Source organism: Jiangella muralis (assembly GCF_001270745.1).
In the GTDB taxonomy this organism is placed as follows: domain Bacteria; phylum Actinomycetota; class Actinomycetes; order Jiangellales; family Jiangellaceae; genus Jiangella; species Jiangella muralis.
The window spans coordinates 1-57671 of the sequence record NZ_LFXL01000038.1; the positions used below are offsets into that span (position 1 = coordinate 1).

A 57671-nucleotide genomic window follows, 5' to 3' on the forward strand; every position below is an offset into this window, starting at 1 on the left:
TGAACCGTTGCTTACACCGCTGGACGCCGCCCCGGTAGATACCGCGAAAACTCCAAGATCAACGTCGGCGGGGTGGCCGGGGGACGGGAAAGCGCTCGCCGCCGTGACCTGGGTACGTCATCACGAGGTGTTGACAGGATGGAAACCGGTGTCCATCATCTCCGGATACCGGTTTCCATCCGTCCTACCCACACCGCAACATGTCGCCAAGGGAGGCCACATGCGCGAGAAGGGCCGACGCACCACCCGGGTCACGGCCCGCACCAGAACCCGCGCCGCCGCCTGGCTCCGAACCCGGGGACGAACCCCGGCCCGCGCCCGAACCCGGGCCGCCGCCGCTGCCACCGCGGCGTCGACCCTGGTACTGGCGCTGGTGCTGACCGGCTGCGGCGACGACTCGACCGCCGCCGACGGCCGGGTCGAGATCACCGTCTGGCACACCGAGTCGACGCCGACGACGGTCGCGGCGATGGACGAGATCATCGCCGACTACGAGGCCGCCAACCCGGGCGTCACCGTCAGCCAGGAGTCGGTCGGCTGGGGTGACCTGCAGGTGAAGTTCCAGGCGGCGCTGGCCGCCGGCGACCTGCCGGAGATCACCCAGGTCGAGCCGATGTTCGTCCGCACGCTGTACTCGCAGGACCTGCTGGTGCCGCTGGACGACGTCGTCGACGGGCTCGGCGACGACTACCTGCCGCAGCTGCGCGACATGTTCGCGCTGCCCGACGGGCACGACTACGGGGTGGTGCACGCGTGGGGCACCGACTCCGTCGTCTACCGCGCCGACCTGTACGCGAACGCACCCGGCGCCGGCACCCCGGAGGACCTGGAGACGTGGGACGACTCGGTCGAGCAGTGGCGGGCGGTGTCCGAGGCGAACGACGACGCCTACGGCCTGATGCTGGCCGGCGACGCCGCGCACAACGTCAACGAGGAGGTGTACCTCTGGCTCGGCTCCAACGGCGGGCACCTGTTCGACGAGAACGGGCACGTCACCATCGACACGCCGGAGATGCGTGAGGTGCTGGAGTACTGGGTCGAGCTGCGCGACAGCGGGGCACTCTCGCCGGCGTGGTCGTCGCAGACCTACGCCGACAGCCTCAGCTCGCTGGCGCTGGGCGAGGCCGCGACGATCTTCTCCTTCGGCCGGGCCACGTACACGTTCGAGGACCAGGCGCCCGGCCTCGTGCCGGGCGAGGACATCAAGGTCGCGCCGAACCGGCCGGTCGGCCCGTCCGGTGACGACTGGATCACCCAGCTCGACGCCGAACCGTGGGTGGTGTTCAAGGACTCCCCCGACGCCGAGGCGGCCGCGGACTTCCTGGAGTTCTTCTTCGAGCGGCAGAACTACCTGCGCTGGATCGGCTCCGTGCCCACCCAGCTGCTGCCGGTGCTGTCGTCGACGTTCGACGACGCCGAGTACCGGGCGCTGCCGGAGGTGCGCGACTGGGGGTTCTGGATCGACCAGCAACGCCAGATGCTCGAGTCCGGTCAGGCGTACCCGCTGATGGTGACGCAGTGGTCGGACCTGGAGCTGCCGTACGTGAGCGACCTCTACGGCTCGGAGATCCTCGTCGACATGGTCATGGACGTCGTCGAGAACGGCGAGGACGTCGACGAGGCGCTGTCCGACGCCCAGGCCCGGGCCGACGAGCTGCTCTCCCCGCTCTACGACGACTGACCAGCGCGAAGGGAACGACGATGTCTCTGACGCGAACGACGACGCCCGCGCCGCCCCGCGCCCGCGCCGACGGCCCCCGCCCGCGCCGCCGCATGCCCGGCTGGTTCTGGGGCGCACTGCTGCTCTCCCCCGCGTTCCTGCTGGTGGCCGGCGTCATCGCGGCGCCGATCGCCTACCTGGTGCGGCTCAGCTTCACCGACGCGCACGCCTACCTGCCGAAGTTCGGCTCGGTCGGGTTCGACAACTACGTGGCGCTGCTGCGCGCGCCGCACTTCTGGGACAGCGTCCGCACCACGGTCTGGTACGCCGGGCTGACGGTGGGCCTGCAGCTGGTGCTCGGCGTGCTGATCGCGCTGCTGCTGCACCAGCGCTTCCGCGGCCGCGGCGTCGTCCGGCTGGTCGCGCTGGCGCCGTACATGGTGCCGTCGATCGTGGTCGCGCTGGTGTTCCGCTGGCTGCTCGACCCCACGACCGGCGCCTACTCGTGGGCGATCGACAAGGTCTGGCCCGGGTCGGAGCCGCCGAACCTGCTCAGCCCGAACCTGATCTTCTGGTCGCTGGTCGCGGTGTCGGTGTGGATGTTCACCCCGTTCATCGTCATCAGCGTGCTGGCCCGGCTGCAGACCATCGACCCGTCGGTGGTCGAGGCGGCGACGGTGGACGGCGCGGGCGCCTGGCGGCGGTTCTGGCACATCGTGCTGCCGGAGCTGAAGCCGGTGCTCTACACGCTGATCCTGCTGCGCTTCATGTTCATGTTCACCAAGTTCGACGTGGTCTATCTCTTCGCCGGGACGGGGACCGAGGTGCGCACGCTGCCCGTCCTGACCTTCCAGCGCATCTTCGGCGAAGCCCGGCTGGGGTCCGGCGCCGCTGTCGCGATGGTGCTGTTCGTGCTGCTGATGATCTTCACGACGGTGTACCTGCGCACGCTGTACCGCGAGCGGGAGGAGACGGCATGACCACCGCCCTGCACCGGCTGAGCCGGGTCCGCTGGTACCTGGTGACCGGCATCGTGCTGCTGGTCGCGATCAACGGGTTCCCGTTCTACTGGATGGCGCTGACCTCGGTGAAGCCGGGGACGGAGCTGTTCTCGTACCCACCGAGGTTCATCACGACGGCGCCGGACTTCGGCGGCTTCCAGCGGCTGTTCGAGACCACGAACTTCCTCACCTACGCGAAGAACAGCCTGATCATCGCGACCGGCGCGACGGTGCTGTCGGTGGTGGTGTCGGCGCTGGCGGCGTACGGGCTGACGCGGTTCCCGTTCCCCGGCAGCCGCGCGTTCAGCACGGCGATCCTCTACGCGTACACGTTCGCGCCGATCGTCATCGTCGTGCCGTTGTACGGGATGTTCCGCGAGGCCGGGCTGATCAACAGCCACCTCGGCATGATCCTCGCGTACGCCTCGTTCGGCGTGCCGTTCAGCCTCTGGCTGCTGCAGCCGTTCTTCCGGGCGATCCCGGGGGAACTGGAGGAGGCGGCGTTCGTCGACGGCGCCAACCGGGTGAAGAGCGCGTGGTACGTCGTGTTCCCGCAGGCGCTACCGGGGCTGATCGCGGTCTCGGTGTTCACCTTCCTGCTGGCGTGGGAGGACTATCTGTTCGCCCGGGTGCTGATCACGCGGGACGACCTGAAGACGCTGCCGATCGCGCTGCACGACCTCTACAACGCCAGCCTGCAGGACTGGCCGCTGCTGATGGCCGCCGCCGTCCTCATCAATCTGCCCGTCCTGATCGCGTTCCTGTTCGTCCAGAAGTACCTGGTCGCGGGCTGGGGCGCGGGAGCCATCAAGTAGATCGCAGGGAGAGGGGACGCATGTACGTCGGTTACGAGGTCCGTGAGGGGACCGCCTGGATCCGGATCGAGCGCCCGGAGAAGCTGAACGCGCTCGACCTGTCCGGCTGGCACGCCATCACCGCCCACCTGGCCCGGGCGGCGGACGAGGCGCCCGGCCCGGTGGTGCTGACGGGGACGGGGCGGGCGTTCTGCGCCGGCGACGACATCAACACCTTCCATCAGCACGCCACCCCCGAGCAGGGCATGGACTTCTTCATCGGCGGGCTGTACGCCACCATCGAGGCGATCGTCACGCACCCGTACCCGGTGATCGCCGCGGTCAACGGCATCGCGTTCGGCGGCGGCTGCGAGCTGGTGCTGGTCAGCGACCTCGCCATCGCCGCCGACGACGCGACGTTCAGCCTGCCGGAAGGCCGCATCGGCGCCTGGCCGACGGTCGCCGTCGGGGTCGCGGCGCACGTCAGCGGGCGCAAGCTCGCGGGCGAGCTGTCCTACGAGATGCCGGTGCTGGACGCCGCCGAGGCGCGCCGCTTCGGCCTGGTCAACCGGGTCGTCCCGCCGGACGGGCTGGAGGACGAGGTGCGCGCCACGGTCGCGCGCATCGGGGCCGCGTCGCCGCACGCGATCCGTCAGACCAAGCGGTTCCTCACCGAGGAGCTGGTCACGACCGGGCTGCCGAAGGTGCGCCGGGCGCTGACGGCGCTGGTCGAGGAGACGTTGCCCACGCACGACCTCCAGGAGGGCACCGCCGCCTTCCTGGAGAAGCGCACGCCGGTCTTCGACGGGAAGTGAGCCATGACGACCCTCCCCCTGGACGGCGTCCGCGTTCTCGACTTCGCCCACATGATGCAGGGCCCGTGGGCCGCCGAGATGCTCGGCGACCTCGGCGCCGACGTGATCAAGGTCGAGGTCGTGGGCACCGGCGAACGCGGCCGGCAGGCCGGCACCACGTTCCTGAACGGTGTCAGCGCGCAGTTCCTCGCGATGAACCGGAACAAGCGCTCGCTCGCCGTCGACCTCAAGCACCCGGACGGGCTGCGCGTCGCGGAGGCGCTGATCCGGACCGCCGACGTGCTGATCCAGAACTTCCGGCCGGGGGTGATGGACCGGCTCGGCCTCGGGTGGGAACAGGCGCGGGACGTGAACCCGTCACTCATCTACTGCACGGCGAGCGGCTACGGCGCCGGCGTGCCGGACCCGCGCAAGCCCGGCCAGGACCTGCTGGCCCAGGCCCGCACCGGCGCGCTCTGGCTCACCGGCACCGCGGCCGACGCGCCCACGCCGGCCGGGCCGTTCGTCGCCGACGTCCACGCGGCGACGATGCTGGCCCTCGGCGCGACGGCGGCGCTGCTGGACCGCGCTCGCACCGGCCGCGGCCGCCTCGTCGAGGTCGACCTCGTCGGCGCGATGCTGCACCAGACCGTGCAGGAGGTGGTGTCGACGCTGAACTCCGGCGAACCGCCGCGCCGCCCGGCCGCGGTGCCGGGCAGCGCGTACCTCGAGGCGCCCTACGGCGTGCACGCGGCCGCCGACGGGTTCGTCGCGATCTCGCTGACGACGATGGAGGCGCTGGCCGCCGGGCTGGGCGCGCCGGAGATCGTCGAGCGTTTCCCGGACAAGGAGGCCGCGACGGCCGGCCGTGACGAGCTGAACGCCCTGGTCAGCGCACTGGTCGCGGACCGTCCGGCGCGGGAGGTGCTGGCCGCGCTGGACGCGGCCGGCGTGTGGTGCGCGCCGGTCAACGACCACCGCGCGATGACCACCGACCCGTACGTGCGCTGGGACCGGCGCCGGCTCGAGGTGAAGCACCCGGTGGCCGGGACCGTCGAGCTGGCCGGCAACCCGATCACGCTGGACGGCGAGGCGCTGCCGGCCCGGCGGCCCGCTCCCCTGCTCGGCGAGCACACCGCCGAACTGCTGGCCGAGCTCGGCCTCGACGCGGACGCGCTGCTGGCGGACGGTGTCGTGGGGGTGCCCCGATGACGTGGTTCCCGCCGGTCGGCGCGCGCAGTGTGTTCCGCAAGACCGTCACCGAGTCCGATGTCGGCCTGTTCGCCGGCATCACCGGCGACTTCGCGCCGCAGCACGTCGACGACGAGTACATGCGTTCGCGGCCGCAGGGCCGCCGCATCGCGCACGGCGTGCTGACGCTGGGGCTGACGTCGACGGCGGCGGCCCGGTTGTGCGACGCGCACGGCGTGACGGCGGTGTCGTACGGCTACGACCGGGTGCGCTTCCTCCGCCCGGTGTTCCTGGGCGACACCGTCACCGTCGACTACGTGATCGACCGCGTGGACGAGCCGGCCCGCAAGGCGTTCGCGGCGATGACCGCGACCACGCAGGACGGCGAGCGCTGCCTCGTCGGCACGCACGTCCTCTACTGCTACCCGCCGGAAGGAGCCGCGTGATGCTGGCCGAGGTCGACCATTTCGTCGAGACGCGGGTCGCGCCGTCGGCGCGCGCCATCGACGCCGAGGCGGCGTTCTTCCCGGACCTGCTGGCCGACGCGGCGGCGCTGGGCCTGCAGGGCCTCGTCCACTCCCCCGGCGGCGGGCTGGACGTGGCGCGCATGGACCTCGCCCGCGAGGTGACCGAGCGCATCGCGGCGGCCAGCCCGGCGGTCGCGCTGGGCGTCGCGGGGGCGCGGCTGTCGGCGTACCTGCTGGCCAAGTACGCACCGCCGCACCTGCGCGAACGCTGGGTGGCGCCGATCCTGTCGGCCCGGGCGTACGGGTCGTTCGCGATCACCGAGCCCGAGGCGGGCACCGACATCCGAGCGCTGAGCACCGTCGCCGTCCCCGACGGCGACCACTACCGGCTCACCGGGCACAAGTGCTGGGTCGGCTTCGCGCCGGTCGCGGACGTCGCGATCGTGCTGGCCAAGGTCGGGAGCACGCAGCGGGACGCGCCGATGGTCGCGCTGGTCGTCGACATGTCCTCCGCCGGAGCGTCCGGGCGGCCCGGCCCGGAGCTGTCCGGTTTCCGCGGCCTGCCCAACGGCGAGCTGGTCTTCGACGGCGTCCGGGTGCCGCGCGGCGACCGGCTCGACGTCGAGGGGTTCGCCGGGATGATGGACGGACTCAACATGGCCCGCATCGACGCCGCCGCCTACGCGTGCGGGCTGCTGCGGGCGTCGCTGCTGGCCAGCCTCGCGCGGGCCAACGCACGGCAGGCGTTCGGGCGGCCGATCGGCGACCTGCAGGTCGTCCAGCGCAAGCTGGGCCGCATGGCCGCCGACTACCGCGCGGCCTGCGAGTTGACCCGCCGCGCCGCCGAGTCGTTCGCCCGCGGGGGCGGCGGCGACCAGGACGTCGTGTCGATGGCGAAGCTGTTCGCCTCCGACGCCGCCCGCCGGCACACCGACGAGGCCATGCAACTGCACGGCGCCCTCGGCGTCGTCGTCGACGAGGACGTGAACCGCATGCACCGCGACGCCAAGGTGACGCAGATCTTCGACGGCACCAGCGAGATCCACGAGACCATGCTCGGCCGCCGGGCGCTGCGGATGCAGGCCCGCGGCGAGCCGCTGACCGCGTTCCTCGACCTGGAGGTGGGGGCGTGAGCGGGCCGCTGACCGGCGAGGTCGCGCTGGTGACGGGCGCGACCGGCGCCCTGGGCGCGGCGATCTGTCGCGACCTCGCCCGGGCCGGCGCCGACGTCGCCGTCCACCACCTCGACGAGCCGGAGGCCGCCCGCGCGCTGGCGGACGAGCTGGCCGCGTTCGGGGTGCGTACGACGACGGTGGCGGCGGACGTGACGTCGTGGGACCAGGCCGGCGCGGCGGTGTCGGCCGTCGGACACTCACTCGGGACCATCACCGTCCTGGTGAACAACGCCGGGTTCATGGAGCCGGTGCGCATCGTCGACTCGTCGCTGGCGGACTGGCGGCGGACCCTGGGCGTCGACCTCGACGGCGTCTTCGTCGTCACCCGGCACGTGCTGCCCGGGATGCTGGAGACGCACGGCCGCATCGTCAACGTGTCGTCGCAGCTGGCCTTCAAGGGCGCCGTCGACTACGTCGCGTACGCCACCGCGAAGGCCGGGGTGCTCGGCTTCACCAAGGCGCTGGCCAGGGAGGTCGGGCCGCGCGTGCGCGTCAACGCCATAGCGCCGGGCCCGATCGACACCCCGATGGTGCGCCCGTACGCGACGCCGGACTGGGTCGACGCCCGCACCCGCGACTCCGTCACCGCCCGGCTCGGGACGCCGGAGGAGATCGGGCCGGCCGTCGTCTTCTTGGCCGGCCCCGGCGCCGAGTTGATGCACGGGCAGACGCTGCACCTCAACGGCGGCGGGGTGATGACGTGACCGTCCGGTTCCTGACGGCCGAGGCGGCGGCCGACCTCGTCCAGGACGGGCAGACGCTGGCGATCGGCGGGTCCGGCGGCGGGCTGCTGGAACCGGACGCGCTACTGGCGGCGCTGGGGCGGCGGTTCCGGGCGACCGGCACGCCGCGCGACCTGGACCTCGTCCACACCACCGGCATCGGCGACCGCGAGGGCGGCGGGATGGACCACCTCGCCCAGCGCGGGCTGGTGCGCTCCGTCGTCGCCGGGAACTGGGGCATGGCGCCGGCGATGAGCGCGATGGCCGTCGCCGGCGAGTTCGAGGCGTACAACTTCCCGCAAGGCGTGATGAGCCAGCTGTTCCGCGAGATCGCCGCCGGCCGGCCCGGAGTCGTCACGCACGTCGGGCTGGGCACGTTCTGCGACCCGCGGGTCGAGGCCGGCCGGCTCAACGACGTCAGCCCGCAGACCCGGGTCGAGGTGGTCGAGCTGGCGGGGCGGGAGTGGCTGTTCTACCCGGCGTTCGACCTCGACGTGTGCTTCATCCGCGGCACCACCGCCGACGAGCGCGGCAACCTGTCCTTCGAGCAGGAGGGTGCGCGGCTGGAGATGCTGGCCATCGCGCAGGCCACCCGCAACCGCGGCGGACTGGTGATCGCGCAGGTCAAGCGGGTGGCGAAGGCCGGGACGCTGGACCCGCGGCTGGTCGTCGTCCCCGGCATCTGCGTCGACGTCGTCGTGCACCACCCCGCGCAGAAGCAGGTGGTGACGCACGAGTACGAGCCGGCGTTCTCCGGCGAGCTGCGCGCCGCCGCGTCCACGCTGCCGCCGTTCCCGCTGGACGCACGGAAGGTGGTGGCGCGGCGGGCGCTGTCGGAGATCGTGCCCGGCGACGTCGTCAACCTCGGCGTCGGGATCGCCGACGGCATCGCGTCGGTGGCCGCCGAGGAGGGCCGGCTGGACGAGTTCACGACGACGATCGAGCAGGGCGCGGTGGGCGGCATCCCGGCCCGCGGCGTGATCTTCGGCGTCGCGACGAACCCGGAGGCGATCCTGGACCAGGCGGCCCAGTTCGACTTCTACGACGGCGGCGGGCTGGACATCGCGTTCCTCGGGTTCGCGCAGGTCGACGCCGCGGGGAACGTCAACGTGTCGAAGTTCGGGTCCCGGGTCGTCGGGACCGGCGGGTTCGTCGACATCAGCCAGAACGCCGGCACCGTCGTGTTCTGCGGCACCTTCACCGCCGGCGGGCTGGACGTCCGCGTCGGCGGCGGTGAGCTGCGGGTGCTGGCCGAGGGCGCGCACGCGAAGTTCGTCCCCGCCGTCGGCCAGGTGACGTTCAGCGCGCGCGAGTCGGTGGCCCGCGGGCAGCGCGTCCGCTACGTCACCGAGCGGGCCGTGTTCGACCTGACGGCGGACGGGCTGCGGCTGCTGGAGGTGGCGCCCGGGGTCGACGTGCGCCGCGACGTCCTCGACCTCATCCCGTTCGGCGTGCTCGTCGAGGACGTCCGGACGATGGAGCCCGAGTACTTTCAGTAGGTGCAGATGCAGGATGACACCGCGCCGGAGCACCCCCGGCGGCCGACCATCAAGGACGTCGCCGAGCGCGCCGGCGTCACCAAGGCGACCGTCTCGAAGTACCTGAACCGCGCGCACGGCTACGCCATGGCGGCGTCGACCCGGGAACGGATCAGGGTCGCCGTCGAGGAGCTCGACTTCCAGCCCAGCCCGCTGGCCCGCGGCCTCTCCCGCAGCGCGACGTCGACCCTCGGGCTCGTGGTGGCCGACATCCGCAGCCAGTTCTACCCCGACCTCGTCGCCAGCATCCAGACCGCGGCCGAGGCGGCCGGCTACACCCTCGTCCTCGGCAGCTCCGGCGACGACCCCGGCCGCGAACTGGACATCATCCGCTCCATGGCGCACCGCCGCGTCGACGGCGTCGTGCTCGTCGCCGTCCGGTCCGAGGGCGACCACATCGACTACCTGCGCCGGCGCGGCATCCAGATCGTGCTGGCCAGCCGCGACCTCCCCGACCTCGTCGCCGACACCGTCGTCGTCGACAGCCTGGCCGGCGGGCGCGCGGCCACCCGGCACCTGCGCTCGCTCGGCCACCGCCGGCTGGCGCACGTCGCCGGCGAGCCCGCCGTCAAGCCGTTCGCCGACCGCGCCCGCGGCTTCGCGCTCGAGACCGCCGACCTCCCCGGCCTCCCCGTCGAGGTCGCACCGTCCTCCATCGAGGGCGGCCGGGCGGCGGCGCACGTACTGCTCGACGTCGCCGCGCCGCCCACGGGCATCTTCTTCGCCAGCGACACCATGGCCCTCGGCGGCCTGATGGCCTGCGCCGACCTCGGCCTGCGGGTCCCGGACGACGTGTCCGTCGCCGGGTTCGACAACGTGACGGTGGGCCAGCTGCCCGGCATCGGCCTCACCACCATCGACTCCGACGCCGTCCGGGTCGGCGAACTGGCCACCGAGCTCCTCCTCAAACGCGTCCTCACCCCCGCCGAGGCCGCCCCCGACCCCGTCCTCATCACCCGACCCGCCGACCTCGTCGTCCGCACCTCCACCGCCCCGCCACGCTGACGCTGTTCCGCCGGTCACATCGGGGCCGGAACCTGTCACGAAACGACCCCCTGCGCCGTCGTCCGGTTGAGAGCACGAGGAGGCAGCGATGCGCAGGATCCTGATCGTCGGCGGCGGGTACGCCGGGTTCTACACCGCGTGGCGGCTGGAGAAGAAGCTCCGCCCGCACGAGGCGCACGTGACGATCGTCGACCCGCGGCCGTACATGACCTACCAGCCGTTCCTGCCGGAGGTGACGGCCGGCTCGGTCGAGGCGCGGCACGTCGCGGTGTCGCTGCGGCGGCACCTGCGCCGCACCCACGTCATCGCCGGCAGCGTCGTCGACATCGACCACGAGCACCGCACCGCGACCGTCAGCATCGCCGACGGGCCGGACCGGGAGCTGGGCTACGACGTCATCGTGGTGACGGCGGGCGCCGTCACGCGCACGTTCCCGATCCCGGGCGTCGCCGACGAGGCGATCGGGCTCAAGCACGTCGAGGAGGCGGTCGCGATCCGGGACCGGCTGCTGACGGCGTTCGAGCGGGCCGCCGTGCTGCCGCCCGGCCCGGACCGGCGGCGGCTGCTGACGGTGACGGTGGTCGGCGGCGGCTTCACCGGCGTCGAGGGCTTCGGCGAGCTGTTGTCGCTGGGCACCGCGCTGCTGAAGCACTACCCGGAGCTCGACCCCGGCGACCTCGCGTTCCACCTGGTCGAGGTGCGCGACCGCATCCTGCCGGAGGTCACCGACAAGCCCGGCGCCTGGGTCGTCCGGCACCTGGAGGGCCGCGGCGCGCACGTGCACCTCGGCACCAAGCTGGTGTCGGCGCGGGACGGGCACATCGTGCTGTCGGACGGCTCGGAGTACGAGAACGAGCTGCTGATCTGGACCGCCGGCAACCAGAGCAACCCGGTCGTCGCGCGGCACACGGACCTGCCGGTGGACGAGCAGGGGCTGTTCCGGGTCCGCGCCGACCTGCGCATCGGCACCGACGACGCGCCGGTGCCGGACGCGTGGGCGGCCGGCGACAACGCGGCCGTCCCGGACCTGACGTCGGACCTGCCCGGCGCGCACGTCGTGCCGAACGCGCAGAACGCCGTCCGCCAGGGCAAGCGGCTGGCCAAGAACATCGTCGCCGACCTGCGCGGGCGCCGGACGAAGCCGTACGTGCACCACAGCCTCGGCACGATCGCCACGCTCGGCCTGGGCCAGGGCATCTTCCAGTACCGCCGCATCGTCATCACCGGACTGCCGGCCTGGCTGATGCACCGCGGCTACCACGTGCTGGCGGTGCCGACGTGGGAGCGCAAGATCCGGGTGTTCCTCGTCTGGGCGGCGGCGCTGTTCTACGGCCGCGACGTCGTGTCGCTGCTGTCGGTGCAGCACCCGCGGGCCGCCTTCCTCGCGGCGACGCTGGGCGCCCGCAGCCGGCGCGGGTCATCCGGAACGGGTGAGGCGGGCGACACGGCACCGCGGGAGGGTGGAGGAAGCTGACCGCCCCGCTGGAGGTGGCGATGACGACGACAGCCGCGCGCCCGGCCGATGTCCTCGTGGTCTTCGGGATCACGGGAGACCTGGCCAGGGTGATGACGTTCCGTTCGCTGTACCGGCTGGAGGCCCGCGGGCTGCTGCAGTGCCCGGTGGTCGGGGTCGCCGCCAACGACTGGACGGTGGACCGGCTGGTGCAGCGGGCCCGGGCCTCGATCGAGGGGTCCGGCGAGCGGGTGGACCCGGCGGTGTTCGACCGGCTCGCCGCCCGGCTCTCGTACGTGAGCGGCGACTTCGCCGACGCCGCGACGTACGGGCGCGTCGGTGACGCGATCAAGGGCGCGGAGTCGCCGGTCTTCTACCTGGAGATCCCGCCGTTCCTGTTCGGCCGGGTGGTCGAAGGGCTGTCGGGCGCGGGCCTGACGGATTCGGCCCGGGTCGTGGTGGAGAAGCCGTTCGGCCACGACCTCGCCTCCGCGCATGCGCTGGCCGAGGAACTGCACCAGTACGTCGACGAGTCGCAGCTGTACCGCATCGACCACTACCTCGGGAAGATGGGCATCGAGGAGATCCTGTACCTGCGCTTCGCCAACTCGATGCTGGAACCGGTCTGGAACCGCGACCACGTGCGGTGCGTGCAGATCACCATGGCCGAGAGCTTCGGCGTCGAGGACCGCGGCCACTTCTACGACCCCGTCGGCGCGCTCCGCGACGTCGTCGTCAACCACCTCATGCAAGTGGTCGCGGCCGCCGCCATGGAGGCGCCGTCGCGCGGTGACGTGCGGACGATCAAGGAGGCGCAGGTCGCGCTGTTCCGGGCCATCGCCGACGCCGACCCGGCCCACTACGTGCGCGGCCGGTACGACGGCTACCTCGGCATCGACGGCGTCGCGGCGGACTCCACGACCGAGACGTACGCCGCGCTGCGGCTGGAGATCGAGAACTGGCGCTGGTCCGGCGTGCCGTTCTTCATCCGCACCGGCAAGCGGCTCGCGGCGACGCAGACCGAACTGCGGCTGGTGTTCAAGCACCCGCCGCGGCTGGGCTTCTGGCCGCGCGGCCACCGCCCGGGTTCGGACGCGATCGTCGTGCGGCTGGACCCGTCGACCGGCGTCCGGATCGTCCTCGACGCCCGCCGCGCCGACCAGGAGGGCGCGGCGCCCGTCGACCTGGACATGGAGTTCGCGGCCGAGGGCGGCGAGGGCCCGACGCCGTACGAGGTGCTGCTGCTCGCGGCCATGCGCGGCGAGTCGACCCGGTTCGCGCGGCAGGACGGCGTCGAGGAGACCTGGCGGATCATGCAGCCGCTGCTGGACGCGCCGCCGCCGGTGCACGCGTACGAACCGGGCACGTGGGGCCCGTCGGCGGCGGACGCGCTGCCCGCCGGCGAGGGTGGCTGGCAGGAGCCGTGGGTGTCGCCGTGACGGCCGCCGGACCGTAGGCGTCCCGGTGGCCGCGACGCCCCGCGCGCCCGCGCGGGCCGGGCTGGTCCTCGCCGCGCTGATCCTGGTCGCGGCGGTGGCGAACCTCAACCTCGCGGTGGCCAACGTCGCGCTGCCCGACATCGGCAAGGCGTTCGGCTCGTCGCAGACCACGCTGGACCTCGTCGCCGTCGGCTACTCGCTGGGGCTCGCCGCGTCGGTGCTGTACCTCGGCGGGCTGGGCGACCGCTACGGCCGCAAGCTGATGCTGATCCTCGGCGTCGTGCTCTCCGTGCCCGCCTGCCTGCTCGCGGCCTACGCCCCGAGCGACGAGGTGCTGGTGCTCGCGCGGGTGCTGGGCGGGGTGTCCGCCGGCATGGCGTACCCGACGACGCTGGCGCTGATCACGGCCCTGTGGGCCGGCCCGGCGCGGACCAAGGCGATCGCGCTGTGGTCCGGCATCGGCGGCGCCATCGCCTCGCTCGGCCCGCTGTTGTCGGGCTGGCTGCTGGAGCACTTCTGGTGGGGCTCGGTGTTCCTGGTGACGCTGCCGCTCGCGGTGGTCGCGCTGGTGCTCGCGCTGCTGTTCGTGCCGAGCCACGTCAACGAGACCACCGACCCCGTCGACAACCTCGGCGGAGTGCTGTCGATCGTGCTGGTCGCGTCGCTGGTGCTGGCGATCAACTTCGCGCCGGTCCCCGGCAAGGGAGCACTCTCAGTCGGGCTGGCCGTCCTCACGCTGGCCGCGACCGCCGCGTTCGTTCTCCGGCAGCGCCGGGCACCGAACCCGCTCTACGACCTGAACATCGCCGGCCGGCGGGTGTTCTGGGTGGCCGCGGTCGCCGGCATCATCGTGTTCGGGACGTTGATGGGCGCGATGTTCGTCGGCCAGCAGTTCCTGCAGAACGTGCTCGGCTACTCGACGTTCGAGGCCGGCCTGTCGATCCTGCCCGCGGCCGCTCTCATGGTGCTGGTGGCGCCGCGGTCGGCCGCGCTGGTGGAGTCGCACGGGTCGCGGGTCGTGCTGCTGATCGGCTACGCCTGCTGCCTGCTCGGGTTCGTCGCGATGCTCCTGCTGTGGGACCAGGACACCTCGTACTGGGCGGTCGGGCTGGCCTACGCGCTGGTGGGCGCCGGGGTCGGGTTCGCCGGCACCCCGGCGTCGCACTCGCTGACGGGGTCGGTTCCGGTCCGCCGCGCCGGTATGGCGTCGGGCACCGCCGACCTGCAACGCGACCTCGGCGGCGCGATCATGCAGTCGATCCTCGGCGCGCTGCTCACCGCCGGCTACGCGTCCGCCGTCTCGGCCGCGATTGCCGCCGCCCCCAACCGGCAGGACATCAGCGACAGCGTGCAGGCGCAGCTGATGAAGTCGTTCGGCTCGGCCGAGGCCACCGCCGAGCAGTACCCGCAGTACGCCGACGCCATCTCCTCCGCCGCCGCGCAGTCCTTCCTCGACGGCGCCGACTGGGCCTACATCGCCGGCATCGTCGCGATCGTGATCGGGTCGGTGCTGGTCTACCTGCTCTTCCCGGTCAAGGAGGACGAGGTCCGGCTGCTGGCCGAGTACCACGCGACGGACACCCGCGCACTCCCCCACCCGGCCCCGCCGCCCGACGACCCATGATCACCGGCCCACCCGAAAGTTGATCTTGGAGAAAAGGCTGAACTGTGGCCCGGTTTGTCCGATTGATTCCGCAGTTGCTCCAAGATCAACTGGGGGTCCGCGGCCGGGCGGTCGGGGCGCTAGGCGAGGCGGGCGAGCAGGTGGTCGCCGACCCGCAGGGCGTTCGCCATCACCGTCAGCGCCGGGTTCACCGCGCCGATGCTCGGGAAGAAGCTGGTGTCGACGACGTACAGGTTGTCCACCTCGTGCGCCCGGCAGTCGCGGTCGAGCACGGACGTCGCCGCGTCGGCCCCGAACCGGACGGTGCCGGCCTGGTGCGCGCAGCCGGCGACCGGGATGTCGTTCTTCATGTAGACGTCGCGCGGGACCAGGTGGTGCGGATGCATCCCCAGGTGGCCGAGGTGCCCGGTGACCCGCCGGTACAGCTGCTCCAGCGGCTCGCGGTTGTTCGGCGTGTAGTGCAGTGCGACGTCGCCGGACGGGCTCAGCGTGACGCGGTTGTCCGGGTCCGGCAGGTCCTCTGCGGAGAGCCAGAAGTCGACGGCGTGCTCGGCCACCTCGTCCAGGGTGAACATCGGCGCCAGCCGGGCCAGCACCGGCTTCTCCCCGCGGTACATCGGCGCCGACGACTTGCCGACCATCTGCACGTTGCCCATCGGGTACTCGAAGTCGGCGTCGCCGAAGTAGTAGTCGTTGACACCGAGGGTCTTCTGGAACCGGGTGTCGTTCTTCTCCGTCGAGATCGCCAGGAACGCCCGGCTGTTGTGGAACAGGTAGTTGCGCCCGACCTGGTCCGAGCCGTTCGCCAGCCCGTTCGGGTGCCGCTCGTTCGCGCTGGCCAGCAGCAGTTTCGCCGTGTTCGCCGCGCCGGCGGCGACGACCACCACCGACCCGGTGAACCGCTGCTCCGCACCGGCGACGTCCGCGACCACGGTCGTCACCGTCCGCCCGGACGCGTCGGTCTCCAGCCGTCGCACCACCGCGTTGCGCAGCAGCGTCACACCAGCGTGTCGCAGCGCCGGCCGGACGGCGATGACGTCGGCATCGGACTTCGCGTGCACCAGGCACGGGAAGCCGTCGCAGGTGGCGCAGCGGATGCAGGTGCTGAGCTCGGGGTTGGCCTCGTCCAGCATGATCCCGCAGGGTGCGTGGAACGGGTGCAGCCCCACCCGGTCCAGGTCGTCGAAGAGCCGCTGGATGCGCGGCTCGTGCGAGACCGGCGGATACGGGTAGGGCGCCGTCGACGGCGGCTCGGTCGGGTCCTCGCCGCGGGCGCCGTGCACCTGGTACAGCTCCTCGGCCCGGGTGTAGTACGGCTCCAGCTCGTCGTACCCGATCGGCCAGGCCGGCGAGACGCCGCCGTGGTGGCGCAGCTCGCCGAAGTCGCGCTCGCGCAGCCGGTACAGGGCGGCGCCGTAGAACTTCGTCGCGCCGCCCACGTAGTAGTGGATCTGCGGCTGGAACGGCTTGCCGTCGCCGTCGTACCAGGTGTCGGCCGACACGTAGCGGTTGTCGACGAAGACGGCGGCCGCGTCCCAGTTCTCGGCCTCACGCGGCAGCCAGTCGCCCCGCTCCAGGATGAGGACCCGCTTCCCCGACGGTGCCAGCCGGTGCGCCAGCGTGCCGCCGCCGGCCCCGGATCCCACGATGACGACGTCGTATTCGTCGGCCATGACGGCCTCCCCCGGTCGATCGATCAGTCCACCGTGATGTGCGGCCGGTCGGCCTGGTCGTCGCCCCAGGCGATCCGCTGCGGCGTCGAGGTGGCCTCGATGGTGGCCGTGCGGTCGCGGTCGAAGTAGTCCCAGGCCCACGTCACGAACGCGTCGGTCTTGCTGTGCACGCCGCTCATCAGCATCATGTGCACCCCGAGCCAGGCGGCGAACGCGACCGGCCCCTCGACCTGGTGGTGACGTTTGCCGACCTCGGCGACGGCGGCGTTGCGGCCGATCATCGCCATGATGCCCTTGTCCTTGTACCGGAACGGGCGGGCCGGCTCGCCCCGCCGCTCGCGCAGGATGTTCTCCGCGGCCCACTTCCCCGACTGCTGCGCGACGGAGCCCAGCTGCGGCCACGTCCCGGACGCCCCCGACGGGATGTTCGCGGCGTCGCCGACGGCGTAGGCGCCCGGGTAGCCGTCCAGGGTGAGGTCGGGCCGGACGTCGAGCCGCGCGCCCCGGCCCGGCTCCGGCCCGGCGCTCGCGGCGACGGACGAGCCCAGCTCGCCGCCGCCCCACACCACCGTCCGGGCCGCGATGCTGCCGCCGTCGTCGAGCTCGACGCGGTCCGGGTGGACGGCCGCGACCCCGGTGCGCAGCCGCACCTCGGCGCCCGCCTCGCGCAGCTTGCGGACGACGTACTCCTGCGCGTGGGTGGAGAACTCGCCGAGCAGGGCGTCGCCGCGGTCGACGATGGTGATCCGGCCCGGCTGGTCCAGCCGCACGGACGCGCGCAGGGCGTCCGTCAGCTCGGCGAGGGCGCCGGTGGTCTCGACGCCGGTCGGGCCGCCGCCGACCACCACGACGTCGAGGGTTCCGGGCGCCGCGTCGCGCAGCAGGGCCTGCAGGTGCAGCCGCAGCCGCTCCGCGTCGGCGACGGAGTACAGCGGGAACGCGTGCTCGGCGGCGCCCGGGATGCCGAAGAAGTTCGGCCGGGCGCCCGCGGCCACGACGACGTGCGACCCGGTGAGGGTCCGGCCGTCGGCCAGGACGAGGCCGCGGTCGGCCAGCCACACCTCGGCGACCTCCGCGGTCACGACGTCGACCGTCGCGTCGTCCTGGAAGATGGCCCGGTGCGGCCGGGCGATGTCCTCGGCCGGCAGCTGCGAGCTGGCCACCTGGTACAGCAGCGGCTGGAACTGGTGGTAGTCGTTGCGGTCCACCAGCGTCACCGCGACGTCCTCCTCGGCCAGCCGGCGGGCACAGGCGACGCCGGCCATCCCGCCGCCCAGGACGAGCACGCGGTCGGCCGGCCCGGTCACAGCGACAGCTCCGCGAGCCGTTCGTGCAGGACGATCCGGCCGGCCGCCTGGATGAGGGCGAGGTGCGAGAACGCCTGCGGGGTGTTGCCCAGGTGCCGGGCGCGGCCGACCTCGTACTCCTCGGCGTACAGGCCCAGCGGCGAGGCGATGGCGAGCAGGCGTTCCATCAGGGCGGTCGCCCGGTCCATCTCGCGCACTGCCGTCAGCGCCGACACCAGCCAGAACGAGCAGATGAGGAAGGTGCCCTCCTTGCCGGCCAGGCCGTCGTCGGTCTCGTCGGTCCGGTATCGCAGCACGAAGCCGTTCTCGGTGAGCTCCTCGTCGATGGCGTCGATGGTGGCCCGGATCCGCTCGTCGTCGTCGGGCAGGAACCCGAACAGCGGTGCGAGCAGCGTCGACGCGTCCAGGGCGTCGGTGTCGTAGTGCTGACGGAGCACGCCGCGGTCGCTGACGCCGTGGTCGAGGATGTCCTGACGGATCTCCTCGGCGGTCGCCGCCCATGCCTGCTGCCGCTCGGGGTCGTCCCGGATGGCCGCCAGCTGGGCGGCGCGGTCCATGGCGACCCAGCACATGAGCTTGGACGACACGTAGTGCTGCGGCTTGCCGCGGGCCTCCCAGATGCCCTGGTCGGGTTCGCGCCAGACCGCCGCTGCCGCCTCGGCCTGCGTCTTCACCAACGGCCACAGCCGCCGCGGCAGGTGCTTGCTGCGGCGGGTGTGCAGCAGCAGCGCGTCGAGGACCGCGCCGTACACGTCGTTCTGCCGCTGGTCGAAGGCGCCGTTGCCGATGCGCACCGGCCGGGCGCCCTCGTAGCCGGACAGCTCGTCGCGGGTCGACTCGGTGAGGTCGCGCCGTCCGTCGATGCCGTACATGATCTGCAGGCCGCCGTCGGCACTCGGCTCGACGTCGGCGACGAACTGGATGAACTCCTCGGCCTCCCAGTCGAGGTTGAGGTAGTGCAGCGCCTGCAGGGTGAACGTGGTGTCGCGCATCCACGTGTACCGGTAGTCCCAGTTGCGCTCGCCGCCCGGCGTCTCCGGCAGCGACGTCGTCAGTGCGGCCACGGTCGCCCCGGTGGGCATGTAGGTCAGGCCCTTGATGGTCAGCGCGGACCGCTCGAGCGGGTGCCGCAGCGGGTGGTCGGGGATGCGGGCGCGGGCCAGCCAGTCGCGCCAGAACACGATGGTCCGGTCCAGGCGCGCGAAGGCGTCGTCGTCGCTCTCGGGCGCCGCCAGGTCGTGGCTCCACGACAGTGCGCACCACGCCCGCTCGCCCTTCCGAAGCACGTGCCGGGCGCGGGCCGAGCCGCCCTCGATGCCGATCGACAGGTCGGTGCTCAGCCGGATGGTCTGCCCGGTCCCCGCCGCGTCGGCCGCGTGGGCCCCGTCGTCGGCGTCGACCACCGTCCAGGTGGCGAGCTCGCGCCCGTAGTCGAAGACCGCCTCGCAGACCGCCTCGATCTCGACCTCGCCGTCCAGGCACTCGGCGGTCCGCACCAGCAGGTGCTCGGCGTCGTCGTCGGTGGGCGGCCGGGTGTGCGGGGTGACGATGTCGGCGCCACGCCGCGGGCCCATCACGAGGGCGTCGCGGATGCGGACCCACCCGCCGGGCGTGTGCCACGTCGTCTCCAGCACGTTGGTACCGGGGACGTAGTACCGCGCCGTCGGCACGTTGATGCCGTAGGGGCCCCACCGGAACGAGCCGGCGCCACGGTCGAGCAGGTTGCCGAAGACGCTCGGCCCGTCGAACGCGGGCAGGCACAGCCAGTCGACCGAGCCGTCCGGGGCGACCAGCGCGCCGGTGTGACAGTCGGACAGGAACGCGTAGTCCGCGATGGGCGGGAACGGCGATGTCGACAAACTCATGATGACTCCTCCGGCAACAGTCCGCGCTGGTCCAGGACGTAGAGCAGGACGAAGCCCGGCAGCACGACGAGTGCGGCCAGCCCCACGACGACCAGAACGGTGATCAGGGTGGCGTCCGGCGCGGCGGCCGCGGACACCTTCAGGCTCTCGGGCAGCAGGTACGGCCATTGCGCCACGCCCCACGCCGCGACGATGCTCGCGACCGCGCCGACGGCGAGCAGCCGGCCGCCGCGCGCGGCGTCGCGGACCAGCAGCACCAGGGCGCCGATGCCGCAGGCGACGCTCAGGATCACCAGCGGCAGTGCCCGCCCGGTCAACCCGTCGAACACGTACTCCGCGTCGGCGCGCAGCACGAACACGCCCACCGCCGCGATGACGGCGACGGCGGCCGCGGCGGCCACCGCGCGGCGGCGGAAGTACGCCGCCATCGCCGCGTCGCTCAGCCGCCGCGCGTCCCACACGAGATAGGCGGCGGCCAGGTAGGCGACGGCCGCGACCGCCAGCACGCCGCCCAGGATCGACGTCGGGTTGACCCAGCTGGACACCGGATCGCCGGCCCGCCCACCCGCCGGCACCCGCCCCGACGCGATGGCACCGGCGATCGAGCCCAGCGCGTACGGCACGATCACCGAGGACAGCGCGAACGCCGCGCCGAAGACCCGGCGATACTCCACCCGCTGCACCGACTTCCGGAACGCGAAGCCGGCGCCGCGCAGCACGATGCCCAGCGCGGCGATGGCCAGCGGCACGAACAACGTCAGCGTGATGGACGCGTAGGCCTGCGAGAACGACGTCCACAACACCGCGAACACGAAGATCAGCCAGACGTGGTTGGCCTCCCACACCGGCCCGATCGAGTGCTCGATGACCGCCCGCGGCCGGGCGCCGCGGCCGGCGCCGCCCGCGACGAGGTCCCAGAAGCCGGCCCCGAAGTCGGCGCCGGCGAAGACCGCGTACGCCACGATCGCGACCATCAGCACGATGGCGACCGCCGTGCTCACGGCGCCACCTCCTGCTCGTCCGGCGCGCGCCCGGCCGGGGCACGCGGACCGTAGGGCGCGTCGTCGTCGGTGAAGCAGTCGCCGCGCCGCCACCGCCGGCTCATCCCGCGCAGCACCAGCACCGTCGTGACGCCGAGCGCGGTGTAGAGCAGCACGACCGCGACGAACATGATCCAGACGCCGGTGTTGGACGTGGCGGCGTCCTCGACCTTCATGTGGCCGTAGACGATCCACGGCTGCCGGCCGACCTCCGTGACGACCCAGCCGGCCTCCATCGTGATGACCGCGAGCACACCCGACGCCGCGGCGGCGCGCAGGAACCACTTGCTCCGCGGCATCCGGCGGCGGACCGCCCAGACGAGCCCGTACCAGACGGAGAGCAGGAACAGCAGCGTGCCGAGGCCGACCATGACGTCCCACGACAGGTGCACGATGTTGACCTGCCGGGTGGTGGGCCGCTCGTCGGCCGGGAAGGCGTCGAGGCCCTGGACGACGGTGTCCCTGCCGCTGCTCGGGTCGGACAGCCACGAGGCCAGTCCCGGGATCGCGAAGCCGCCGCTGACGGTGCCGTCGTCGTTCAGCCGGCCGAGCAGCGTCTCGGGCACGTCGCTGGCGGTCTCCGGCACCAGTTCGATGGCGGCGAACTTGGCCGGCTGGTTGTCGTAGACCCAGCGGGCCAGCGCGTCGCCGACGACCAGTTGCACCGGCGTCATGGCCGCGGCGACCGAGAACGCGATGATGAAGCCGACCCGGTGGTAGCGGTCGCGGCGGCCGCGCAGCATCCCCGTCGCGTACACGGACGCGACCAGGAACCCGCCGACGATGTAGGCGGCGATGATCATGTGGGCGGCCTGCAGCGGCATCGCGTCGTTGAAGATCACCCGCCACGGGTCGACGTCCACGATGGTGCCGGACGAGTCGAGGGTGAAGCCCGTCGGCGCGTTCATCCAGGCGTTCGCGGCGACGACGGAGGCGCTGCCGAAGATGCCGGCCAGCACGATCGGGACGCCGGTCCAGAAGTGCGTCCAGGGCCGCAGCCGGCGCCAGCCGAAGATGTAGATCGTGATGAAGATGGCCTCGGTGAAGAAGAAGATGCCCTCGAACAGGAACGGGATGCCGAACGCCTCGCCCCACTGCCCCATGAACCGGGGCCAGAGCAGGCCGAACTCGAAGCTCAGGACGGTGCCGGTCACCGCGCCGACGGCGAACGTCACCGCCATGTACTTCGACCAGCGCTGGGCCAGCAGCAGCGCGTCGCGGTCGTCGTGCTTGAGCGCCCGGTAGTTCGCGATCAGGGTGAAGAACGCCCACGACACCCCGAGCGGCACCAGGATGATGTGGAAGGCCAGGGTGAAGGCCATCTGCCCCCTCGCCCACGGGACGGGGTCGACGGCGGCGAGCGTGGCGGCGAGCGTGCTCATGTCAGACGAGGCCCAGCTGGCGGGCCCGCCGGACCGCCTCGTTCCGCCGCGACGCGGACAGCTTGCTCAGGATGCCGCGGACGTGGGTGCGCACGGTGTTGACGGAGATGTACATCGCCGACGCGACCTCCTCGGTCGTGAGCAGCGACGACAGGTGGCGCAACACCTCCAGCTCGCGGCCGGACAGCGCGCGGCCGACCGGCGGGACGTCGGTCTCCGGTCCGGGCGTGCGCCGCGGTGGCGGATTCGGCTCGGGGCGCAGCCAGTCCGCCCGCGCCGACACCACGGTGTCGGTGCGGATCAGCCGGCGGACCTGCGGCGAGACGTGCGTGAACGGGCGCCGCAGCCGCTCGCGCCGGGCCATGGCCAGCGCCCGGACGAGGTCGGACCGGCCGGTTCCGCCGGCGCCCCGGCCGAGCTGCCGGTGCGCGTGCCGGAGCAGTTGCTCCACCCGGGCGGCCTGCGACTCGATCCCGGGCGGGCGGGGTTCGGCGACGAGGCCGCCGTCGAGGGCGGCCGCTTCGGCGCTGATCAGGGCGCGGACCCAGGCCGGGCCGGCGTCGTCCCCGCGCAGCAGCCGCCGGGCGCCGTCTGCGTCGCCCTGGTCGCGCCGCAGCCGGACCTGCAGCAGCGTCGCGACCGACGACAGCAGCGTGTCGGCTCGGCACTCCGGCACCCGGAGGGCGCGGCGCAGCCAGTGCTGGGCGGCGGTCAGGTCCTGTTGCTGGGACGCCACCCATGCGCGAGCCAGATGGGCGGCGGCGGGCCGGTCCGTGGCGGCGACGGCTCGCCCGGCCGCCAGCTCCTCGGCGGCGCCGGCGAGGTCCGCGACCCGCGACAGCGCTCCCCGGCCGGCCTCGGCCAGCGCCAGCATCCCGAGGATGCGCAACCGGATCGCCGCGGCCACGCCGTCATCCGGGCCGCCGCGCTCGCCGTGGTCCCCGGTCACGGCGAGCGCGGCGGTCAGGTCCGTGCGGGCGGCGCCCGGGTCGCCGGCCCGCAGCCACGCGGTGCCGGCCGCGAGCAGCGCCAGCGCCAGCAGTTCGTCGTGCCGGCCCGAGCGCGCGGCGGACGGCGAGCGCAGCGCGTCCCGCGCCTGACCCGCGGCCGCGAGCGTCGCGTCCGTGTCACCGGCCGCGTCGGACAGCACGGTGCGGGTGACCGCGGTGGCCAGGGCCAGCGCGGCGCCGGCCGCGTCGTCCCCCACCGCGGCGAGGTGCTCGTCGCACCGGGACAGCTCCCGTGCGGCCCGGCTCAGGTCACCGTGCCGCACGGCGAGCGCCGCCCGCAGCACCGCGACGGCCGGGGCGTCCACGTCATCGGGCAGTCGCTCCAGCCGCCCGGACAGCTCCGGCGACGCGCCCCGTACCAGCAGCGGGGCGAGCGCGGCGCCGTCGACGACGAGGGTCGCTGCACCGGCCCAGTCCTCCGCGGCCGCCAGTTGCTCCACCGCCTCGGCGAGGCGGCCCGCCCCGGCGAACCAGTAGGCGGCCCGGCGGCGCAGCTCGCCGGTCGCCGCGGGGCTCTCGTCGGCCAGCACCGTGCCCAGCAGGCCGCGGACCAGCGGGTGCGTCCGGTAGCTGCCGGCCGCACCGGGCACCGGCAGGACGAAGGCGTTGCCGCGCGCGAGCTCGGACAGCAGCCGTTCGCTGTCGTCCCGCCCGGTCAGCTCGCGCGCCAGGCCGGGCGGCAACTCGGATGCGACGCTGACGCGGGCCAGGAAGTCCAGGCGGTCCGGCGGCAGCGCCTCGAGCACCTCCGCCGCCAGGTACTCGGCCAGCGCCGAACCGGCCGGCACGAGGGCGGCGCGGGCGACGTCGGCCGCGGCGCTGGCGGGGCGCTGCTGCGCCGCGAGTGCCAGGAACCGGACGCCCGCCGCCCAGCCCTCGGTGCGATCGGCGACGATCCTCGCTAGTTCCGGGGTGCGCACGCCGTGCAGCTCGAGCAGCGCGCCGACCTCGGGGAGGGTGAAGGCGAGGTCGTCGTAGCGGACCTGGGCCACCGTCCCGTCCAGCAGGTACCGGTGCAGCGGCAGCACCGGCTCGGCGCGAGTGACCAGGACCAGCCGGAACCGCGGAGCGGCGGCCCGCAGCAACTGGTCCAGCTGACGGCCGATGCGGCGGTCGGTCAGGCGTTCGGCCTGGTCCAGCACGAGCGCCACCGGCGCATCGTGTGCGAGCAGCCCGGCCGCGAGGCGGTCGATCCGCGCCGGGTCGGCATCGCGTGCGATATCCGGCGCGCCGTCTACGAACACGCCTGCCCGGGCGATGGCGGCGGCCACGTCCGACCAGAACGCGCCGGGCCGGTCGTCGACCTCGTCGAGCGTCAGCCACGCGGGCGGGCCGGCCAGCGCGACCGTCGACGCACCACGAGTGGGCTGGGCCGCCCAGGTCGCGGCGGCCACCGTCTTGCCGGACCCCGCGGGCGCGCGGACCAGGGTGAGCGGCGCGCCGCGGACGCCTTCCCCGATCGCGTCGGCCAGGCGGCGCCGGCTGACTGCGGGGAACGCGTGCGGCGGCGGGCTCAGGCGGGTGACGGGCGGCAGCGGCCGGCCCCCGTCCACGCGCACACCTTCGGCCGTTCTGGCAGCGTGCCCCGTCACGATGCCTCACCCCCCGTGTGCCCACTCTCGGCGCGGGCCGGGTGCGCGCCATCACCCGGAACGGGTTAGAGCGCTCTCATCCACGCGTGAAGAATCCGGTGTCGAGGTCGCTGACCACCGCGTCGATGGCATCGCCGCCGACGGTGATCGGCCCGCGCCACGGCGCGCTGAGCGCGAACAGCAGCGCGAGGCTGAGCCCCACCACCCCGGCCAGGCCGACGACCAGCAGCGAGATCCGCGTCCCGCCGCGGACGGCCAGCGCGCTGGCGTTGACGATCAGCGCGACGCCGCTGGCCACCAGCGTGCCGACGTAGAGCCCCGGGATCTGGTGGTCGGCGGCGACGATGCGGGCCCGCCGGGTGCTCGTCACGGCGTCCACCGAGGTGAGCAACTCGGTCGACGCCGGGGTGCCGATGTCCGGCCAGCGGGCCGCCTCCGTGCGGACCGCCCGCTCCAGCGCGGCGACCGCACGCTCGGTGTCGGGGTCGTCGCCGCTGGCGGCGGCCGCGCCGCTCCACTCGCGGTCGCGGGTGGTCGTCAGGTAGTCGCGCAGTGCGGCGTGGACGGGCTCGGGGTCGACGCCCGGGTTGGTGGCGGCCCAGGCCAGCCGGGCCGCGGCGGCACCCTCGTCGCTGACGTAGCCCTCCGCCGTCCGCAGGTAGCCGGCCTCGCTGGACAGCGTCAGCGCGGTGAGGATGGCGAACGCCGCGCCCAGCGCCGGCATCAGCGGCGCGGCGATCTGCTGCACGCGATCGCGTCCGGCCTCCGGCACCAGCGCCCGCACGGCCACCGTCGACGCGACGACGACCAGCAGCGCCAGCACCAGGCAGCCCACCACGAGCACGCCGGCCGGCAGCGAGCTGAGCCAGCTCATCCGCCGGCCGCCGGCGCGACGCCACGCTCGTCACAGGGCGGCGGGTTGGTGTCGCCCACGAGCTCGAGCTCCTGGTCGATGACCTGCAGCGCCCGCTCCATCGCCACCGGCCGCAGCCCGCCGATGCCCGGGTGGAACGGGTCGTCGAGCGCCTGCACGAGCAGCAGCAGCGCCGTGATGACGGAGACGACGGTGCCCATCAGCAGCGCCTGCACCTGGATCGCCTCGCCGCTGTCGGCGAAGAACAGCATGTACACGAAGATCAGCCCGGACGTGAGCATCAGCACGATCCACATGGGCGCCGGGATGACGCCGACCGCGCCGTGGATGCGGTCGTTGCGCGCCTGCTCCCGCGCGGACGTCTGGCTGAGCCAGGTGTCGAACGCCGACTCCTGGACCGGGGTCTCCGGCTGGACCGTCCGGATGGTGCGGAACAACTGCGCGCCCCACGGGTTGAGCTCCTCGCCGAGGTTGCCCGCGTACATGCGCTCCCACTGCACGCCGGCGACCGACCGCGCGTAGCAGACCAGCTGTCCCGTCAGTTCCGCGGCCGTGGGCTGCGGCAACAACTGCGCCGTCTCGACCTGCTGCGCGACCAGCAGCGCCTCGTCCTCGGCGCCGGTCCGTGCCGCGTCGTAGCTGGTGAAGGAGAGGAAGACGACGAACCCGAGCAGCACCGCGAACCCCGTGGCCAGGACGCCGAACACCCCGGCGGCGCGGTCGCCGTCGTGGAAGTAGCTGCCGTCCGGGGCACGCCGCCGGACCAGCAGCATCGCGGCGATCGCCACCGCCGTCACCGCCACGATGATCACGGCGGCGACGACGATGTTCATCGGCGCCCGCCGGCCGGCTCAGCCGTCGGCGATGTCGCGGCCGTGCACCGTCAGCGCCCAGATGACGGCGGTGGACGCGGCGACGATGAGGACCGCCCACACCGGTTGGTACGGCAGCCACGCGAACGCCGCCACCATGCTGATCGCGGCGAACGCGACGCCGACCGCGCGGGCCACGACCGACCCGGTGATCAGGGCGGCGCCGGCGATCACCAGCACGATGCCCAGGATGAGGTTGATCCAGCCCCAGGTGGTCGCGTCGAAGTCGAAGACGTACTCGCGCACCTGGGTGAAGAAGTCATCGTCGAACAGCGCGACCAGCCCAGCGATCGCGTGCCACGTGCCCGTCATCGCCATCATGACGGCGGCGAACACAGTCCAGCCGACGGCCCACGCGGACGGCTCGCGGCGGCCCGGCGGTGCATCGATCGGCGTCTCGATGTCGGTCATACCCCGACACTCCCGCGCCGCCGTGACCTGGCGCATCACCCCGGGCGGGTGATGGCCCACGCCAGGAGTCCCGCGGATGGACGAGCCGACGATCGGTGGCGGCCAATGCGCCACTCGCTGTCTAGTTCCTCGGAAAGGCGTACCTCTGGCAGACCAACCCCGTGTTGTTGGTACAACTCGACAAGCGGTGCGGCGTTCGCCGTTCGCCCGTTCCTGCCGGTGCACCGTTGGGTGTCCTCGACTTCCGGAGCCGTCTTCGATGGCGGGAGTCGTGTTCGTCGAGGGGCCTTTCGGACGTTTCTCGCTATCGAAGACGGCCCAGGGCGTCGACGTCACTCGCGTGGTGGGCACCTCACCCGCCGCAGCACCGGATGAGCGTCTTCGCCGGCGGCTATGCGATGCTCACGCGGGTGAGGTGCCCCCGGCGCGCGTGAAGTGAGGCGTGCCCAGTCTTTCCCCGTCCCCCTGATAGGTGCCCGTTCTTGGCCGCGTGCGTGCGGGTCAAGTCCAAGCCCCCGGCCACAGCGAACGCCGACCACAGCGGGCGCGGACTTGAGGCGCGCGTGCGCGGCCAAGAAAATGGGCGCCAGGGGGACGACCAACGTGCGACCCCCGGCGAACGCGGCAGACCCAGGCACACCACCGTGTGAGATCGCTGCGCCGGGTGGGGTGGATCACTGCTGCTCTGGCAACAGCTACGCCACCCGGCAAGCACAGTGATCTCACCCCGGTGGGCTCACCCCGGTGGGCTCACCCCGGTGGCGCGCCGGGGGTGGGCGCAGGGTCGTCGCGGCCGAGATCGACGTGAGATCGCTGCGGAAACGACGCGGCATGCGTCTGCACATGTGGAGCGGAACCGGCCACGCGACACCCGTTCACACCCGGTTCGAGTGCCGGAGTTCGGAGACCGAGAAGCTAGAGCGCGGAGCGGTCCGCGAGCAGCGTCGCGTCGGGCACCGGCAGGGCGTCGGTGGCCGGCCGCTCGGGGGTGTCCGGCAGCGGTTCCGGGACGGCGGTGAGGTCGCCGTCCAGGCCGGGCTGCGGGCCAGGGAGCGTCACGTCGAGGAACGGGACGCCGGGCGGTGCGGCCGGGACGTCGGTCAGCGCCACCCCGGAGATCGCCGCCGTCCCCGCCGGGCACACCGCCGCCGCGATGGCCTCCGGCAGCACCGACGCGAACCCGTTCCCGTCCAGGCACGTCCCGGTCGACGGCGCCCGCTCGGTGGAGACGTCGGCGATGTCGACGCGGTTGGCCGCGAAGGTGTTGGCGACGAACCGGTTGTCCAGCGACGGCACGTCCTCGGCGCTGGAGATGAGGGTGCCGGCGGTGGTGTTGCCGCCGATCAGGTTCCGCTCGATGACGTTCTGCTGGCCGCCGGCGATGCCGATGCCGATGCCGAACCCGCCCTCGGCCTGCGCCGGCGAGTCGGGCTGCACGTTGTCGCTGATGACGTTGCCGACGACGAGGTTGTCGCGCTGCGGGACGAACGCCTCCTGGTAGTCCGACGTCAGCGTCAGCCCGACCCGGTTGCCGGCGAACCGGTTCCCGGTGATCAGCACGCCGCCGGAGGCGTTGGCGTTCTCGAACCCGACGGCGTTGCGCTCGGCCACGTTCCCGCTGACGACGGCGTCGCAGTCCTCGCACTGGCCCAGGTAGAACCCGGAGTCGGCGCCGCCGGAGGCGTAGCTGTCGACGATGGCGCCGTGCTGGGAGTGGAACGCGTAGATGCCGTACAGGCCGTTGTTCGTGGAGGTCACGTTGCGGACCTCGTAGCGCTGCAGCAGTTCCGCCTCCGGCGCCTCGCTGCTGTAGCCGTCGCCGGGGACGTTGCCGGACGCGTCGTGCACGCCCGAGATCAGCACCCCCGCCAGCGTGTGCCGGGTCGCGGTGAGGTTCTGCACCCGGACGCCGTCGGCGATGCCGAGGATCCCGATGGCCCGCTCGCCCTCGCCATCGACGACGACGCCGTCGCGGTCCTGCCCGCGGATGGTGACGTCGGCCTTGTCGACGACGACCGCCTCGGCGTACGTCCCGGCCTCGACCAGCACCAGGCCGCCCTCGGCGACCGCGGCCACCGCCTCGGTGATCGTCGCCGCGTCGGCCGGCACCCGCACCACCTCGGCGCCGCCCCCGGAAGGGCTCGGGCCGGACGAGGTGGAGTCGTCGCCGGAGCATCCGGCGGCGACGAGGGCGACGACGAGCAGGGCCGCGGGGCGCAGACGTGGACTCACCGCCGCACGGTAACCGGGCCGCCCCGCCGCGTGCGGCCGGTTCCGCCGAATGTGATCAGTTAGGCAGCCAGCGGTAGCCGTGCTCCGGCCGGCCCGCCGACCCGTACCGGGGCGCCACCGTCGCGCGCCCCGTCGCCGCCAGGTGCTCCAGGTAGCGCCGCGCGCTGATCCTCGACAGCCCCACCCGCTCGGCCAGCTCGGACGCGGACAGGTCGCCGCCGGCGCCGGCCAGTTCGGCCGACACCAGGTCCAGCGTCCGTTCGGACAGCCCTTTCGGCAGCTTGACGGCACCCGCGGCCGGGCTGCGCAGCAGCTCGTCGACCTGGTCCTGGTCCAGCCGACCGCCGGCGGCCCGGGCCGCGGTGCGGCGCAACTGCTCGCGGCGGGCCAGATAGGTGTTCATCCGGTCGGCGAACACGTCCAGCGTGAACGGCTTCACCAGGTAGTCGATGACGCCGCCGGCCATCGCGGCGCGGACGGTGGCCAGCTCGCGCGCCGCGGTGATCGCGATGACGTCGACCTGCGGCGCGGACCTGGCCCGCAGCCGGTTGAGGAACTCGATGCCGGAGATGTCCGGCAGGTAGATGTCGAGCAGGATCAGCTCCGGCTCCAGTTCCTCGACGGCGCGCAGCGCGTCGGCGCCCAGGTGCACCTCGCCGACGACGGCCAACCCTGGCACCGCCTCGACGAACCCGCGGTGGATCGCGGCGACCGCGAAGTCGTCGTCGACGACGAGGGTGCGGACGTCGCTCACGGGCGGGCACCTGCCGGGACCCGCGCGGGCAGCACGACCTCGAACTCCGCTCCCCCGCTGGCGGCGTCGCGCACCGTCACCCGGCCGCCGCGGCGCTGCACGATGCGGTGCACCAGCGCCAGCCCGATGCCGCGCCCGCCGCCCGGCGACGCGGTCTTCGAGGTGAACCCGGCGGCGAAGATCAGCTGCCGCTGGCCGACCGGCACGCCCGGGCCGTCGTCGGCGACCAGCACCCGCACCTCACCGCTGTCGGACTGGTCGATGCGGACGTCGACGGTGCCGCCGTGGCCGGTCGCGTCGGCGGCGTTGTCGACCAGGTTGCCGAGGATCGTCACCAGCTCGTCGCCGTCGTCGTCCAGCCGGGACTCGGCGTCGACCCGCAGCGTCAGCCCGCGCTCGCGGCAGGTCGCGGCCTTGGCCAGCAGCAGCGCCGAGACCGCGGGCGCCGTCACCCCTTCGGCGACGGTGCGGGTGACGGTGCCGCCGCGCCCGACCCGGTCGATGAACGACACGGCGTCGTCGGTGCGGCCCAGCTCCAGCAGCCCGGACACCACGTGCAGGTGGTTGGAGAACTCGTGCGCCTGCGCCCGCAGCGCCTCGGTCAGCGACCGCGCGCCCTCCAGCTCGCGCAGCGCGTCGTGCAGCTCGGTGCGGTCGCGCAGCGTCAGCACCACGCCGACGGAGCGGCCGTCGGACGTCGCGGACCGCCGGTTCACCACCAGGATCCGCACCCCGGCCAGCACCAGCCGGTCGGTGACGTCGGCGTCGTCGGTCGCGACGGCGGCCAGCGTCGGCTCCAGCACGTCGGCGGCGGGCCGGCCGGACACGTCGCCGTCGAGGTCGAGCAGCCGCCGCGCCTCGTCGTTGACCAGCGCGACCCGGCCCGCGTCGTCCAGCGCGACGACGCCTTCGCGGATGCCATGCAGCATGGCGTCGCGGGTCTCCAGCAGCGTCGCGATCTCGTCCGGCTCCAGCTTGAAGATGCGCCGCCGGACGACGTGCGTCACCCAGGTCGCGCCCAGCGTGCCGAGCACCGCGGCGCCGGCCAGCCAGGCCAGCAGCGTCGGGATGTCCTCGAGCAGGTCGTCCTGCAGCTCCGACTCCAGCGTGCCGACCGACACCGTGCCGATGACCGTCCCGCCCGCGTCGAACACCGGCACCTTCACCCGCCACGAGCGGCCCAGCGTGCCGGTCTGCGTCCCCACGTACACCTCGCCGGACAGCGGCACGCTCGGGTCGGTGGAGACCGGCTCGCCGATGCGCTCCGGGTCCGGGTGCGAGTAGCGGATGCCGTCCCCGTCTGTGACCACGACGTAGGTGACGTTGGAGGCCTCGCGGATCAGCTCGGCCAGCGGCTGGATGGTCGACGACGGGTCCGGGTCGTCGAACGCGTCGAGCACCGACGGCAGCCCGGCGACGCTGTCGGCGACCGCGACCATGCGGTCCTGGTAGCTGTCGCGGATCTGCTCGGCCTGCAGCCACGCGGCCAGCCCGCCCGCGGAGACGACCGTGACGAGCACGATCGCCAGCTGCAGCGCGAGCAGTTGCACCCGCAACGAGACCGACCTGAGCATGCGCATCAGTGTGCACCGAGGCGGCGCCGGACCGAAACACGACCGAAATGATCAATACGACCAGTACGACCGGAGAGTTCCGGGAAGGACCGCTCCGCTCCTAGCCTCCAACGTCACCACGCCACTGTGGCGTGCACCACAGACACCAGGAGGAGTCATGCGAGGTCCCATCCGGCTCGCGATCGGCGCGATGGCGCTGACGGCGGTGCTGACCGCCTGTGGCGGCGACGACGGCGACTCGACGACGGACTCCGGTTCCAGCGTCGACGATCTGTCCATCATGGTTCCGGCCGACCCGGGCGGCGGCTGGGACCAGACCGGCCGCGCGTTCCAGAAGGCGCTCGACGAGACCGGCCTGGCCAGCGGCGCCGAGGTGACCAACGTCGGCGGCGCCGGCGGCACCGTCGGGCTGGCCCAGCTGGCCAACCAGCGCGGCGGCGGCACGACGCTGATGGTGACCGGCCTGGTCATGGTCGGCGCCGTCGAGACGAACCAGTCGCAGGCCCGGCTCGAGGACACCACCCCGATCGCCCGGCTGACGTCGGAGGACCTCATCGTGGTCGTCCCGGCCGAGTCGCCCTACCAGACCGTGAACGACCTGGTCGACGACATCGTCGCCACCGGCAAGGACGTCGCCGTCACCGGCGGATCGGCCGGCGGCGCCGACCACATCCTCGCCGGGCTGCTGCTCAAGGACGCCGGGGTGCCGGCCGAGGAGCTGATCGACACGCTCAACTACATCGCCTACTCCGGTGGCGGCGAGTCGCTGGCGGCGCTGCTCGGCGGCCAGGTCGACGCCGGCATCTCCGGCATCGGCGAGTACTCCGAGCAGGTCGCGGCCGGCGAGCTGCGCGCGCTCGCGGTGTCCGGCCCGGAGCGGGTCGACGGCATCGACGCGCCGACGCTGACCGAGGCCGGCTACGACGTCGAGCTGACGAACTGGCGCGGGCTGGTCGCGGCCGGCGACATCTCCGACGAGGACCGCGCGGCGCTGGTCGACCTCGTCACCGAGCTGCACGAGTCCGAGGAGTGGAAGGCCGAGCTGGACCGGGCCGGCTGGGGCGACACGTTCCTCGCCGGTGAGGAGTTCGACGCGTTCATCGGCGAGGAGATCACGTCCGTGCAGAACGTCCTGCGCGACATCGGGCTGGTGCAGTGACGGTGCCCGCCATGGACGGGCCGGTGCCAACCGCGAGCGGCACCGGCCTCCCCGGCCCGCCGGACTCCGGCGGGCGGCTCGGCGGGCCGGGGCCCGGGCGTTCCTTCCTCGGCCGGGCCGAGGAGTACGTCATCGGCGCGCTCATCGCCGGTCTCGGCGTGTTCGTGCTGTTCGACACCGCGACGATCGCGGTGCCCGGGTCGTCGAACGCGATGGGGCCGCGGACCTTCCCGTACGTCGTCGGCGCGGTGCTCGTCGGCGCGGGCATCGCGGTGCTGGTGGCGACCGCACGCGGCCGGGTCGGCGCGGCCGAGGACGGCGAGGACGTCGACCCCAACGCCGGCACCGACTGGCGCACCGTCGTGCAGCTGGTCGCGGTGTTCCTGGCGCACGCCTGGCTGATCGAGCGGATCGGCTGGCCGCTGGCCATCACCGTCCTGTTCGCCGGGGCGGCGTGGACGCTGGGCGCACGGCCGTGGTGGCGGCCGGTCGTGGTGGGCCTGCTGCTGGGGCTGGTGCTGCAGGCGGTGTTCGGGACCGGGCTCGGGCTGTCGCTGCCCGTCGGCTGGCTCGAGGGGGTGCCGCTCATCGATGGCTGACGCGACCGCGGTGCTGGACGGCTTCGCCAACGCCCTCCAGCCCATGTACCTGCTGTACGCGCTGCTCGGCGTGTTCGTCGGGACGGCCGTCGGCGTGCTGCCCGGCATCGGCCCGGCGATGGCCGTCGCGCTGCTGCTGCCACTGACCTACGAGCTGGACGTCACCGCCGCGATGATCGTGTTCGCCGGCATCTACTACGGCGGCATGTACGGCGGCTCGACGACGTCGATCCTGCTCAACACGCCCGGCGAGTCCGCGTCGATCGTCACCGCCGTCGAGGGCAACAAGATGGCGCGCACGGGCCGCGGAGCCGCCGCGCTGGCGACGGCCGCGCTGGGGTCGTTCGTGGCGGGAACCATCGGCACGCTGCTGCTGACGCTGCTGGCGCCGGTGATCGCCGACTGGGCCGTGCAGCTGGGCCCGGCCGACTACGTCGCCTTGATGGTCGTCGCGTTCGTGACGGTGGGCGCGCTGCTCGGGTCGTCGGTGGCGCGCGGGCTGGCGTCGCTGGCGCTGGGCCTGTTCGTCGGGCTGATCGGCACCGACACGCTCACCGGGCAGCAGCGGTTCACGTTCGGCGTCCCGCTGCTGGCCGACGGTGTCGACGTCGTGGTCGTCGCGGTGGGCGTGTTCGCCGTCGGCGAGGCGCTGCACGTCGCGTCGCGGCTGCGGCACGGGCCGGTCGAGGTGATCCCGGTGCCGCGCGGCTGGCGCTCGTGGATGTCGCGGGCCGACTGGTCGCGGTCGTGGCGGCCGTGGCTGCGCGGCACCGCCATCGGCTTCCCCGTCGGGACGATCCCGGCCGGCGGCGCCGACGTCTCCACCTTCCTCTCCTACGCGACGGAGAAGAGGCTGGCCAAGGGCCGGCACAAGGACGAGTTCGGCAACGGCGCCATCGAGGGCGTCGCCGGTCCCGAGGCGGCCAACAACGCCGCGGCCGCCGGCGTGCTGGTGCCGCTGCTGACCCTCGGCCTGCCGACGACCGCGACCGCCGCGGTGATGATCGCGGCGTTCCAGACGTACGGCATCCAGCCCGGGCCGCTGCTGTTCGAGAACCAGCCGGTACTGGTGTGGACGTTGGTGGCGAGCCTCTACATCGGCAACCTCATGCTGCTGGTGTTCAACCTGCCGCTGGTCGGGCTGTGGGTGAAGGTGCTGCAGATCCCCCGTCACTACCTGTACGCGGGCATCCTCACCTTCGCCGCGCTGGGCAGCTACGCGCTCAACTTCTCACCTGTCGACCTGCTGTTGCTGCTGGGCATCGGGCTGGCCGGGTTCTTCATGCGCCGGCACGGCTACCCGGCCGCGCCCCTCGTCGTCGGCATGATCCTCGGCCCGATGGCGGAGGAGCAGGTGCGCCGGACGCTCGCGATCAGCCAGGGCGACCTGACGGCGCTCGTGACCAGCCCGTTCGCGGCCGTGGCGTACGGCCTGCTGTCGGTGCTGCTCGGCCTGGCGCTGTGGGCGCGGCAGCGCGAGCGGCGCCTGAACGAGAAGGAGCCGGCCGTGATGTCGTGATCTTTTCGGGCCCTTGTGATCCACCTCGGCACCACGGCGCCGTGGAAGCGTGGTGTCGTCTCGGCGATCACATGGAAGCTCGGTGCGCTCGGCCGTGACGGCGGACCAACGTGATCATCAACCGGTAGCGACATCATGACGTCGCCACCAGTCGATGATCATGGTCGGCCGGGGGACGTGCTGACACGAAGTGGGCGCGGCAACACGAGCGCCGCCTGAACGCGAGCAGCTCACAGGTAAGTCGCCGCGGTGAATGCGAAGGTCAGGGCGTTGGCGGTCCTACATCGTTGGTGACGCCGACCGTGGGTCGAGGCCTCGATGTCGGGGACCGTGCACTGGCGAGTATCGAGGACGCGTTTTGCCATCGAACGCGCCGCCCCACTTCCATGATCATGTTCCCTCGCGGCGTGTCAGCGACCGCGAGGGAACATGATCATGGAGGGAGCTGCCGCGTTGTCGTAAACGCCGCCGTCCCGTTCGTCTCCTGGGTAGAAAGGACCGAAGACTCAGGAGGACCCATGAGCGTGACACCGATCCCGGACACCTACCGCCGGATCACCCCCTGCCTCGTCGTGCGCGGGGCGGCGCGGGCGCTGGAGTTCTACGCCGACGTGTTCGGCGCGACCGAGCGCATGCGCTTCCCCGGGCCCGGCGGCAGCGTCGCCCACGCCGAGATCGTCATCGGCGACTCTGTGCTGATCGTCGAGGACGCGTCGCCGATGATGGGCACCGAGCCGCCGCCGTCCGGCGGGCTGGCGGGGACGCCGGCGTTCCTGTTCCTCTACGTCGAGGACGTCGACGCGGTCGTGGCCCGCGCCGTCGAGCGGGGAGCGACGCTGAAGCGGGCGCCGGAGGACCAGTTCTACGGCGACCGCGACGGCTACGTCGTCGACCCGTTCGGGCACGGCTGGACCATCGCGACGCACGTCGAGGACGTCGCGGCGGACGAGCTGACACGTCGCCTCGCCACCATGCAGGGAGCCGGACCGACGTGAAGTACGTGCTGTTGTTCGTCGACACCGAGCAGTTCCACGCCGATCTCGAGGCGTTGACGCCGGACGACCGTGCCCGCGCGTTCGCCCTCGTGGACGAGTGGATGGCCGAGCACCGTCAGGTCATCCGCGGCGGCAGCAAGCTGCAGGACCGGCACACCGCGACCACCGTCCGCCTCGACGGGCCGGAGCCGATCGTCACCGACGGCCCGTTCGTCGAGGGCAAGGAGGTGGTCAGCGGCTACCTCGAGGTCGAGGTCGCCGACCTGGACGAGGCGCTGGCGATGGCACGGACGTGGCCGGGCTGCCCGGTGGTCGAGATCCGGCCGCTGGAGTCGTGAGCCCCGGCGACGCTCACGACGAGCTGGCCCGGGTGGTGCGCGAGCACGCGGGCCGGCTCGCGGCCGCCCTGGTCCGGCTGATCGGCGACTTCTCCACCGCCGAGGACCTCGTCCAGGACGCCGTCGTCGCGGCGTTGGAGCGCTGGCCGGTCGACGGCATCCCGGACCGGCCGGACGCCTGGCTGTTCACCGTCGCCCGGCGGCGCGGCCTGGACGTGCTGCGACGCGAGGCCCGGTACCGGGAGAAGCTGGCGCGGGTGCGGTGGCCGGTCCCGCCGGAGCCGGACGAGCGGCTGCGGCTGGTGTTCACCTGCTGCCATCCGGCGCTGCCGCGGCCGGCTCAGGTCGCGTTGACGCTGCGGGTGGTGTGCGGGTTGACGACGGCGCAGGTCGGCCGCGCGTTCCTCGTCCCCGAGGCGACGGTGGCGCAGCGGATCACCCGGGCGAAGCGGAAGATCGCCGACGCCGGCATCCCGTACCGGCTGCCGTCCGACGCCGACCTCGGCGACCGCGTCGGCGAGGTGCTCACCGTCGTCTACCTGATGCTGAACGAGGGCTACCTGTCCTCCGGCGGTGAGGTGGCCTCGCAGCGGCTGGTCGACGACGCGGCGTGGCTGGCGGCGCTGCTGCACGAGCTGCTGCCGGACGAGCCGGAGGTGGCCGGGCTGCTGGCGCTGATCCGGCTGCACCGGGCCCGGCAGGGCGGCCGCTTCTCCGCCGACGGCGGCCTCGTCCTGCTGGCCGACCAGGACCGGTCCCGCTGGGACCACGTGGCCATCGCCGACGCCGTCGCGCTGCTCACCCGGGCGGCGCGGCGGCAGCGGCCGGGCCCGTACCAGCTGCAGGCCGCGATCGTCGCCTGTCACGCCGAGGCGGCCCGCTGGGAGGACACCGACTGGGAGCAGATCGTGCTGCTCTACGACCTGCTGCTGACCGTCGCGCCGTCGCCGGTGACGCGGCTGCACCGGGCGGTCGCGCTGCGCTACGTGGCCGGGCCGTCGGCGGCACTGCGGTCGCTGGACGAACTGGGCGACCAACTGGACCGGTACCACCTGCTGCACGCGACCAGGGCCGGGCTGCTGCGCGACCTCGGCCGTCCGGACGAGGCGCGGGCGGCGGACGAGCGGGCGCTGCGGCTGACCAGCAACCCGGCCGAGCAGGCGATCCTGCACGAGCGGCTGCGCTGGACCTAGCCGATGAGTGCCGCCGGCCCGCCTGGTCTACTCCTGTCATGACCTACATCGAGGTGAACGGCGCCCGCTGCTGGGTCGCGGAGGACGGCGCCGGCCCGCCGCTGGTGCTGCTGCACGGCGGCTTCAGCGACGGAAGCGAGTTCACCGGCGACCTGGGCGGCTTGGCCGGCCGGTTCCGCGTCGTGCGGCCGGACCGGCGTGGGCACGGCCGCTCCCCCGACGTCGAGGGGCCGCTGTCGCAGCACGTCATGGCCGACGACACTGTCGCGCTGCTGGAGCGGCTGGACGGACCGGCCCGGGTCGCCGGGTACAGCGACGGCGCCGTGGTCGCGCTGCTGACCGCGCTGCGCCGGCCCGACCTCGTCGAGCGGCTGGTGCTGATCAGCGGCGTGTTCGACCCGTCCGGCTGGCTGTTCGCGCCGGAGCCCGGCCCCGACGACGGCGACGACCCGCTCGCGGGGATGCCGGCCGAGGTCGTCGACGCCTACGCGGAGGTCTCGCCGGACGGCCGCGACCACTTCCCCGTCGTCGCGGCGAAGATCATGGCGCTGGCGGCGGAGGACCTCCGCATCACGCCAGACGACCTCGCCCGGCTGGACGTCCGGACCCTCGTCGTCGCGGCCGACGACGACATCATCGCGCCGGAGCACACGCTCGCCCTCTACCGCGCCCTCCCGCGCGGCGAGCTGGCCGTCGTCCCCGGCACGTCTCACGACCTGCTGACCGACAAGCCGGCCGCCGTCACCGCCGTCGTCGCCGACTTCCTCACCCAGGACCCGGTCACGACGTCGCTGCCGATCCGCCGGGCCGCGGTTCAGGCGCGGTAGAACGCGGCCAGCTCGGGCGCCAGCAGCGCCGGATCGGCGACGTGGCCGGCGACCTCGACGGTGAGCCGCCGGGCGTCCGGCAGGCTCGCCGCGGCGACGTCGGCCGCGGCGCCGAAGAAGTCGACCGGCAGCCCGGCCGAGTGCGGGTCGACGGTCGCGCCGGTGGACAGCAGCACCGGTTGCCCGACGACCGCCAGCCGGTCCGCCGGCGGCGGGCCGTCGCCGAGGCAGGCGGCGTCGTAGCGCAGCGTCGGGGCCAGTTCGCGCAGTGCCGGCCAGACCGGCGCCGCCTCGGCCGCCGCGATCTGCTCCTCCGGCGACCCGGCCAGCCGCATGAACAGCCGCAACGCCTCGTCGCGGTCGCCGCGGTCCAGGGCGGCCCCGAGGCCGTCGACGTACGCGCGCCAGGCCCCGACCAGCGGCTCGCCGACCAGGTACGGAACCTCGTGGACGGCGATCCGCTGCGCCGGCAGCCCGGCGGCCGCCGCCTCCAGCGCCAGCGCGCCGCCCGACGACGCGCCGAACAGGTGCGCCCGCCCGCCGGCCGCGTCGATCACCGCGGCGAGGTCCTCGACCTCCCGTTCGACGGCGTACGGCGCGGTGTCGCCGCTGTCGCCCCGCCCGCGGCGCCGGTAGTTGACGACGGCGAACCCCGAGGCGGCGAGATGCTCGCCCAGCGGCACGTTCTCGCTGCCGTCGTCCAGCCCGCCGCCGACGAGTACCACCGTCGGCCCGTCGTCGCTCATCCGGTCGTAGCCGATCGCCGTACCGTCGGCCGAGCTCACGTGCGGCATGGGTCGAGAGTACTCAGCGGGTCAGCAACCGCCGAGTGGTCTCGAGGCCCCAGTCGTCCAGGCCGGCCAGCCGGTCGCTGCTGACGACGGCGCCGCCCACCGACTCGACGTGCGCCGCCCACGCCTCGCGGTTCTCGACCTTGGGGCCGACGATGAGGCAGTCGGGGTCGTTGGCGAAGAACACGCCGTTCATGAACTGCCGCCCATGCGCACTGAGCAGGGCCGCCTCCTGGCTGGGCGAGCACATGTCACCGTCGTCGGGAGCGAAGGTGTGGCCGGTGTCGGCGCTGACCCGGATGGAGTCGACGAGGCCGACGGACGGCAGGACGGGCGCCCCGCAGCCCAGGATGTGAGCGGACGGACCCACCGCGGACCGGATCAGACGCAACCCGTCCCGGTACGCCGTCACCGGATCGGCCCCCGAGTGCCGTCGGCCCGGGATCGCCCCCGCCGCGATGAAGTCGATCTTGAAGTAGTCGATCCCCCACGACGCGAACGTCGAGAACACCGTCTGCATCCACTCCGCCGCGCCGGGGTGCGACAGGTCGAGCGAGTACAGGTCCTGGTTCCAGTTGTTCCCGGCGTGCAGCGCGCCGCCGTGCGGGTGCCGCAGCAGCCAGTCGGGGTGCTCGGCGGCCAGCCGGGACCGCGCGCCGGCGAAGAACGGGGCCAGCCAGATGCCGGCCCGGCGGCCCTCGCCGCGGATCTTCTCCACCAGGCCGCGCAGGTCGGCGAAGGTGTCGGACGGAGTCAGCCAGTCGCCGATCTCGGCGGAGTAGCCGTCGTCGATCTGGACGACGTCGACGGGGAGATCGAGGCTGCGCATCGCGTCCAGGTTCTCGACGATGTCCTCGCGGCGCACGCCGCCCCAGTACTCGTACCAGGAGCACCAGGCGGTCGGCGCGGGCCGGGCCGCCGGCAGCCCCGCAGCCGCAACGGCCGACAGCGCCCACGACCGCAGCGCGGCCTGCACGTCCGACCCGGGCAGGACGCTGACGGCCACCGGCCCGTCCGCGCCCACCACGACCGACGACCCCGAGACGACGGCCTGCAGCCGCACCCCCGTCGTGAACGGGTCCTCGGCCGCCACGACGTGCACGGATCCGGCGCCGTCGGCGACCGCGAGCACGCCCTCGCCGAAGTAGCCGTCAGGACCAGGGTGCGAGGACTGCCGGTAGTTGAGCATCCGGTTCCGCTCCGACGTGGGCCGGTGCGGCCGCACGCCCAGCGCGTACGTGGTGGTCGGGCTGAACGACTGCCAGCCGTGCTCGAAGATCTCGGCGCCGTCGGAGACAGCAACCTCGTGGACGACGTCGAAACCGGGCGAGAGAGTCATGGAGACAGAGCTTTCGGGTAGGGGCCGTCAGGCCTTGATTCCGGACATCGCGATGCCGCGGATGAACTGTTTCTGCAGCAGGACGAAGACCAGCACCATCGGCAGGATCGTCAGCAGTGAGCCCGCCATCAGGACGGGGTAGTCGGTGCCCTGGGCGCCCTGCAGCGTGGCCAGCCCGACCGGCAGCGTCATCCGGTCCGGGACGGTGTTGACGATCAGCGGCCACAGCAGGTCGTTCCAGGAGAACAGGGACGTGAGGATGGTCAGCGCGGCCAGCGCCGGCCGGCACAGCGGCAGGATGATCCGCAGGTAGATCTGGAGCGGGTTGGCGCCGTCCATGCGCGCCGCCTCGTCCAGCTCCGTCGGCAGCGTCCGCATGAACTGGTAGAGGACGAACACGCCGAACGCGCTGAACATGCCGGGCAGCGCCAGCGCCTGGACGGAGTTCAGCCAGCCCATCGTCCGGATCACCTCGTACTGCGGGATCACGAACAGCTGCGGCGGCACCATCAGCACGACGAGGAACCCGGCCAGCAGCGGCCCGCGGAACCGGAACCGCAGCCGGGCGAACACGTACGCCGCCAGCGACGCCACCAGCAGCTGCCCGGCGACGCGCAGCACCAGCGCCAGGAAACTGTTCACCGCCATCGACCCGACCGGGACGATGTCGAAGAAGGCCGAGTAGTTCTCCCACCGCGGCGACGCCGGCAGCACCGTCAGCGGGATTCGGGTCGACTCCCCCAGCGTCTTCAGCGACGTGAGGAACTGCCAGAGGAACGGCGACACCATGAGCAGCGCGCCGGCCATCAGGACGACGTGCGTCACCAGGTGACGGGATCGCAGCCGCTCACGCATAGGTCACCCACCGTCGCTGGAGGCGGAACTGCACGGCCGTCACCGCGAGCGTCACCACCAGGGTGACCAGCGCGATCACCGCGCCGAGCGGGCGGTCGTTGCGCACGAACGCCTCCTCGTAGAATAGGTAGACGATCGTCTTGGAGTCGGCCAGCGCCGGGTTGGTGCGGCCGAGCATGATGAACAGCAGGTCGAACATCTGCAGCGACCCGATCACCGACAGCACCGACACCAGGAAGATCGACGGCGTCAGCAGCGGCACGGTGACGGAGAAGAACCGCCGGATCGGCCCGGCGCCGTCCAGCATCGCGGCCTCCTCCAGGGTCTGCGGGACGGACTCCAGCCCGGCCGCCAGGATGATGAGGTTGGTGCCGAGCGCCATCCAGATCCCGACGACGGCGACGGCGTACAGCGCGGTGTCGGGGTCGGCCACCCACGCGCGAGTCGGCCCGCCGACGGTGTCGAGCACCTCGTTGAGCAGCCCGAAGTCGCCGTTGTAGATGTAGCGCCACACCATCGCGACGGCCACCGGCATGGTCACGACGGGCACGAAATACAGCGTCCGGTAGAACGACCGGCCGCGTAGCCCGCGCTGGTGCAGCAGGGCGGCGATCACCATCGCGATCGGCACGCCGAGCAGCACGATCGCCGCGTACACCAGCGTGTTGAGCAGCGCCCGCCAGATGTCGTCGCCGTTCTCGAACAGCCGCTGCCAGTTGTCCAGCCCGGTGATGGTGTAGCCGGAGAACGCGGTCCCCTCGGAGAAGCTGAGCAGGACGGTGCGCAGCAGCGGCCACAGGTAGAAGACCACCAGCCCGCCGAACGGCACCGCGAGCAGGATCACCGCCCACGCGTTGTCCGGATGCCGGTTCGGCCGGCGGCGGGGCTCGGCGGCGCCGGGTGGTGCCGCCGGGCCCTTCGTCCGCATGAGGGTCATCCTCAGCCCTGGTTCTCCTGCGCCAGCGCCTCGTTCATCGCGCCGGCCAGCCCGGCCGCGGCATCCTCGACGCTCTGCTCGCCGGTCCACGCCGGGGTGAGGAACTCGCCCTCGCGGCTGGCCCACGCGTCGGTGTTGCGCGACACCGGCAGGACGACGCCGTTCTCGGCCTGGTCGAGGAACGCCTGCAGGTTGAACTGCGGGAACGCGTCGACGAACGCCTGCTGGGTGCCCTCGTAGGAGCCGATGACGGTGCCGGTCTCGCTGGAGATCTGCGAGGCCTCCTCACCGCTGAGGAAGACGGCCAGCCGGGCGGCCTCCTCGGGGTGCTCGGTCGAGGCGAGCGCCACGTTGCCGATGCCGTTGATGATGGTCGCCTCCTGGGCGCCGGCCGGCAGCTCGGTGACGTCGAGGTTCGCGGACGCGTACTCGTCGTTCGCGAACCGGATCGCGTAGAACGAGCCGGTGGTCAGCATGGCCAGCCGGCCGGACATGAACTGGGCGACCGACTCGGTGTCGGCGAACGACTCCAGCGTGGGCGACACGTGGTGCACGTTGATCATGTCCGTCCAGAACTTGATGCCCTCGATCGCCTCGGGGCTGTCGAAGCCGGACGTGGTGCCGTCCTCGGAGATGACCTCGCCGCCGGCCTGGTAGATCGTGTTGTAGTACGTGGCCTGCGGGTCCATCGGCGCGCCGATGCCGTAGACGCTGCCGTCGGGCTTGGTCAGGGCCTGCGCGTTGGCGATGACGTCGTCCCAGGTCCAGTCCGGCGTCGGGTAGGCCACGCCGGCCTCGTCGAACAGCGCCTTGTTGTACCAGAGCCCGATGGTGTCGAAGTCCTTGGGCAGCGCGTACGTGGTGCCGTCGTCGACGAACAGGTCGACCAACTGCTCCGGGTACTTGTCGATGTCGAGGCCGGACTCCTCGAACGCGTCGTCCAGCGGCAGCAGCACCCCGCCGTCGACGTACTGGCCGATCTTCGCGCCGAGCATCCAGGCGACGTCCGGGCCGGTGCCGCCGGCGGTCGACGTCTGCAGCGTGCTCCAGTAGTCGGTCCACGGGATGATCTGGATCTCGACCGAGACGCCCGGGTTCTCCTCCTCGAACACGTCGAGGATCTGCCGGATGGCCGGCTCCTGGTCGGGCGAGAACGTCGCGAAGGTCAGGTTGACCTCCTCGCCGTCGCCGCCGTCATCGCCGGAGCCGCCGGCCGAGGCGCCGTTGTCGCCGCACGCGGCCAGCGTCAGGACGGCCGCGGTGGCCGCCAGGGCCAGCAAGGTCTTCGTCGACTTCATCGTCGTGTGCCTCTCGTGAGTGGGGTGATCAGGTTCGGGGCCGCACGTGCGGATCGATCCAGTCCACGTGCGCGGGCTCGGCACCGTCGGGCGACCGGACGACCAGTCGCAGCCGGGTGACGCCGGCGAGGTCCACGTCGAGCTCCTGCGCGGGATCGCCCGCGGTGAGCTCGACCGTGGTGAGGACGCGGCCGTCGCCGACGACGGAGCAGGTGGCCGTCGTGCCGGCGGGGCTCTCGTCATCGACGCCGACGGACGCGGTGAGCCGCGCCGCCGTGCCGTCGAGCACCCAGGTGACGTCCGACGGGGCGCAGACGCCGAGTCCCTTGGGGTGGTGCGCGCCGGCCACGGACATCGGCCGGCCGTCGGCGGGGTTGCCCTCGCCGTTGGACATGTCCCGCTCGACCGGGCCGCTGCCGTTGGCGGCGGCGACGGGGGTGAGCGCGACCAGCGACGCGGGGTCCGCGCCGAGGGGGCTGACGACGCGCACGTGCGCGAGGGTGGAGCGGCGGGCGCCGAGCGGGTCGCCGGCGTGCACGGCGAGGACGGCGACGTGGCCGGGCTCGGTGTCCGCGGGGACGGTGACCGACCACACGCCCGGGCGGACCGTCCTGGCGTGGTCCCAGCCGGGCGGCACGACGAGGTGCGGCTCGGCGCCGCTGACCACGGCGGCGATCTCGACGCTCTCGCCGGGGACGCCGCGCACGATCGGGTCGGCGACGGCGACCGTCGGGCGCGGCTCGGGCGCCGGGCGGGTGTGGCCGGACGGCGCCAGCAGCACCAGCGCGCCGCCGTTGGGCCGCAGCGTGACCTCGACCGTGTCTGCGCCGGTGACCGTGCGGGTCGCCTGCGTGAGCCGGTCGCCGTCGTCGTCGGTGACGATCGTGGCGGCGTGGTCGCCGTCGAGACCGAGCGTCGCGAGGTCGACGGTGAGCTGCTTCGGCTCGGGCAGCGCCGACAGCGCGCCGACGCTCCACTCGTCGCCCGAGCGCCGGGCCAGCACGACGTACTCCCCCGGCCGCCCGGCCAGCAGCCGGGTCTCGTCCCAGTGCGCCCGGATCCGCTCGATCGCCGCCTCCGCGATGGGCCGCTTCGCGTACTCGTCGACGTCGTCGGCGTAGTTCAGCAGCCCCGACTCCAGCACGACGGCCAGCGCCAGCTCGTGCGCCTCGGTGGTCAGCCGCGCGGCAGCCGAGAACGCCACCGGGGTGTAGTCGGCCGACCCGACGACGTTGCGGGTGAACGGGACGATGGTGTTGTGCTCGGGGGTCAGCGGCTCGCTGTAGAAGACGTAATACTCGGCGCCGCGGACCGCCTCGTAGCTCATGACGTGTGGATACGTGCGGGCCCAGCCGCGCGGGATGACCGAGCCGTGGAAGTTGATCATCAGGCCGACGCGGGCGCACTCGGCGATGACCTCGTCGTACCAGCGGTACCGCTCCTGCGCCTCGGACTCCATGAAGTCGACCTTGACGCCGACGACGCCCCACGACGCCCACTCGGCCAGCTTCGTCCGCTGCTCCGGCGTCGCCAGGTGGTCCCAGACCACCCAGACGAACACGCCGACGCCGCGCTCGCTGGCCGCGGCCGCCAGCTCGGGCATCCAGACACCGTCCCAGCCGCAGTCGACCAGCACGTACTCCCAGCCGCGCTCGGCGGCGTAGTCGAGCATGCGCAGCTGCTTGGACAGCTGGGCGCCGCTGTAGAAGTCCGACCACCACGACCAGGCGGCCCGGCCCGGCCGGGCCCACACCGGCACCTCGGCGGCGGCCGGTGCGAGGTCGTCGACCAGGTGCGACGCGACGACGGTCGCGAGGTCGCCCAGGATCACCACCCGCCACGGCGTCGCCACGCTGTCGCCGTCGAGCACCACGTCGTTCGCCAGCGTGACGGTGAGCGCGCCGCCGCCCGCGTACCGCGCCAGCGAGCCGCCGTACCGGCCGTCCAGGTCCGCCTCGGTGACCAGCGCGAAGGTGTCGTCGGCCAGTTCGGCGAGGAACGGGAAGCCGTAGTCGCCGGGCTCCAGGGCGTCCAGCGTGCTGCTGAACCGGGTGGTCTCATACCAGGGCGTGTACGTGAGCGGCCACACCGGCGCCGTCGCCGGGAGGTGCAGGGCGACGTCGCCGCCGGTCACCGTCGCGCCGTCGAGGCCGTGCAGCACGAACCGCAGCGCGACGCCGTCCGCCCCGGCCCGCAGGACCACCGAGACCTCGCCGCCGCCCGCGCAGGCGAACCGGACCGACCGTTCACGGTGGTCGACGGTGTGCCGGCCGACCCGCTTGCCGACGACCAGCTCGTACTCCTCGGCCACGTCGCGGGCGGAGTCGGACACGTACGTGACGCCGGACAGCAGGTCGCGGCCGTCGCCCGTGCGCAGGTGCAGCGGCGCGGGCGGGGTGACCTGCACGCCGCCGGACAGCACCGTCCAGGTGAGCCGGCCGCGGAACCAGGTGACGGCGACGGTGTTGGCGCCGTGGGACACGGACCAGGTGGAGGACTCAGACACGACGGACTCCGGGACGGCGGCGCACGTCGGGGGCGACGCGCTGGCGGGACGGGAAGACGAGTTCCTGGATGGCGACCGCGGCGGCGCCGCGGGCCCATTCCTCGAACGGCAGGTCGCGCACGTGGATGGGCACCTGATGGGCGGCGCCGAACGCCTGCTCGGCGAACGCCTCGCGGATGGCGCTCTCGAACAGGTCGTAGCTGGACACGCCCTCACCGGCGACGATGACGCGTTCCGGGCCCAGCAGGTTGGCCACCGAGGCCAGCGCCAGCCCGATCAGCCGGCCGGCCCGGGCGAAGATCGCCCGCACCCGCTCGTCGCCGGACCGGGCCAGTTCGACCGCGGTCTCGATGGTGAGGTCGTCGCGGCCGGTGGCGGCGCGGCAGCTGTCCAGCAGCGCCTTCGTCGACGCCTCGGCCTCGACGCAGCCGTGCGCGCCGCAGTGGCACTGCACCGCCGGGTCGCCGAGCGGCAGGTGCCCGATCTCGCCCGCGACGCTGTGGGCGCCGCGGACCAGGCCGCCGTCGACGACCAGCGCGCAGCCGATGCCGGTGCCGATGGTGACGACGGCGAAGTTGGTGATGCCGCGGCCGAGCCCGAACCACTGCTCGGCGACGGTGAGCGCCTTGACGTCGTTCTCGACGACGACGGGGGCGCCGACGGCCCGCGACACGGCCGCGCCGAGGTCGACGTCGCGCCAGCCGAGGAACGGCGAGTAGCGGACGTAGCCGGTGTCGTGGTCGATGTCGCCGGACAGGCTGAGCCCGAGGTCGTGCGGCGCGACCACGAACCCGGCGGCCTCGGCCCGCTCGACCAGTTCGCGGTAGAACGCGGCGATGGCCGCCACCGCGGCGTCGACCGTGGGGTCGGCCAGCGGGCGGCGTTCGGACACCCGCGGCGCGCCGGCGAGGTCACAGACCATGCCGATCAGCTCGTCGCGCCGGACGATGATGCCGAACGAGCCGGTCTGCCGCGCGTGCACCCGCAGCGGGCTGCTCGGCCGGCCCATCCGGGCCTCGTCGCCGTTGTTCGGCTGCGGCTGGTCCGGCGCGTACTCGAGGTAGCCCTCGTCGATGAGCAGCTTCGCCACCCGGGTGACGGCCGCGGACGACAGCCCGGTCTCACGGGCGATGTCGACGCGGGCGATGGGCCCTGCGGTCAACGCGGAGAGGAAGACGGCGCCCTCGGCCGGGGTTCCCTCGACCGGGCCGCCTCGCTGGATCGGCACAGGACCGACGCTACGAAGACTTAATAAACTTTGTCAAGTATGTAACTCGTGCCATACTCGGAACCGTGCCAGCCCGCGACGGTCTTCGCCCGCAGCGGCTCTACGCCGTCCCGCGGCGGCAGGTCACGGCGGCGCTGACGGCGCCGGTCACGCGGCGTCTCGTGGTCACCGACGCCGGCTACTCCCCCGCGTCGGCGCTCTTCGAGGCGGCCCGGCCCGAGGGGTCGCGGCACACCGTCCTCGCGGTGTGCGCGAGCGGCAGCGGCTGGGCCGACGTCGCCGGCCGGCGGCACCGCATCGGCGCCGGGTCCGCGCTGGTCGTCCCGGTTGCGACGGCGCACGCGTACGGCGGGTCGGCGTCGTCGCCCTGGACGGTGTGGTGGTGCCACCTGCGCGGCAGCGACGTGCCGGAGCTGGTCGAGGCGCTGGGCCCGCCAGTCGTGCCGATCCGGCACCTGGACCGCGCCGTCGCCCTGGCCGACGAGATCGTCGGGCGGCTCGCCCGCGACGACGACGGCGCACCGGCGCGGCTGGTCGGGGTCGCCGGGGCGGCGTGGAAGCTGCTCACCCAGCTGATCGCGGACCGGTCCGCGGCGCCGCCCGCCGACGACGACCCGCTGTCCCGGGCGATGGACTACCTGGCCTCCCGGCTGGACGGGACGGTTCGGGTGCCGGAGCTGGCCGCGCTGGTCGGCGTGTCGCCGTCACACCTGACGACGCTGTTCCGCCGGGCCACCGGCGGCGGGGTGCACGCCTACCAGACGACGCTGCGGATGACCCGGGCCCGGCTGCTGCTGACGACGACGGCCGCGACGGTCAGCGAGATCGCCCGCGACGTCGGCTACGGGGACCCGTTCCACTTCTCCCGCCAGTTCCGCCAGCTGCACGCGATGAGCCCCACCGAGTTCCGCTCCACGGCCGCCCCCTGATCCGCCACGTGGGCCGTCCCCCTGCTGCCCATTCTCTTAAGCCGCGCACCCGCGCCTCAAGCGGACTGACGGCGCTTCGCGCGACGATGACCGCTTGACCCGCGGGCCCGCGGCCTAAGAACTGGCAGCTATCAGGGTGACGGGGAAGAACCGGGCACAACCCGCGCCCGATACACACCGTTCGCCCGGCTTTGCGCCGTGGGCCTCCTGGTCTGCCGTCACGTCCTGGTCCCCAGTCACGCCACCAGCCCCGAACCCGCCATAGAGCGCAACCACAGACCACGACGTCACCCCAGACCAGGACCCACCCCGCCGTCCTCACCAGCAAAAGCCGTCCTCGCGGCCCATCGAAGACGGCTCGCGCGATCGAAGACGACTGCCGTCATCGACGACCCAGCCGTCGCCAGTCTCCCCCACGAAACGCCCGGCACCACCGAAGCGGCGGCGCCGGGCGTTCGTCGTCGACTCGACCCCCGTCAGTTGGTGACGGTGATCCGGTCGAGGTCGGGCGCCGGGCCGGACGTACCCGCGACGGTGATCGTGTTCGCCGCGCCGCCGGTCAGGCCCAGCCCGAGCGTGACCGGCGCGGTCGCCGTCGCCCCGCCGGTCGACGGGAACGAGACCGTGACCGGCGTCCCGCCGTTGACGCTGACCTGCGCCGTCGCGTCGGCGGTCGCGGCGTAGTCGAGGCGGACGGTGTGGTTGCCGGCCGCGCCGGCCGTCACCCCGTTGAACGTCACGGAACCGCCGCCGGACAGCCCCGTCACCACGGACCCGCCCGAGCACGGCCCGCACGCCGCCACCGTCGCGCCACCGGCCAGCGTGTTGCCGGCCGCCTCCGCCTCGGTGTGCCGCGACACGATCAGCGCGTCGATGTCCGGACCGAACGCCGACGGGTTGGCGAAGCGGATCGTGTTCGCGCCGGCGTTCAGCGGCACGTCGAGGGTCCACTTGTTGACGAACTCCCAGCCGCCGGAGTCCTTCAGCGCCTCCGTGCCGACGACCGACCCGTTGACCTCGATCTGGATCGACCGCGGGTCGCCGGAGGTGTAGGTGAAGGTCAGCTCGTGCGTGCCGGCGGCCGGCGCCATGACGTTGGTGAACTGCACCGCGCCGCCCTGGCCGAGGTAGCCGACCTTCGCGCCGCCGGAGCAGCCCTTGCACCCGTCGACCAGCGCTCCGCCGGACAGCGTGTTGCCGGGCGCCTCCGCCTCGTACCGGACGTCGCCGCTGCCGATCTGCGCCAGCGGGGTCTTGGAGAGGTGCACGGCCGCGCCGCCGGTCGCGATCATCGGCAGCGACAGCGTCGACGCGCTGGTCACGGTCTGCGTCGTCACGGAGGACACCCGCCCGGCGCCGTCGTCGGCGAAGATCGTGGCGGTGTAGGTGCCCGAGCCGAGGAAGTCCAGCGGCACGGAGGCCGTCCGGGCCGGCGAGGTCATCGCGCCGACGAACCAGTCGTCGCCGCTGCGCCGGGCCATCGTCACGTGGTCGCCCGGGAAGCCCTCGACGACGCGGGTCTCGTCCCACACCGTCGGGACGGCGCGCATGAGGTGCCGGCCCGGCCACTGCTCGTACGCGGCCGCGGAGTCGGAGTAGTTGACCATGCCGGACGTGAACACGATCGACTGCGCCAGCGTGTGCGCCTGGGTGAGGATCGACCCGTTCAGCGAGATCATCGTCGGCGTGTAGTCCATGCCACCGATCGGGTTGCGGACGAACGGGAAGGTCGCGTCCAGCCGGGCCGTCGTCGGTGGCGGGTACAGGTAGTGCTCGGTGCCCGCGACCGCCTCGGACGTCACGACCCACGGCCAGGTGCGGTTCTCGCCGCCGGGCTTGGTGCTGCCGTGGAAGTTCAGCATCAGCTCGTGCTCGCCCGCGGCGTCGCCGATCGACTGGTACCAGCCCATGACGTTCTGCGAGTCGTTGAGGAAGAAGTCCACCTTCAGCCCGACGACGCCGTACTCCTTGTGCTCGGCGGCCAGCGCGTCGGCCTGGGCGGGTGTGGCGAACGGCTCGGCCGTCACCCACGCGAAGATGTCCACGTTGCGCTGCGCGGCGTACTGCGAGATGGCCGGCAGGTCGACGTCGGGGTCGTAGCAGCAGTCGACGGTGACGTACTCGAAGCCCATCGACGCGGCGAAGTCGACCATCTGCTCCTGCTTGTCCAGGTCGGCCGCGCTGTCGCCGTCGCTGAACCACGACCACGCCGCCCGGCCCGGCTTCACCCAGTCCGCGTCCGCCGTCGCCGGCGGGTTCAGGTGCTGGACGAGGTCGGAGTTGACCAGCACGTTCAGGTCCGACGCGACGATCGCGGCCCGCCACGGCGTCTGGAACGGATACGTGCTGGCGATCGGGAACGCCTGGTCCGGCGTCCGCTCGACGTTCAGCAGGCCGTCGTTGCCCTGACTGCCCTTCAGCAGCGACGGCGCGAAGCTGGCCCCGGCGTTGTAGACGTTCGCCTCGGAGATGACGGTGAAGTAGGCGTTGTCGTCGATCGACGCCAGTAGCGGCATCGTCAGCTCGGTGCCGTCGTTCAGGCCCGCCGCGTTGCGGTAGAGGTAGTCCTGCTCGTAGTTGCCGTTCCACACCGCGGCCCAGCCGCCGGTCGGCGCCGGCAGCCGGAACCCGCTCGTCTCGTCGGTGATGCTGACGGCGCCGCTGCCGCCCGGCAGCACGTACCGGTAGGCGACGCCGTCGTCGTAGGCGCGCACCACCAGCCGCATGGTCTGGCCGCCCTTGGTGTAGCTGAGCACCAGCTCGTTCGCGTGGTCGCGGTACGACGGCTTGGTGCCGGCCGGCAGCGTGTACGTCTGGTCGATGGTGGTGCGCGTCTGCGACGCATAGGTGAGGCCGGTGGTGAAGTCGACGGCGCTGGTGGCGATGCCCAGCGGCGACTCCTCGAAGATCTGGGTGGTGCCGGCGGTGACCTCGTAGGTCAGCGCGCCGGAGGGCTGCTCGTGGACGGCGAAGGTGATCTCGCCGTCCGGGGACGTGACGGTGTGCGTGGTCAGCGCCTGCGCCGGGACCACGCCGATGTCGGTCGCCGTCAGCGAGGCGACGACGGACGCGGTGACGGCGACGGTGGCGAGGGCGAGGGTCGATCGGCGGCGTTTCGAGCCTGCGAACACGGATCCTCCTCGAGGTGCTGCGGTTTCCCGTCGCGTGACGGTAGCCGTGACTCCGTGTTGCGCGGAATGACGAAAACGCGCCCGGACCTGGAGAAAGCGATGATCTTGGTCTAGCCGCCGACAACGCCGGAAACGGGGACGGAGCGGACGGTGAACACCCGGCTCCGGGCTGGATTCCGGTCCGGCCGTCCGGCAAGATGCGACTTAGTCGCAGGTGCGATCTCGTCTCCGGAGGTGTTGTGAGTCTGACCGGCGCGGTCCCCGAACCCCACGTCGAGGACCCCTTCGACGACGATCTCGGGCGGGCGGCGCAGCGGCGTCGCACGGTGCTCTGGATGGGCGGCCTGTCCGCCGGCCTGCTGGTCACCGTGGTGCTCGCGGTCGGCATCGGTGCCGTCGGCATCGACCCCGGCACCGTCGCGCGCATCGTCGGGCACCACACGCTGGGCAGCCCGGCCGACGTCACGTGGACGCAGGCCGAGGACTCCATCGTCTGGCAGGTACGGCTCCCCCGCGTGCTCCTCGGCGTCGTCGTCGGCGCGGCGCTGGCCGTGTGCGGCGTCGCGCTGCAGGCGATGGTGCGCAACCTGCTGGCCGACCCGTACCTGCTCGGCGTCACGTCCGGCGCGTCGACCGGCGCCGCGGCGGCGATCCTGTTCGGGCTCGGCGCCGGGTTCGGTGAGAACGCGCTGCCGGCGAGCGCGTTCCTCGGCGCGCTGGCCGCGTCGGCGGCGGTGTTCGTGGTGGCGCGGGCGGGCGGGCGGATCACGTCGCTGCGGCTGCTGATGGCCGGCGTCGCGGTCGGGTACGCGCTGTACGCCGCGACCAGCTTCCTGATCTTCGCCGCCGACTCCGCCGAGGGCGCCCGGTCGGTGCTGTTCTGGCTGCTCGGCTCGCTCGGCCTGGCCCGTTGGGGCACGCCGCTGGCGATCGTCGTCGTGGTGGTGGCGCTGACGCTGGCGGCGCTGCTGCTGTGGAGCCGGCGGCTGGACGCGCTGGCCATCGGCGACGAGACCGCGCACACGCTGGGCGTGCCGCCGACCCGGTTCCGGGTGCAGTTGCTCGTCGTCGTGTCGCTGTGCATCGGCGCCGTGGTGGCGGCGTCCGGCGGCATCGGCTTCGTCGGCCTGGTCATCCCGCACGTCGCCCGCCGGTTCGTCGGGGCGGCGCACGGCCGCGTCGTCCCGGTGGCGGCGCTGATCGGCGCGATCTTCCTGGTCTGGGCCGACGTCGCCGCGCGGACGCTGCTGGAGCCGCGCGAGCTGCCGATCGGCATCATCACCGCGCTCGTCGGCGCACCGTTCCTGCTGATCCTGGTCCGGCGGTTCCACTCCGCCGGCGTCTGACCCCTCCGAGGAGACCCATGCGCTACCTGCCGCCCGTCGCCGCGCTCGTCCTGCTGGCCACCGCGGCCTGCGGCACGGACGACGAGCCCGCCGACGCGGCCGTCACCGTCGACAACTGCGGCGTGGACGTGACGTTCGACGCGCCGCCGGAGCGGGTGGTGCTGCTGGAGAGCGCGCCGGTGACGATCATGCACGAGCTCGGCGTGCTGGACGCCGCGGTGCTGCGGGCCGGCGCGTTCCCCGAGGCGTACTACGACGACGAGACGAACGCCGCCATCGCGGCCGTCGAGTCGCTCGGCGACGACGTCGACACCAGCGGCCACCTGCAGATCTCGCAGGAGGTCATCATCGCCCAGCAGCCGGAGCTGGTGCTGGGGCTGCCCGACGGCATCACCCGCGAAGGGCTGTCCGGCGTCGGCATCAACGCGCTGATCCAGCCGGTGTACTGCCCCGACGGCGTCGACGCGACGACGTTCGACGACGTGTACGAGCAGGTCGAGACGTACGGCCGGGTCTTCGATCGCGCCGACGAGGCCGACGCGCTGGTCGGCGAGCTGAAGGACCGGGTCGCCGCGGTCGAGGCGGCCGCCGGGGGCGCACCGGAGCGCACCGCCGCCGTCCTCTTCCCCACCGTCGGCGGCGGCGCCGGCTACGCCTACGGCAACCGCAGCATGGCGCACCCGCAGCTGGCGGCGGCCGGCCTCAGCAACGTCTTCGGCGACGTCGACGAGCGGGTGTTCGAGGTGACGCTGGAGCAGATCATCGCCGCCGACCCGGACGTCCTGGTGCTGCTGCACGTCGACGGCGACCCGGCCGCCGTCGAGGACGCGGTCGTGAACCTGCCCGGCGCACAGGACCTGACGGCGGTCCGGAACGACGACCTCCTCGTGCAGCTGTTCAACTTCACCGAGCCGCCCACGCCGCTGTCGATCGACGGGCTGGAGCGGATCGCCGAGCGGTTCCTCCCGTGATCGGCGCCGACGGCGTCTCGTTCGCCTACGGCGACACCCTGGTGCTCGACGGCGCCCACGTCACGGCCGCGCCCGGCACCGTCGTGGGGCTGATCGGCCCGAACGGCAGCGGCAAGACCACGCTGCTGCGCACGCTCTACGGCGCGCTGGCGCCGAAGGCCGGGCTGGTCACGCTGGATGAGACGCCGGTCGGCGAGCTGAAGCCGCGGGAGCTGGCCCGGCGCCTCGCCGTCGTCGTCCAGGAGGGCACCGGCGAGCTGCCGCTCACCGTCACCGAGACGGTGCTGCTCGGCCGGGCGCCGCACCTGTCCACGTTCCAGCGGCACGGCCGCGACGACTACCGGGTCGCCGCGGCGTCGCTGGAACGGGTCGGTGCCCGGCACCTGGCCGGACGGGTGTTCGCCGGGCTGTCCGGCGGCGAGAAGCAGCGGGTGCTGATCGCCCGCGCGCTGGCCCAGCAGGCCGACCACCTGCTGCTCGACGAGCCCACCAACCACCTCGACATCCGCTACCAACACGAGGTGTTGCAGCTGGTCAGCCGGCTGGACGTCACGACCGTGGTGGTGCTGCACGACCTCAACCTGGCCGCCCGCTACTGCGACGAGCTGGTGCTGCTCGATGGCGGCCGGGTCGCCGCCGCGGGCACGCCGGACGCCGTCCTGCGCCCGGAGGTGCTGGAGCCGGTGTACCGCATCGGCGTCCAGCGCATCGACACCGGCGACGGCGTCCAACTGCTGTTCCGTCCGCTCGACTCCGTCCCCGAAGGAGCGACCGCATGACCGACGTCACCACCGCTCAGGACAGCATCACCCGGTACTGGACCGACCGCGCCGACTCCTACGACGCGCACCACCGCGAGCAGCTGGCCAACGCCGAGGTGAAGGCCGGCTGGACGGACGTCTGGCGGCGCGCGCTGCCGGCGCCACCGGCCCGGGTGCTCGGCACCGACCTCTCCCCCGGCATGCTGGCGAAGGCCCGGGCGGCATGAACCGGCTGGACAGCTGGGACCGCCAGCAGGAGGTCTACATCCGCGACCGCGAGCGGCGCTACGACGTCATGCTGGCGTTCCTGGCGGAGCTGGCGCCGCCCGAGCCGCTGGTGCTCGACCTCGCGGCCGGGCCCGGCTCGACGGCGGTCCGGGTGCTGGACCGGCTGCCCGGCGCCCGCTGCCTCGCCGTCGACGTCGACCCGGTGCTGCAGCGGCTCGGCCGCGACGCGTACGGCGACGCCGGCGGCCGGCTCACCTGGATCCGGGCCGACCTGCGCGACCCTTCGTGGCCGTCGGCGCTGGGCGTGGGCCGCGTCGACGCCGTCGTGTCGACGACCGCGCTGCACTGGCTGCGGCCCGAGGAGCTGGCGCCGCTGTACCGGACGCTGCGCGAGCTGCTGGCGGAGTCGGGCGGGCCGTTCCTCAACGGCGACCACCTGCCGTTCCCCCGCGAGACGCCGCGCATCCGGGCGGCCGCCGAGCGGGTCGACCAGCGCCGCCAGGACGCCGCCGTCGCCGCCGGAGCCGACGACTGGGCCGCCTGGTGGGAGGCGCTGCGGGCCGACCCGGACCTCGCCGCCGAGCACGCCGAACGCGACGCGCTGTGGGCCGGGAGCCGCCGCGACTTCACGTCGGCGTCGCTGGCGTTCCACCAGGCGGCGCTGGACACGGCCGGGTTCACCGAGTCCGCGATCGTCTGGCAGGACCTCGACGAGCGGGTGCTGCTGGCGCTGCCCTGACTACTCGACCAGCTTGCCCTCGGTCGAGACGTCCCGGATGAGCGCGGCGATCTCGCCGGGCACCGGCGGGATCTCCTCGCGCGCCACGCCCGTCCCGGGCGACCACACCAGGTTGACCCGCAGCGCGGGGTCGAGCTCGGGGTAGTCGGCGCGGTTGTGGCAGCCGCGGGTCTCGCGACGTTCCAGCGCGGCCTCCAGCGTCGCCCGGGCGGCCAGCGCGGACGCCTTGAGGTCGAAGGCGTGCGCGAGGTCCTGGAACCCGGCGATGTCGGGGTGGATGCCGACGTCGGTCATGCGCTCCTCGAGCTGATCGAGCTCGGCCAGGCCCGCCTTCAGCCCGGTCTCGTCGCGGACGACGCCGGCGTGCTCGGTCATCGTGTTGCGGATGGACCGCTGCAGGGCGCGCACGTTCTCGCGTCCGTCCGCCGCCAGCAGGTCGTCGACCTCGGCCCGGGCCTGCGCGACCGCCGCGGGCGAGCGGCGCTGGGCGTCGAGGCCGGCGGCGTGCGCGACCGCGGCCCGGCCCACGATGCGGCCGAAGACCAGCAGCTCGATCAGCGAGTTGCCGCCGAGCCGGTTGGCGCCGTGCAGCCCGCTGGACGCCTCGCCGACCGCGTACAGGCCGCCGACGTCGGTGCCGTGGTCGTCGGGCCGGACCCACACGCCGCCCATGGAGTAGTGCGCCGTCGGCGCGACCTCGATCGGGTCGGCGGTGATGTCGAGCATCTGCACCTCGAGCATGGTCTGGTAGACCCGCGGCAGCCTGCTCATGATGTCCTGACGTGGCAGGTGCGACACATCGAGCCAGACGCCGCCCTTCGCGCTGCCGCGGCCGGCCTTGATCTCGGTGTACGCGGCCAGCGCGACGCGGTCGCGGGTGGACAGCTCCAGCCGCTCGGGGTCGTACTTCTCCATGAACCGCTCGCCGAGCGCGTTGCGCAGGATGCCGCCCTCGCCCCGTGCGGCCTCGGAGATCAGCGTCCCCGCCGCGTTCTCGGGCTCGATGATGCCGGACGGGTGGAACTGCACCAGCTCGGGATCGCGCAGCCGGGCGCCGGCGTCGACGGCGAGCCGGAACGCGTCGCCGGTGTTCTCGTCGCGCCGCGACGACGTGCGCCGCCAGATGCGGGTGTGTCCGCCGGCCGCCAGCACGACCGCGTCGGCGTGGATGAGGTAGCGGGTGCCGTCGCGCAGGTCGAAGCCGTAGGCGCCGAAGACGACGTTGTCGCGCACCAGGATGCGGGTGACGTAGACGGAGTCGAGGATCGGGATGCCCAGCTGCTCGGTGCGCCGCACCAGCGTGCGCTGGATCTCCAGGCCCGTGTAGTCGCCGGCGAACGCGGTGCGGCGGAACGTGTGCGCGCCGAAGAAGCGCTGCGAGATGCGGCCGTCGGCCTCGCGGGCGAACTCCATGCCGTAGCGCTCGAGGTCGCGGATGCCGCGCTCGGCGCCCCGCGTGACGATCTCGACCGTGTGCGGGTTGGCGAGGTCGTAGCTCTCCTTGATGGTGTCGGCGGCGTGCTGCTGCCAGCTGTCGCCGGGGTCCATGGTGCCCAGCGCCGCGTTGATGCCGCCGGCCGCGAGCGCGGTGTGCGCGTCGTCGCGGGGGCGCTTGCCGACGGCGAGCACGTCGACGCCCTGCTCGGCGACCTCGATGGCCGTCCGCAGGCCCGACCCTCCCGTCCCGATCACGAGCACGGTGGTGGACAGCTGCCGATGGGAGATGCCTGCGCTCATCTCTTCACGCTAAGCGCAGCGCTTCGATGTGGCCAATGCATTGTTCGGGTCGTTTCGATGCACCTAGGCTATGAAGCATGAACCTGGAGCAGTTGCGCGGATTCGTCGAGGTCGCCCGGCTCGGCCACTTCACCCGCGCCGCGGAGCACCTGCACCTGGCGCAGCCGTCGCTCAGCCGGCAGATCTCGGCGCTCGAGTCCGATCTCGGCGCCGAGCTGTTCCATCGCGCCCGCGGGCACATCTCGCTCACCGCGGCCGGCGAGGCGCTGCTGCCGCTGGCCCGGCGCATGCTGGCCGACGCCGACACCGTCCGCAGCGAGATGGCCGAGCTGGCCGGGCTGCGCCGCGGCCGGGTCCGGCTGGGCGCCACGCCGACGCTGTGCATCAGCCTGGTGGCCGAGGCGGTCAGCGCCTTCCTCGGCGCCCACCCGGGCATCGACCTGCACGTCACCGAGGGCGGCTCGCGGGCCCTGATCGACGAGCTGGCCGGCGGCGCGCTGGACCTCGCACTGATCACCGCGGCCGAGGGGCGGCCGGCCGCCGGCGCCAGCCTCACCCGCACGCCGCTACTCACCGAGGAGCTGGTGGTCGTCTCGTCCGCGGCCCGGCCGCCGGTCTCGTCCCGCCCGGCCATCGACCTGCGGCAGCTGGCCCGGCTGCCGCAGATCGTCTTCCACGAGAGCTACGACCTGCGCGTCACCACCGAGGCGGCGTTCCGCGCCGCCGGCCTCACCCCGTCCGTCGTGCTGGAAGGGGCCGAGATGGACGCCGTGCTGCGCTTCGTCGAGCGCGGCCT

Annotated in this window: 48 protein-coding genes (1 of these 48 running past the window's edge); 27 read left to right on the plus strand and 21 right to left on the minus strand. The window is 73.1% G+C overall.

The window, feature by feature from the left end; all coding sequences use genetic code 11:
• The first annotated feature begins 220 nt into the window (after positions 1-220).
• The 13 genes from ACW62_RS26900 to ACW62_RS26960 all read left to right on the plus strand — a co-directional run bounded on the left by ACW62_RS26900 (position 221) and on the right by ACW62_RS26960 (position 14863).
• Positions 221-1681: an ABC transporter substrate-binding protein gene (locus ACW62_RS26900; protein WP_053207209.1), complete on the plus strand. Its 1461-nt coding sequence runs from the start codon at positions 221-223 to the stop codon at positions 1679-1681.
• 20 nt (positions 1682-1701) lie between these two features.
• Positions 1702-2640 carry a carbohydrate ABC transporter permease gene (locus ACW62_RS26905; protein WP_083460215.1) on the plus strand — a complete coding sequence of 313 codons (939 nt, stop codon included), beginning with the start codon at positions 1702-1704 and terminating at the stop codon, positions 2638-2640.
• Positions 2637-3476, plus strand: coding sequence for a carbohydrate ABC transporter permease (locus tag ACW62_RS26910; RefSeq protein WP_053207211.1), 840 nt, complete (start codon positions 2637-2639; stop codon positions 3474-3476). Before ACW62_RS26905 ends, ACW62_RS26910 begins: the two co-directional genes overlap by 4 nt.
• A gap of 20 nt (positions 3477-3496) precedes the next feature.
• The gene (locus tag ACW62_RS26915) at positions 3497-4270 is read left to right on the plus strand and encodes an enoyl-CoA hydratase/isomerase family protein (protein WP_053207212.1); all 774 of its coding nucleotides are present in this window, start codon (positions 3497-3499) and stop codon (positions 4268-4270) included.
• Positions 4271-4273: 3 nt separating this feature from the next.
• A complete protein-coding gene (locus ACW62_RS26920; protein ID WP_053207213.1) occupies positions 4274-5461 on the plus strand; it encodes a CaiB/BaiF CoA transferase family protein in 1188 nt (395 codons plus the stop codon).
• The gene (locus ACW62_RS26925; protein WP_053207214.1) at positions 5458-5886 is read left to right on the plus strand and encodes a MaoC family dehydratase; all 429 of its coding nucleotides are present in this window, start codon (positions 5458-5460) and stop codon (positions 5884-5886) included. Before ACW62_RS26920 ends, ACW62_RS26925 begins: the two co-directional genes overlap by 4 nt.
• Positions 5886-7040 carry an acyl-CoA dehydrogenase family protein gene (locus ACW62_RS26930; RefSeq protein ID WP_053207215.1) on the plus strand — a complete coding sequence of 385 codons (1155 nt, stop codon included), beginning with the start codon at positions 5886-5888 and terminating at the stop codon, positions 7038-7040. The genes ACW62_RS26925 and ACW62_RS26930 overlap by 1 nt, the downstream gene beginning before the upstream one ends.
• Complete coding sequence (locus ACW62_RS26935) at positions 7037-7786, plus strand: SDR family NAD(P)-dependent oxidoreductase (protein ID WP_053207216.1); 750 nt, start codon at positions 7037-7039, stop codon at positions 7784-7786. Before ACW62_RS26930 ends, ACW62_RS26935 begins: the two co-directional genes overlap by 4 nt.
• On the plus strand, positions 7783-9303 hold the full coding sequence (locus tag ACW62_RS26940; protein ID WP_053207217.1) for an acyl CoA:acetate/3-ketoacid CoA transferase: 1521 nt from the start codon (positions 7783-7785) through the stop codon (positions 9301-9303). Before ACW62_RS26935 ends, ACW62_RS26940 begins: the two co-directional genes overlap by 4 nt.
• A gap of 6 nt (positions 9304-9309) precedes the next feature.
• The gene (locus tag ACW62_RS26945) at positions 9310-10347 is read left to right on the plus strand and encodes a LacI family DNA-binding transcriptional regulator (RefSeq protein ID WP_240477435.1); all 1038 of its coding nucleotides are present in this window, start codon (positions 9310-9312) and stop codon (positions 10345-10347) included.
• Positions 10348-10435: 88 nt separating this feature from the next.
• Positions 10436-11821 (plus strand): NAD(P)/FAD-dependent oxidoreductase, encoded by a 1386-nt coding sequence (locus tag ACW62_RS26950; RefSeq protein ID WP_083460216.1) that lies wholly within the window; start codon positions 10436-10438, stop codon positions 11819-11821.
• A gap of 20 nt (positions 11822-11841) precedes the next feature.
• The gene (gene zwf / locus ACW62_RS26955; RefSeq protein ID WP_053207219.1) at positions 11842-13239 is read left to right on the plus strand and encodes a glucose-6-phosphate dehydrogenase; all 1398 of its coding nucleotides are present in this window, start codon (positions 11842-11844) and stop codon (positions 13237-13239) included.
• Positions 13240-13264: 25 nt separating this feature from the next.
• On the plus strand, positions 13265-14863 hold the full coding sequence (locus tag ACW62_RS26960) for an MFS transporter (protein WP_053207220.1): 1599 nt from the start codon (positions 13265-13267) through the stop codon (positions 14861-14863).
• A 119-nt stretch (positions 14864-14982) separates the two neighbouring features.
• On the opposite strand, the gene ACW62_RS26965 is transcribed toward ACW62_RS26960, so the two are convergent.
• The 12 genes from ACW62_RS26965 to ACW62_RS27020 all read right to left on the minus strand — a co-directional run bounded on the left by ACW62_RS26965 (position 14983) and on the right by ACW62_RS27020 (position 31449).
• Entirely contained in the window at positions 14983-16536 is a 1554-nt protein-coding gene (locus tag ACW62_RS26965; RefSeq protein ID WP_053207221.1) for a GMC oxidoreductase, read from the minus strand.
• A gap of 23 nt (positions 16537-16559) precedes the next feature.
• Positions 16560-17843 carry an NAD(P)/FAD-dependent oxidoreductase gene (locus ACW62_RS26970; protein WP_205629636.1) on the minus strand — a complete coding sequence of 428 codons (1284 nt, stop codon included), beginning with the start codon at positions 17841-17843 and terminating at the stop codon, positions 16560-16562.
• Entirely contained in the window at positions 17840-19708 is a 1869-nt protein-coding gene (locus ACW62_RS35440; protein ID WP_053207222.1) for a glycoside hydrolase family 15 protein, read from the minus strand. Before ACW62_RS35440 ends, ACW62_RS26970 begins: the two co-directional genes overlap by 4 nt.
• A complete protein-coding gene (locus ACW62_RS26980) occupies positions 19705-20709 on the minus strand; it encodes a cytochrome d ubiquinol oxidase subunit II (RefSeq protein ID WP_053207223.1) in 1005 nt (334 codons plus the stop codon). The genes ACW62_RS35440 and ACW62_RS26980 overlap by 4 nt, the downstream gene beginning before the upstream one ends.
• Complete coding sequence (locus ACW62_RS26985; protein WP_053207224.1) at positions 20706-22130, minus strand: cytochrome ubiquinol oxidase subunit I; 1425 nt, start codon at positions 22128-22130, stop codon at positions 20706-20708. Before ACW62_RS26985 ends, ACW62_RS26980 begins: the two co-directional genes overlap by 4 nt.
• A gap of 1 nt (position 22131) precedes the next feature.
• The gene (locus ACW62_RS26990; RefSeq protein ID WP_053207225.1) at positions 22132-24693 is read right to left on the minus strand and encodes a winged helix-turn-helix domain-containing protein; all 2562 of its coding nucleotides are present in this window, start codon (positions 24691-24693) and stop codon (positions 22132-22134) included.
• 115 nt (positions 24694-24808) lie between these two features.
• Positions 24809-25606 (minus strand): bestrophin-like domain, encoded by a 798-nt coding sequence (locus ACW62_RS26995; protein ID WP_053207226.1) that lies wholly within the window; start codon positions 25604-25606, stop codon positions 24809-24811.
• Entirely contained in the window at positions 25603-26439 is an 837-nt protein-coding gene (locus ACW62_RS27000) for a bestrophin-like domain (RefSeq protein WP_053207227.1), read from the minus strand. The genes ACW62_RS26995 and ACW62_RS27000 overlap by 4 nt, the downstream gene beginning before the upstream one ends.
• A gap of 18 nt (positions 26440-26457) precedes the next feature.
• On the minus strand, positions 26458-26889 hold the full coding sequence (locus ACW62_RS27005; RefSeq protein ID WP_053207228.1) for a DUF7144 family membrane protein: 432 nt from the start codon (positions 26887-26889) through the stop codon (positions 26458-26460).
• 915 nt (positions 26890-27804) lie between these two features.
• Positions 27805-29121 (minus strand): right-handed parallel beta-helix repeat-containing protein, encoded by a 1317-nt coding sequence (locus ACW62_RS27010; protein ID WP_169792135.1) that lies wholly within the window; start codon positions 29119-29121, stop codon positions 27805-27807.
• Positions 29122-29176: 55 nt separating this feature from the next.
• Positions 29177-29875, minus strand: a complete 699-nt coding sequence (locus tag ACW62_RS27015; protein WP_053207229.1) for a response regulator — start codon at positions 29873-29875, stop codon at positions 29177-29179.
• Positions 29872-31449, minus strand: a complete 1578-nt coding sequence (locus tag ACW62_RS27020; protein WP_205629637.1) for an ATP-binding protein — start codon at positions 31447-31449, stop codon at positions 29872-29874. Before ACW62_RS27020 ends, ACW62_RS27015 begins: the two co-directional genes overlap by 4 nt.
• A 157-nt stretch (positions 31450-31606) precedes the next feature.
• Between ACW62_RS27020 and ACW62_RS27025 the strand changes: the two genes are divergently transcribed.
• From ACW62_RS27025 to ACW62_RS27055, 7 genes are all read left to right on the plus strand, one after another.
• Positions 31607-32608, plus strand: coding sequence for a Bug family tripartite tricarboxylate transporter substrate binding protein (locus ACW62_RS27025; protein WP_053207231.1), 1002 nt, complete (start codon positions 31607-31609; stop codon positions 32606-32608).
• Positions 32609-32631: 23 nt separating this feature from the next.
• Positions 32632-33207: a tripartite tricarboxylate transporter TctB family protein gene (locus ACW62_RS27030; protein WP_205629638.1), complete on the plus strand. Its 576-nt coding sequence runs from the start codon at positions 32632-32634 to the stop codon at positions 33205-33207.
• Positions 33200-34726, plus strand: a complete 1527-nt coding sequence (locus ACW62_RS27035; RefSeq protein WP_053207232.1) for a tripartite tricarboxylate transporter permease — start codon at positions 33200-33202, stop codon at positions 34724-34726. Before ACW62_RS27030 ends, ACW62_RS27035 begins: the two co-directional genes overlap by 8 nt.
• Before the next feature lie 518 nt (positions 34727-35244).
• A complete protein-coding gene (locus tag ACW62_RS27040) occupies positions 35245-35721 on the plus strand; it encodes a VOC family protein (RefSeq protein WP_053207233.1) in 477 nt (158 codons plus the stop codon).
• Positions 35718-36059, plus strand: coding sequence for a YciI family protein (locus tag ACW62_RS27045; protein WP_053207234.1), 342 nt, complete (start codon positions 35718-35720; stop codon positions 36057-36059). The genes ACW62_RS27040 and ACW62_RS27045 overlap by 4 nt, the downstream gene beginning before the upstream one ends.
• Complete coding sequence (locus tag ACW62_RS27050) at positions 36056-37252, plus strand: RNA polymerase sigma factor (RefSeq protein WP_053207235.1); 1197 nt, start codon at positions 36056-36058, stop codon at positions 37250-37252. Before ACW62_RS27045 ends, ACW62_RS27050 begins: the two co-directional genes overlap by 4 nt.
• Before the next feature lie 38 nt (positions 37253-37290).
• Complete coding sequence (locus ACW62_RS27055) at positions 37291-38079, plus strand: alpha/beta fold hydrolase (RefSeq protein WP_053207236.1); 789 nt, start codon at positions 37291-37293, stop codon at positions 38077-38079.
• Here ACW62_RS27055 and ACW62_RS27060 read toward each other — a convergent pair.
• From ACW62_RS27060 to ACW62_RS27090, 7 genes are read right to left on the minus strand one after another with little or no spacing between them, the layout of a single operon-like run.
• On the minus strand, positions 38067-38873 hold the full coding sequence (locus ACW62_RS27060) for an alpha/beta fold hydrolase (protein ID WP_053207237.1): 807 nt from the start codon (positions 38871-38873) through the stop codon (positions 38067-38069). The genes ACW62_RS27055 and ACW62_RS27060 overlap by 13 nt on opposite strands.
• 13 nt (positions 38874-38886) lie before the next feature.
• Positions 38887-40209, minus strand: coding sequence for a glycoside hydrolase family 36 protein (locus tag ACW62_RS27065; protein ID WP_053207238.1), 1323 nt, complete (start codon positions 40207-40209; stop codon positions 38887-38889).
• 27 nt (positions 40210-40236) lie between these two features.
• Entirely contained in the window at positions 40237-41034 is a 798-nt protein-coding gene (locus tag ACW62_RS27070; protein ID WP_205629639.1) for a carbohydrate ABC transporter permease, read from the minus strand.
• A 22-nt stretch (positions 41035-41056) separates the two neighbouring features.
• Positions 41057-41992: a carbohydrate ABC transporter permease gene (locus tag ACW62_RS27075; protein ID WP_157575011.1), complete on the minus strand. Its 936-nt coding sequence runs from the start codon at positions 41990-41992 to the stop codon at positions 41057-41059.
• Between the two features lie 11 nt (positions 41993-42003).
• Positions 42004-43299, minus strand: coding sequence for an ABC transporter substrate-binding protein (locus ACW62_RS27080; protein WP_053207241.1), 1296 nt, complete (start codon positions 43297-43299; stop codon positions 42004-42006).
• Positions 43300-43327: 28 nt separating this feature from the next.
• Positions 43328-45805, minus strand: a complete 2478-nt coding sequence (locus ACW62_RS27085; RefSeq protein WP_083460218.1) for an NPCBM/NEW2 domain-containing protein — start codon at positions 45803-45805, stop codon at positions 43328-43330.
• Positions 45798-47033: an ROK family transcriptional regulator gene (locus ACW62_RS27090; protein ID WP_205629640.1), complete on the minus strand. Its 1236-nt coding sequence runs from the start codon at positions 47031-47033 to the stop codon at positions 45798-45800. Before ACW62_RS27090 ends, ACW62_RS27085 begins: the two co-directional genes overlap by 8 nt.
• Before the next feature lie 65 nt (positions 47034-47098).
• On the opposite strand from ACW62_RS27090, the gene ACW62_RS27095 reads away from it, so the two are divergent.
• Positions 47099-47962: an AraC family transcriptional regulator gene (locus ACW62_RS27095; RefSeq protein WP_053207243.1), complete on the plus strand. Its 864-nt coding sequence runs from the start codon at positions 47099-47101 to the stop codon at positions 47960-47962.
• A 476-nt stretch (positions 47963-48438) separates the two neighbouring features.
• Here the strand turns inward: ACW62_RS27095 and ACW62_RS27100 are convergent, their stop codons facing one another.
• Entirely contained in the window at positions 48439-51093 is a 2655-nt protein-coding gene (locus ACW62_RS27100; RefSeq protein WP_053207244.1) for a glycoside hydrolase family 97 N-terminal domain-containing protein, read from the minus strand.
• 335 nt (positions 51094-51428) lie between these two features.
• Between ACW62_RS27100 and ACW62_RS27105 the strand changes: the two genes are divergently transcribed.
• Genes ACW62_RS27105 through ACW62_RS27125 form a run of 5 tightly spaced genes read left to right on the plus strand, consistent with a single transcriptional unit; the run spans position 51429 to position 55138 of the window.
• On the plus strand, positions 51429-52439 hold the full coding sequence (locus ACW62_RS27105) for a FecCD family ABC transporter permease (protein WP_420843624.1): 1011 nt from the start codon (positions 51429-51431) through the stop codon (positions 52437-52439).
• Between the two features lie 17 nt (positions 52440-52456).
• On the plus strand, positions 52457-53410 hold the full coding sequence (locus ACW62_RS27110; RefSeq protein ID WP_053207246.1) for an ABC transporter substrate-binding protein: 954 nt from the start codon (positions 52457-52459) through the stop codon (positions 53408-53410).
• Positions 53407-54189, plus strand: a complete 783-nt coding sequence (locus ACW62_RS27115) for an ABC transporter ATP-binding protein (RefSeq protein WP_053207247.1) — start codon at positions 53407-53409, stop codon at positions 54187-54189. Before ACW62_RS27110 ends, ACW62_RS27115 begins: the two co-directional genes overlap by 4 nt.
• Positions 54186-54398 carry a class I SAM-dependent methyltransferase gene (locus ACW62_RS27120; protein WP_053207248.1) on the plus strand — a complete coding sequence of 71 codons (213 nt, stop codon included), beginning with the start codon at positions 54186-54188 and terminating at the stop codon, positions 54396-54398. Before ACW62_RS27115 ends, ACW62_RS27120 begins: the two co-directional genes overlap by 4 nt.
• Positions 54395-55138 carry a class I SAM-dependent methyltransferase gene (locus ACW62_RS27125; RefSeq protein WP_053207249.1) on the plus strand — a complete coding sequence of 248 codons (744 nt, stop codon included), beginning with the start codon at positions 54395-54397 and terminating at the stop codon, positions 55136-55138. Before ACW62_RS27120 ends, ACW62_RS27125 begins: the two co-directional genes overlap by 4 nt.
• Here ACW62_RS27125 and ACW62_RS27130 read toward each other — a convergent pair whose 3' ends face one another.
• Entirely contained in the window at positions 55139-56875 is a 1737-nt protein-coding gene (locus ACW62_RS27130; protein WP_053207250.1) for an L-aspartate oxidase, read from the minus strand.
• Positions 56876-56952: 77 nt separating this feature from the next.
• Here ACW62_RS27130 and ACW62_RS27135 point away from each other — a divergent pair, with 77 nt between their 5' ends.
• Positions 56953-57671, plus strand: partial view of a LysR family transcriptional regulator gene (locus ACW62_RS27135; RefSeq protein ID WP_053207251.1) — the 5' portion only. 247 nt of this gene lie beyond the right edge of the window; the window shows 719 of its 966 coding nt (coding positions 1-719); its start codon is at positions 56953-56955; its stop codon lies beyond the right edge, outside the window.

Bases quoted from the DNA above. Each gene is read 5' to 3' on its own strand.
- ACW62_RS26900 (WP_053207209.1), top strand. From the start codon at position 221: ATGCGCGAGAAGGGCCGACGCACCACCCGGGTCACGGCCCGCACCAGA.
- ACW62_RS26905 (WP_083460215.1), top strand. From the start codon at position 1,702: ATGTCTCTGACGCGAACGACGACGCCCGCGCCGCCCCGCGCCCGCGCC.
- ACW62_RS26910 (WP_053207211.1), top strand. From the start codon at position 2,637: ATGACCACCGCCCTGCACCGGCTGAGCCGGGTCCGCTGGTACCTGGTG.
- ACW62_RS26915 (WP_053207212.1), top strand. From the start codon at position 3,497: ATGTACGTCGGTTACGAGGTCCGTGAGGGGACCGCCTGGATCCGGATC.
- ACW62_RS26920 (WP_053207213.1), top strand. From the start codon at position 4,274: ATGACGACCCTCCCCCTGGACGGCGTCCGCGTTCTCGACTTCGCCCAC.
- ACW62_RS26925 (WP_053207214.1), top strand. From the start codon at position 5,458: ATGACGTGGTTCCCGCCGGTCGGCGCGCGCAGTGTGTTCCGCAAGACC.
- ACW62_RS26930 (WP_053207215.1), top strand. From the start codon at position 5,886: ATGCTGGCCGAGGTCGACCATTTCGTCGAGACGCGGGTCGCGCCGTCG.
- ACW62_RS26945 (WP_240477435.1), top strand. From the start codon at position 9,310: ATGCAGGATGACACCGCGCCGGAGCACCCCCGGCGGCCGACCATCAAG.
- ACW62_RS26950 (WP_083460216.1), top strand. From the start codon at position 10,436: ATGCGCAGGATCCTGATCGTCGGCGGCGGGTACGCCGGGTTCTACACC.
- zwf (WP_053207219.1), top strand. From the start codon at position 11,842: ATGACGACGACAGCCGCGCGCCCGGCCGATGTCCTCGTGGTCTTCGGG.
- ACW62_RS26965 (WP_053207221.1), bottom strand. From the start codon at position 16,536: ATGGCCGACGAATACGACGTCGTCATCGTGGGATCCGGGGCCGGCGGC.
- ACW62_RS35440 (WP_053207222.1), bottom strand. From the start codon at position 19,708: ATGAGTTTGTCGACATCGCCGTTCCCGCCCATCGCGGACTACGCGTTC.
- ACW62_RS26985 (WP_053207224.1), bottom strand. From the start codon at position 22,130: ATGAGCACGCTCGCCGCCACGCTCGCCGCCGTCGACCCCGTCCCGTGG.
- ACW62_RS26995 (WP_053207226.1), bottom strand. From the start codon at position 25,606: ATGAGCTGGCTCAGCTCGCTGCCGGCCGGCGTGCTCGTGGTGGGCTGC.
- ACW62_RS27000 (WP_053207227.1), bottom strand. From the start codon at position 26,439: ATGAACATCGTCGTCGCCGCCGTGATCATCGTGGCGGTGACGGCGGTG.
- ACW62_RS27005 (WP_053207228.1), bottom strand. From the start codon at position 26,889: ATGACCGACATCGAGACGCCGATCGATGCACCGCCGGGCCGCCGCGAG.
- ACW62_RS27020 (WP_205629637.1), bottom strand. From the start codon at position 31,449: ATGCTCAGGTCGGTCTCGTTGCGGGTGCAACTGCTCGCGCTGCAGCTG.
- ACW62_RS27025 (WP_053207231.1), top strand. From the start codon at position 31,607: ATGCGAGGTCCCATCCGGCTCGCGATCGGCGCGATGGCGCTGACGGCG.
- ACW62_RS27035 (WP_053207232.1), top strand. From the start codon at position 33,200: ATGGCTGACGCGACCGCGGTGCTGGACGGCTTCGCCAACGCCCTCCAG.
- ACW62_RS27040 (WP_053207233.1), top strand. From the start codon at position 35,245: ATGAGCGTGACACCGATCCCGGACACCTACCGCCGGATCACCCCCTGC.
- ACW62_RS27055 (WP_053207236.1), top strand. From the start codon at position 37,291: ATGACCTACATCGAGGTGAACGGCGCCCGCTGCTGGGTCGCGGAGGAC.
- ACW62_RS27060 (WP_053207237.1), bottom strand. From the start codon at position 38,873: ATGCCGCACGTGAGCTCGGCCGACGGTACGGCGATCGGCTACGACCGG.
- ACW62_RS27065 (WP_053207238.1), bottom strand. From the start codon at position 40,209: ATGACTCTCTCGCCCGGTTTCGACGTCGTCCACGAGGTTGCTGTCTCC.
- ACW62_RS27075 (WP_157575011.1), bottom strand. From the start codon at position 41,992: ATGCGGACGAAGGGCCCGGCGGCACCACCCGGCGCCGCCGAGCCCCGC.
- ACW62_RS27080 (WP_053207241.1), bottom strand. From the start codon at position 43,299: ATGAAGTCGACGAAGACCTTGCTGGCCCTGGCGGCCACCGCGGCCGTC.
- ACW62_RS27105 (WP_420843624.1), top strand. From the start codon at position 51,429: ATGGGCGGCCTGTCCGCCGGCCTGCTGGTCACCGTGGTGCTCGCGGTC.
- ACW62_RS27110 (WP_053207246.1), top strand. From the start codon at position 52,457: ATGCGCTACCTGCCGCCCGTCGCCGCGCTCGTCCTGCTGGCCACCGCG.
- ACW62_RS27120 (WP_053207248.1), top strand. From the start codon at position 54,186: ATGACCGACGTCACCACCGCTCAGGACAGCATCACCCGGTACTGGACC.
- ACW62_RS27125 (WP_053207249.1), top strand. From the start codon at position 54,395: ATGAACCGGCTGGACAGCTGGGACCGCCAGCAGGAGGTCTACATCCGC.
- ACW62_RS27130 (WP_053207250.1), bottom strand. From the start codon at position 56,875: ATGAGCGCAGGCATCTCCCATCGGCAGCTGTCCACCACCGTGCTCGTG.